Source organism: Pelomonas lactea (genome assembly GCF_043555885.1).
Lineage (GTDB): Bacteria > Pseudomonadota > Gammaproteobacteria > Burkholderiales > Burkholderiaceae_C > Pelomonas > Pelomonas lactea.
The window spans coordinates 1-54,831 of sequence record NZ_JBIGHX010000011.1 but is presented as its reverse complement, the minus strand read 5'-3'; the positions used below and the strand labels follow the sequence as shown (position 1 = coordinate 54,831).

At 68.7% G+C, this 54,831-nt stretch carries 55 protein-coding genes and 1 tRNA gene (1 of these 56 only partly in view); 37 read left to right on the top strand and 19 right to left on the bottom strand.

All coding sequences use genetic code 11. The annotated features are described in order from the left end of the window. The 9 genes from ACG04Q_RS24070 to ACG04Q_RS24030 form a co-directional block, all read left to right on the top strand. Positions 1 to 158: the 3' portion of an ABC transporter permease gene (locus ACG04Q_RS24070; RefSeq protein ID WP_394514133.1), read on the top strand. The gene continues 826 nt to the left of window position 1, outside the view; 158 of the gene's 984 nt are visible here — the last part of the coding sequence; the start codon falls outside the window, past its left edge; it ends in the stop codon at positions 156 to 158. After that, a complete protein-coding gene (locus ACG04Q_RS24065) occupies positions 155 to 1,591 on the top strand; it encodes an ABC transporter permease (RefSeq protein WP_394514132.1) in 1,437 nt (478 codons plus the stop codon). The genes ACG04Q_RS24070 and ACG04Q_RS24065 overlap by 4 nt, the downstream gene beginning before the upstream one ends. Then, the gene (locus ACG04Q_RS24060) at positions 1,584 to 3,407 is read left to right on the top strand and encodes an ABC transporter ATP-binding protein (protein WP_394514131.1); all 1,824 of its coding nucleotides are present in this window, start codon (positions 1,584 to 1,586) and stop codon (positions 3,405 to 3,407) included. Before ACG04Q_RS24065 ends, ACG04Q_RS24060 begins: the two co-directional genes overlap by 8 nt. Positions 3,408 to 3,664: 257 nt before the next feature. Continuing rightward, positions 3,665 to 6,427 (top strand): TonB-dependent receptor plug domain-containing protein, encoded by a 2,763-nt coding sequence (locus ACG04Q_RS24055; RefSeq protein WP_394514130.1) that lies wholly within the window; start codon positions 3,665 to 3,667, stop codon positions 6,425 to 6,427. 535 nt (positions 6,428 to 6,962) lie between these two features. Beyond that, positions 6,963 to 7,607, top strand: a complete 645-nt coding sequence (locus tag ACG04Q_RS24050; protein ID WP_394514129.1) for a hypothetical protein — start codon at positions 6,963 to 6,965, stop codon at positions 7,605 to 7,607. Positions 7,608 to 7,684: 77 nt separating this feature from the next. Next, a complete protein-coding gene (locus ACG04Q_RS24045) occupies positions 7,685 to 8,515 on the top strand; it encodes a MotA/TolQ/ExbB proton channel family protein (RefSeq protein ID WP_394514128.1) in 831 nt (276 codons plus the stop codon). Between the two features lie 34 nt (positions 8,516 to 8,549). Next, entirely contained in the window at positions 8,550 to 8,978 is a 429-nt protein-coding gene (locus tag ACG04Q_RS24040; protein ID WP_394514127.1) for an ExbD/TolR family protein, read from the top strand. Positions 8,979 to 8,993: 15 nt separating this feature from the next. Further along, the gene (locus tag ACG04Q_RS24035; protein WP_394514126.1) at positions 8,994 to 9,431 is read left to right on the top strand and encodes an ExbD/TolR family protein; all 438 of its coding nucleotides are present in this window, start codon (positions 8,994 to 8,996) and stop codon (positions 9,429 to 9,431) included. A gap of 82 nt (positions 9,432 to 9,513) precedes the next feature. Further along, the gene (locus ACG04Q_RS24030; RefSeq protein ID WP_394514125.1) at positions 9,514 to 10,761 is read left to right on the top strand and encodes a hypothetical protein; all 1,248 of its coding nucleotides are present in this window, start codon (positions 9,514 to 9,516) and stop codon (positions 10,759 to 10,761) included. A gap of 69 nt (positions 10,762 to 10,830) precedes the next feature. On the opposite strand, the gene ACG04Q_RS24025 is transcribed toward ACG04Q_RS24030, so the two are convergent. The 7 genes from ACG04Q_RS24025 to ACG04Q_RS23995 all read right to left on the bottom strand — a co-directional run bounded on the left by ACG04Q_RS24025 (position 10,831) and on the right by ACG04Q_RS23995 (position 15,706). Beyond that, positions 10,831 to 11,589 (bottom strand): 3-hydroxyacyl-CoA dehydrogenase, encoded by a 759-nt coding sequence (locus ACG04Q_RS24025; RefSeq protein WP_394514124.1) that lies wholly within the window; start codon positions 11,587 to 11,589, stop codon positions 10,831 to 10,833. A 100-nt stretch (positions 11,590 to 11,689) separates the two neighbouring features. Further along, positions 11,690 to 12,346, bottom strand: coding sequence for an adenylate kinase (gene adk, locus ACG04Q_RS24020; protein WP_394514123.1), 657 nt, complete (start codon positions 12,344 to 12,346; stop codon positions 11,690 to 11,692). A 99-nt stretch (positions 12,347 to 12,445) separates the two neighbouring features. Beyond that, the gene (gene kdsB / locus ACG04Q_RS24015; RefSeq protein ID WP_394514121.1) at positions 12,446 to 13,183 is read right to left on the bottom strand and encodes a 3-deoxy-manno-octulosonate cytidylyltransferase; all 738 of its coding nucleotides are present in this window, start codon (positions 13,181 to 13,183) and stop codon (positions 12,446 to 12,448) included. After that, on the bottom strand, positions 13,180 to 13,383 hold the full coding sequence (locus ACG04Q_RS24010; protein WP_394514119.1) for a Trm112 family protein: 204 nt from the start codon (positions 13,381 to 13,383) through the stop codon (positions 13,180 to 13,182). The genes kdsB and ACG04Q_RS24010 overlap by 4 nt, the downstream gene beginning before the upstream one ends. Then, positions 13,368 to 14,411: a tetraacyldisaccharide 4'-kinase gene (lpxK, locus tag ACG04Q_RS24005; protein WP_394514118.1), complete on the bottom strand. Its 1,044-nt coding sequence runs from the start codon at positions 14,409 to 14,411 to the stop codon at positions 13,368 to 13,370. The genes ACG04Q_RS24010 and lpxK overlap by 16 nt, the downstream gene beginning before the upstream one ends. A gap of 243 nt (positions 14,412 to 14,654) precedes the next feature. Then, complete coding sequence (locus ACG04Q_RS24000) at positions 14,655 to 15,071, bottom strand: ExbD/TolR family protein (protein ID WP_394514117.1); 417 nt, start codon at positions 15,069 to 15,071, stop codon at positions 14,655 to 14,657. Positions 15,072 to 15,088: 17 nt separating this feature from the next. Continuing rightward, the gene (locus ACG04Q_RS23995) at positions 15,089 to 15,706 is read right to left on the bottom strand and encodes a MotA/TolQ/ExbB proton channel family protein (protein ID WP_394514116.1); all 618 of its coding nucleotides are present in this window, start codon (positions 15,704 to 15,706) and stop codon (positions 15,089 to 15,091) included. A gap of 348 nt (positions 15,707 to 16,054) precedes the next feature. Here ACG04Q_RS23995 and xseA point away from each other — a divergent pair, with 348 nt between their 5' ends. Together xseA and ACG04Q_RS23985 are read left to right on the top strand one after the other, a co-directional pair. Beyond that, positions 16,055 to 17,356: an exodeoxyribonuclease VII large subunit gene (xseA, locus tag ACG04Q_RS23990; protein ID WP_394514115.1), complete on the top strand. Its 1,302-nt coding sequence runs from the start codon at positions 16,055 to 16,057 to the stop codon at positions 17,354 to 17,356. 60 nt (positions 17,357 to 17,416) lie between these two features. After that, positions 17,417 to 17,998 (top strand): superoxide dismutase, encoded by a 582-nt coding sequence (locus tag ACG04Q_RS23985; RefSeq protein ID WP_394514114.1) that lies wholly within the window; start codon positions 17,417 to 17,419, stop codon positions 17,996 to 17,998. 177 nt (positions 17,999 to 18,175) lie between these two features. On the opposite strand, the gene ACG04Q_RS23980 is transcribed toward ACG04Q_RS23985, so the two are convergent. Next, a complete protein-coding gene (locus ACG04Q_RS23980) occupies positions 18,176 to 19,387 on the bottom strand; it encodes a polyhydroxyalkanoate depolymerase (protein ID WP_394514113.1) in 1,212 nt (403 codons plus the stop codon). A gap of 96 nt (positions 19,388 to 19,483) precedes the next feature. Here ACG04Q_RS23980 and ACG04Q_RS23975 point away from each other — a divergent pair, with 96 nt between their 5' ends. Beyond that, positions 19,484 to 20,197, top strand: coding sequence for a glutathione S-transferase family protein (locus tag ACG04Q_RS23975; protein ID WP_394514112.1), 714 nt, complete (start codon positions 19,484 to 19,486; stop codon positions 20,195 to 20,197). Between the two features lie 165 nt (positions 20,198 to 20,362). Here ACG04Q_RS23975 and ACG04Q_RS23970 read toward each other — a convergent pair whose 3' ends face one another. Beyond that, positions 20,363 to 20,803, bottom strand: a complete 441-nt coding sequence (locus tag ACG04Q_RS23970) for a cupin domain-containing protein (protein ID WP_394514110.1) — start codon at positions 20,801 to 20,803, stop codon at positions 20,363 to 20,365. A 126-nt stretch (positions 20,804 to 20,929) separates the two neighbouring features. Here ACG04Q_RS23970 and ACG04Q_RS23965 point away from each other — a divergent pair, with 126 nt between their 5' ends. From ACG04Q_RS23965 to ACG04Q_RS23925, 9 genes are read left to right on the top strand one after another with little or no spacing between them, the layout of a single operon-like run. After that, positions 20,930 to 23,134, top strand: coding sequence for a heavy metal translocating P-type ATPase (locus ACG04Q_RS23965; protein WP_394514108.1), 2,205 nt, complete (start codon positions 20,930 to 20,932; stop codon positions 23,132 to 23,134). 4 nt (positions 23,135 to 23,138) lie between these two features. After that, positions 23,139 to 23,288: a cbb3-type cytochrome oxidase assembly protein CcoS gene (gene ccoS, locus ACG04Q_RS23960; protein ID WP_394514106.1), complete on the top strand. Its 150-nt coding sequence runs from the start codon at positions 23,139 to 23,141 to the stop codon at positions 23,286 to 23,288. Positions 23,289 to 23,334: 46 nt separating this feature from the next. Beyond that, complete coding sequence (ccoN, locus tag ACG04Q_RS23955) at positions 23,335 to 24,783, top strand: cytochrome-c oxidase, cbb3-type subunit I (RefSeq protein WP_394514105.1); 1,449 nt, start codon at positions 23,335 to 23,337, stop codon at positions 24,781 to 24,783. 9 nt (positions 24,784 to 24,792) lie between these two features. Then, positions 24,793 to 25,416, top strand: coding sequence for a cytochrome-c oxidase, cbb3-type subunit II (gene ccoO / locus ACG04Q_RS23950; protein WP_394514103.1), 624 nt, complete (start codon positions 24,793 to 24,795; stop codon positions 25,414 to 25,416). Between the two features lie 12 nt (positions 25,417 to 25,428). Further along, a complete protein-coding gene (locus tag ACG04Q_RS23945; protein WP_394514101.1) occupies positions 25,429 to 25,560 on the top strand; it encodes a cbb3-type cytochrome oxidase subunit 3 in 132 nt (43 codons plus the stop codon). Further along, positions 25,557 to 26,474: a cytochrome-c oxidase, cbb3-type subunit III gene (ccoP, locus tag ACG04Q_RS23940; protein ID WP_394514099.1), complete on the top strand. Its 918-nt coding sequence runs from the start codon at positions 25,557 to 25,559 to the stop codon at positions 26,472 to 26,474. The genes ACG04Q_RS23945 and ccoP overlap by 4 nt, the downstream gene beginning before the upstream one ends. 3 nt (positions 26,475 to 26,477) lie before the next feature. Further along, the gene (gene ccoG / locus ACG04Q_RS23935) at positions 26,478 to 27,908 is read left to right on the top strand and encodes a cytochrome c oxidase accessory protein CcoG (RefSeq protein WP_394514098.1); all 1,431 of its coding nucleotides are present in this window, start codon (positions 26,478 to 26,480) and stop codon (positions 27,906 to 27,908) included. A gap of 16 nt (positions 27,909 to 27,924) precedes the next feature. Next, entirely contained in the window at positions 27,925 to 28,191 is a 267-nt protein-coding gene (locus ACG04Q_RS23930; RefSeq protein WP_394514096.1) for a hypothetical protein, read from the top strand. Further along, complete coding sequence (locus ACG04Q_RS23925; RefSeq protein ID WP_394514095.1) at positions 28,188 to 28,481, top strand: hypothetical protein; 294 nt, start codon at positions 28,188 to 28,190, stop codon at positions 28,479 to 28,481. Before ACG04Q_RS23930 ends, ACG04Q_RS23925 begins: the two co-directional genes overlap by 4 nt. Here ACG04Q_RS23925 and ACG04Q_RS23920 read toward each other — a convergent pair. Then, positions 28,423 to 29,787, bottom strand: coding sequence for an NAD(P)/FAD-dependent oxidoreductase (locus ACG04Q_RS23920; protein ID WP_394514093.1), 1,365 nt, complete (start codon positions 29,785 to 29,787; stop codon positions 28,423 to 28,425). The two genes, ACG04Q_RS23925 and ACG04Q_RS23920, sit on opposite strands and share 59 nt — an antisense overlap. 152 nt (positions 29,788 to 29,939) lie before the next feature. On the opposite strand from ACG04Q_RS23920, the gene ACG04Q_RS23915 reads away from it, so the two are divergent. From ACG04Q_RS23915 to ACG04Q_RS23900, 4 genes are all read left to right on the top strand, one after another. Next, on the top strand, positions 29,940 to 31,451 hold the full coding sequence (locus ACG04Q_RS23915) for a sensor histidine kinase (protein WP_394514092.1): 1,512 nt from the start codon (positions 29,940 to 29,942) through the stop codon (positions 31,449 to 31,451). Continuing rightward, positions 31,435 to 31,869 (top strand): hypothetical protein, encoded by a 435-nt coding sequence (locus ACG04Q_RS23910; protein ID WP_394514090.1) that lies wholly within the window; start codon positions 31,435 to 31,437, stop codon positions 31,867 to 31,869. Before ACG04Q_RS23915 ends, ACG04Q_RS23910 begins: the two co-directional genes overlap by 17 nt. Before the next feature lie 10 nt (positions 31,870 to 31,879). Further along, positions 31,880 to 33,286, top strand: a complete 1,407-nt coding sequence (locus ACG04Q_RS23905; RefSeq protein WP_394514088.1) for a sigma 54-interacting transcriptional regulator — start codon at positions 31,880 to 31,882, stop codon at positions 33,284 to 33,286. Between the two features lie 188 nt (positions 33,287 to 33,474). Beyond that, positions 33,475 to 33,810, top strand: coding sequence for a BON domain-containing protein (locus ACG04Q_RS23900; RefSeq protein ID WP_394514087.1), 336 nt, complete (start codon positions 33,475 to 33,477; stop codon positions 33,808 to 33,810). Between the two features lie 273 nt (positions 33,811 to 34,083). Here ACG04Q_RS23900 and fnr read toward each other — a convergent pair whose 3' ends face one another. Then, a complete protein-coding gene (gene fnr, locus ACG04Q_RS23895; RefSeq protein WP_394514413.1) occupies positions 34,084 to 34,836 on the bottom strand; it encodes a fumarate/nitrate reduction transcriptional regulator Fnr in 753 nt (250 codons plus the stop codon). A 107-nt stretch (positions 34,837 to 34,943) separates the two neighbouring features. On the opposite strand from fnr, the gene hemN reads away from it, so the two are divergent. The 4 genes from hemN (at position 34,944) to ACG04Q_RS23875 (ending at position 38,774) form a co-directional block, all read left to right on the top strand. Then, entirely contained in the window at positions 34,944 to 36,335 is a 1,392-nt protein-coding gene (gene hemN, locus ACG04Q_RS23890) for an oxygen-independent coproporphyrinogen III oxidase (RefSeq protein ID WP_394514085.1), read from the top strand. Next, positions 36,335 to 36,961: an urease accessory protein UreH domain-containing protein gene (locus tag ACG04Q_RS23885; protein WP_394514084.1), complete on the top strand. Its 627-nt coding sequence runs from the start codon at positions 36,335 to 36,337 to the stop codon at positions 36,959 to 36,961. Before hemN ends, ACG04Q_RS23885 begins: the two co-directional genes overlap by 1 nt. A 57-nt stretch (positions 36,962 to 37,018) precedes the next feature. Continuing rightward, positions 37,019 to 38,275 (top strand): NADP-dependent isocitrate dehydrogenase, encoded by a 1,257-nt coding sequence (gene icd / locus ACG04Q_RS23880; RefSeq protein WP_394514083.1) that lies wholly within the window; start codon positions 37,019 to 37,021, stop codon positions 38,273 to 38,275. Between the two features lie 127 nt (positions 38,276 to 38,402). After that, a complete protein-coding gene (locus tag ACG04Q_RS23875; protein WP_394514081.1) occupies positions 38,403 to 38,774 on the top strand; it encodes a carboxymuconolactone decarboxylase family protein in 372 nt (123 codons plus the stop codon). 7 nt (positions 38,775 to 38,781) lie between these two features. Here the strand turns inward: ACG04Q_RS23875 and ACG04Q_RS23870 are convergent, their stop codons facing one another. From ACG04Q_RS23870 to ACG04Q_RS23860, 3 genes are all read right to left on the bottom strand, one after another. Further along, complete coding sequence (locus tag ACG04Q_RS23870; RefSeq protein WP_394514079.1) at positions 38,782 to 39,624, bottom strand: APH(3') family aminoglycoside O-phosphotransferase; 843 nt, start codon at positions 39,622 to 39,624, stop codon at positions 38,782 to 38,784. A 141-nt stretch (positions 39,625 to 39,765) separates the two neighbouring features. Then, the gene (locus tag ACG04Q_RS23865) at positions 39,766 to 42,000 is read right to left on the bottom strand and encodes an NADP-dependent isocitrate dehydrogenase (RefSeq protein WP_394514078.1); all 2,235 of its coding nucleotides are present in this window, start codon (positions 41,998 to 42,000) and stop codon (positions 39,766 to 39,768) included. A 202-nt stretch (positions 42,001 to 42,202) separates the two neighbouring features. Then, positions 42,203 to 42,442, bottom strand: a complete 240-nt coding sequence (locus tag ACG04Q_RS23860; RefSeq protein WP_394514411.1) for a cold shock domain-containing protein — start codon at positions 42,440 to 42,442, stop codon at positions 42,203 to 42,205. 182 nt (positions 42,443 to 42,624) lie between these two features. On the opposite strand from ACG04Q_RS23860, the gene clpS reads away from it, so the two are divergent. Both clpS and clpA read left to right on the top strand, forming a co-directional pair. After that, positions 42,625 to 43,005 carry an ATP-dependent Clp protease adapter ClpS gene (gene clpS, locus ACG04Q_RS23855; protein WP_394514077.1) on the top strand — a complete coding sequence of 127 codons (381 nt, stop codon included), beginning with the start codon at positions 42,625 to 42,627 and terminating at the stop codon, positions 43,003 to 43,005. Next, entirely contained in the window at positions 43,002 to 45,326 is a 2,325-nt protein-coding gene (gene clpA / locus ACG04Q_RS23850; RefSeq protein WP_394514076.1) for an ATP-dependent Clp protease ATP-binding subunit ClpA, read from the top strand. Before clpS ends, clpA begins: the two co-directional genes overlap by 4 nt. Before the next feature lie 48 nt (positions 45,327 to 45,374). Here clpA and ACG04Q_RS23845 read toward each other — a convergent pair whose 3' ends face one another. From ACG04Q_RS23845 to ACG04Q_RS23825, 5 genes are read right to left on the bottom strand one after another with little or no spacing between them, the layout of a single operon-like run. Continuing rightward, positions 45,375 to 46,148, bottom strand: coding sequence for a M90 family metallopeptidase (locus tag ACG04Q_RS23845; RefSeq protein ID WP_394514409.1), 774 nt, complete (start codon positions 46,146 to 46,148; stop codon positions 45,375 to 45,377). After that, on the bottom strand, positions 46,148 to 46,894 hold the full coding sequence (locus ACG04Q_RS23840; protein ID WP_394514075.1) for a UDP-2,3-diacylglucosamine diphosphatase: 747 nt from the start codon (positions 46,892 to 46,894) through the stop codon (positions 46,148 to 46,150). Before ACG04Q_RS23840 ends, ACG04Q_RS23845 begins: the two co-directional genes overlap by 1 nt. Then, positions 46,891 to 47,388, bottom strand: coding sequence for a peptidylprolyl isomerase (locus ACG04Q_RS23835; protein WP_394514074.1), 498 nt, complete (start codon positions 47,386 to 47,388; stop codon positions 46,891 to 46,893). The genes ACG04Q_RS23840 and ACG04Q_RS23835 overlap by 4 nt, the downstream gene beginning before the upstream one ends. Further along, entirely contained in the window at positions 47,385 to 47,945 is a 561-nt protein-coding gene (locus ACG04Q_RS23830) for a peptidylprolyl isomerase (protein WP_394514073.1), read from the bottom strand. The genes ACG04Q_RS23835 and ACG04Q_RS23830 overlap by 4 nt, the downstream gene beginning before the upstream one ends. A gap of 3 nt (positions 47,946 to 47,948) precedes the next feature. Next, on the bottom strand, positions 47,949 to 48,479 hold the full coding sequence (locus ACG04Q_RS23825; RefSeq protein WP_394514071.1) for a tetratricopeptide repeat protein: 531 nt from the start codon (positions 48,477 to 48,479) through the stop codon (positions 47,949 to 47,951). Between the two features lie 128 nt (positions 48,480 to 48,607). On the opposite strand from ACG04Q_RS23825, the gene cysS reads away from it, so the two are divergent. The 6 genes from cysS to ACG04Q_RS23795 all read left to right on the top strand — a co-directional run bounded on the left by cysS (position 48,608) and on the right by ACG04Q_RS23795 (position 54,415). After that, entirely contained in the window at positions 48,608 to 49,981 is a 1,374-nt protein-coding gene (gene cysS, locus ACG04Q_RS23820) for a cysteine--tRNA ligase (protein WP_394514069.1), read from the top strand. Beyond that, positions 49,981 to 50,616, top strand: coding sequence for a DNA-3-methyladenine glycosylase family protein (locus tag ACG04Q_RS23815; RefSeq protein WP_394514067.1), 636 nt, complete (start codon positions 49,981 to 49,983; stop codon positions 50,614 to 50,616). The genes cysS and ACG04Q_RS23815 overlap by 1 nt, the downstream gene beginning before the upstream one ends. Beyond that, positions 50,616 to 51,587, top strand: coding sequence for an acetyl-CoA carboxylase carboxyltransferase subunit alpha (locus tag ACG04Q_RS23810; RefSeq protein WP_394514066.1), 972 nt, complete (start codon positions 50,616 to 50,618; stop codon positions 51,585 to 51,587). Before ACG04Q_RS23815 ends, ACG04Q_RS23810 begins: the two co-directional genes overlap by 1 nt. Positions 51,588 to 51,595: 8 nt before the next feature. Next, positions 51,596 to 52,939, top strand: coding sequence for a tRNA lysidine(34) synthetase TilS (tilS, locus tag ACG04Q_RS23805; RefSeq protein ID WP_394514065.1), 1,344 nt, complete (start codon positions 51,596 to 51,598; stop codon positions 52,937 to 52,939). 59 nt (positions 52,940 to 52,998) lie between these two features. Next, entirely contained in the window at positions 52,999 to 54,273 is a 1,275-nt protein-coding gene (locus ACG04Q_RS23800) for an aspartate kinase (protein ID WP_394514063.1), read from the top strand. A gap of 49 nt (positions 54,274 to 54,322) precedes the next feature. Further along, positions 54,323 to 54,415: transfer RNA gene (locus ACG04Q_RS23795), tRNA-Ser, on the top strand. Positions 54,416 to 54,831: the final 416 nt, after the last annotated feature.

Genomic DNA, 54,831 nt, shown 5'->3' with positions numbered 1-54,831 from the left:
TCCCGGGCCTGGGCGCCTTCGTCATCGAGGCCATCACGGGGCAGGACTTCGCCATCGTGCGCACCATGGTCTTCCTCGGTGCGCTGCTCTACATCGCAAGCAATGCGCTGATCGACGTGGCCTACACGTGGGTGGACCCGCGGGTGAGGTTGCAATGAAGTTCGTGCTGCTCTGGACCGACCTTGCGCTGTGGCTGATGGTGGCCGCAGGCGTCGCCTACGCGGTGCGCGTGCGCGGCCAGGCCCACCTGCGCGCCACGTGGCAACGCGTGCTGCGCGACCCGGTGGCGGCGAGCGCCGGCGTCGTCATGGCGCTGTTCCTGCTGGTCACGCTGATCGACAGCATCCACATCCGCCGCGCGCTGGAGACGACGGACGGCACCACCGTCTATGACACGCGCACGCTGTCTGCGCTGGACCTGCTGCTGGCCCGGCAACTCGACATGCGCGAGGTCAGCTACTCCGTGCCGCTGGGCACGCACGGGTTCAACAAGGAAAGCGTCGTCGATGCCCACGGCCACGCCGGGCGCGACTATCCGCGGCTGAAGTTCGGCGGCGCCCACCTGGCCGACCCGGCCACGCAATGGGCCGGCGATGTCGCCCGCCTCGCCGCGCTGGGGCTGGCCGGCGGCCTGGCCGTCGCCGCGCTGCTCTTCGGTCTGACGGCGGCCGCGCTGGCTCGCCAGCATCACGGCTGGCGCCACGCGCTGGCCGACCTGGCCGCGGACCGCACCTTCTACCCGCTGCGCGCCGTGCTCATCACGCTGACCGTCGTGCTGCTGCTGGCCGGCCCCACCCTCACGCTGATGCCGCACTACCACGTGCTCGGCACCGACCGCACCGGCAACGACGTGCTGGTGCAGGCGCTGAAGAGCGTGCGCACGGCCTTCGTCATCGGCGCGCTGTCCACGCTGGCCACGCTGCCGCTGGCACTCCTGCTGGGCGTGCTGGCCGGCTATTACAAGGGCTGGGTGGATGAAGCCATCCAGTACGTCTACACGACGCTGAGCTCCGTACCCAACGTGCTGCTCATCGCCGCCTGCGTGCTGATGGTGCAGGTGTTCTTCGACAAGAACCCCGATGCGTTCGAGACGGCGCTGGAGCGGGCGGACCTGAAGATGCTGATGCTGTGCGTCATCCTGGGTCTGACCGGCTGGGCGGGCCTGTGCCGCCTGGTGCGCGCCGAGACCTTGAAGCTGCGCGAGTTGGACTACGTGCAGGCCGCCACGGCCTTCGGCGTGGGCGACGCGGCCATCATGGCCCGCCACATCCTGCCCAACGTGATGCACCTGGTGCTCATCACCGTCGTGCTGAGCTTCTCCGAACTCATCCTCTATGAAGCGGTGCTGACCTATGTGGGCGTGGGCGTGGACCCGACGACCAGCAGCTTCGGCAGCATGATCAACCTGGCCCGCAACGAGATGTCGCGCGACCCGGTCGTCTGGTGGAGCTTCGCCGCGGCCTTCGGCGGCATGGTGAGCCTGGTGCTGGCCGCCAACCTGTTTGCCGACGGCGTGCGCGATGCGTTCGACCCCAAGGCCCGCTCGGCCCGGCCGCGCGTCTTCCGCAAGCGAGGGGCGGACCATGCTTGAGATCGCCGACCTGCGCGTTCAGCTGGACGCCGAGGCGGGCCTGGTGCGCGCCATCGACGGCATGCGGCTGACGCTGGCCCGCGGCGAGACCTTCGCGCTGGTGGGCGAAAGCGGCTGCGGCAAGAGCATGACGGCGCTGGCGCTGATGCGGCTGCTGCCCGAGAACGGCCGCGTGACCGGTGGCGCCGTGACGCTGGATGGGCAGGACCTGCTGGCGCTGCCCGAGCGCCGCATGCGCGATGTGCGCGGTGGCCGGTTGTCCATGATCTTCCAGGAGCCGGCCACCAGCCTGAACCCGGTGATGCGCGTGGGCGACCAGATCGTCGAGGCCATCGAGGCGCACACCGAGCTGCGTGGCACGGCCGCCCGCGCCAAGGCTGTCGACTGGCTGCGCCGCGTGGGCATCCCCGAGCCCGAGCGTCGCGTCGACGACTACCCGTTCCGGCTGTCCGGCGGCCAGAAGCAGCGCGTGATGATTGCCATCGCGCTGGCCGCCGAGCCTGACTACCTCATCGCCGACGAGCCCACCACCGCGCTGGACGTGACCATCCAGGCGCAGATCCTGGACCTCATCCGCGATCTGCAGCGCGAGCGCCAGCTGGGTGTGCTGCTCATCACGCACGACCTCGCCGTCGTCAGCGGCATGGCGCACCGCGTCGCGCTGATGTACGCCGGCCAGATCATCGAGGTGGCCCCGGCGGCCGAGTTCTTCGCGAGCCCGAAGCACCCCTACGCCCGGCTGCTGTTGCAGGCGCTGCCTGACGCCGCGCGCCGCGGCGAGCCGCTGGCAGCAATTGCCGGCACCGTGCCGCCGCTGTGGCTGGACTTTGCCGGCTGCCGCTTCGCGCCGCGCTGCGACAAGGCCATGGCGCACTGCGCCGGCACGCTGCCCGCGCTGACCGAGGAGGGGCCGCAGCACCAGGTGCGCTGCCTGCTCTACAGCCAGCCCGGCGACGCGCTGCCGCGCCCGCCGGTGCAGCCGCGTGTCACGCCGCCGCAGCCGCCCCAGCAGGCCGCGCCGCTGCTGGATGTGCGCGACCTGCGCGTGCGCTTCCCGCTGAAAGCGCCGCTGTTCCACCGCGGCCCGCGCCATTTCGATGCGGTCGACGGCGTCAGCTACCAGCTGCATGCCGGCCGCACGCTGGCGCTGGTGGGCGAGTCCGGCTGCGGCAAGACGACGTCCGGCAAGGCCATCGTGCAACTGCTGCGCCGCCAGGCGCAGATCAGCGGCCAGGCGCTGTTCGATGGGCAGGACCTGTTCCAGCTGTCGGGCCCCGCGCTGGTGCAGGCGCGCCGCAGCGTGCAGATCATCTTCCAGGACCCGTTCGCGTCGCTGAACCCGCGCATGCGCGTGTCCGATGTGCTGGAGGAGGGGCTCATCGCGCTGCGCCCCGAGCTGGACGCCACGGCCCGCCGCGAGCGCCTGCACAGGCTGGTCGATCAGGTCGGCCTGCGCCGCGACGCGCTGCAGCGTTGGCCGCACGAGTTCTCCGGCGGCCAGCGCCAGCGCATCGCCATCGCCCGTGCGCTGGCCGTGGAGCCGCGCCTCATCGTCTGCGACGAGCCGACGTCCGCGCTGGACGTGTCCGTGCAGGCGCAAATTCTCAATCTGCTGCGCGAATTGCAGCGCGAGCAGGGGCTGGCCTACCTGTTCATCACGCACAACATCGGGGTTGTCGAGTACATCGCCGACGACATCGCCGTCATGCAGCGCGGCCGCATCGTGGAGCAGGGCGTCTGCGCGCGCGTTCTGGGGCAGCCGGCCCAGGCCTACACCCGCGATCTGCTCGCCGCCGTGCCCCGCCTGACGCGCTAGCACGCGGTCGCGCGTCGCGCAAAGGCAACGTCTAGGGAATTCACTCTAGGGGCTGTAACATTGAGAAACCCTGATAAATCAAAGGGTTACGAAGGGTTTGAGGCGCGGTAGGTGCATTTACGGGGCGAGGCTCATGTTGCACCCGCACAAACTGCGACACCCCAATCTGAGCCCACCGCTCAGGCAAGGAGCGACCCGCACCCCGGGTCAGTACCGCCACGTTATCGGGCGGGCCCGTCGTCTCTTCAGGAGCCTCAATGTTCAAAGTCACCACCATCAGTAGTGCGATCCTGGCGCTTGCCGCCGGCTCCGCACTGGCCCAGGAATCGCAGAAGCTCGAACGCATCCAGATCACCGGTTCGAGCATCAAGCGTGTCGAGTCCGAGACGGCGCTGCCCGTGACGGTCATTTCACGCGACGCCATCGAGAAGTCCGGCGCCGTCAACGTTGAAGACATCCTGCGCCGTCTGTCGGTGAACTCCGCCCAGCTGTCCGACTCCACGCAGGGCGCCGGCTATGCCACCAGCAACGCCAACCTGCGCGGCCTGGGCGCCAACTCCACGCTGGTGCTGCTGAACGGCCGCCGCCTGGCCGGCCATCCCTTCGGCTCCATCGGCGGCTCGGTCGCGGTGGACCTGAACAGCATCCCCTTCGCCGCGATCGAGCGCATCGAAGTGCTGCGTGATGGCGCCTCCGCCATCTACGGCACCGACGCCGTCGCCGGCGTCATCAACTTCATCACCCGCAAGGACTACGACAAGGGCGAGCTGACCGTGCGCTACGGTGCGCCCGAGAAGAACGTCGGCGGCAAGGAACACGGCGGCTCCATCGCCTTCGGTACCGGCAACCTGGACAAGGACGGCTACAACTTCCTGGTCACCGCCAACATCAAGGAACAGACCCGCCTGGAGGCCAACAAGCAGGGCTGGTACTGGCGTCACGCCACCGAAGTGCCGGGCTCCATCCCGCCCACCTCGTTCCGTGCCTACCCGGGTCGCCTGATGGAACTGGGCATCACCCCGGGTGCCTACTCGAACCCTGGCGCCAACATGGCGGCGTGCGATCCGGCCAATACCGTTGTTCAGACGCCCAAGGATGACAACGGCAATCCCGTCAAGACACCCAATGGCGTCGACAACGTGATGCGCTGCCGCGCCATCTACGCCGCGATGCTGGACAACCTGCCCGACAGCACCAAGACCGACCTGTTCGTGCGCGGTACCTTCCGCATCGATGCCGACAATCAATGGTTCGTCGAGGCCTCGGCGGCACGTAACCACACCACCGGCCGTGCGGCGCCTACGCCCATTGACGGCTCGGCGATGAAGGTTCGCGAGGACGGCAACTACCCCAACGTGCTGATGCCCGTCACCAGCAAGTACTTCCCGACCGCGCTGCTGACCCGCCTGGGCTACACACCGGCCGACTACGTGACGACCACCATCGATGGCGTCGGGTACAGCGAGATCGCCTACCGCTCGGTGGATCGCGGCAACCGGGTCAGTGACAACAACAACGAGCAGTACCGCGTGGTCGTTGGCGCCAATGGCCTGTTCTCGGGCTGGGACTACGACATCGGCCTGAACATCGCGCAGGCGCGCGGTACGCTGAACTACAGCGGCTACCTGCTCGAAGAGCCGTTCCTGGCGGCCCTCAAGACCGGCAACGTCAATCCCTTCGGCGCCAACGACGCCGCCGGCGTGAAGCTGCTGGATGCAGCGGCGCTGGAAGGCACGGTTCGCAAGTCCAAGGGCACCACCGCGGTGTTCGACGCCAAGTTCAGCCGTGAGCTGATGAAGATGGACGGTGGCAGCATGGCCATCGCTGTCGGCATCGACCTACGCCGCGAAAAGGCTGACGACAAGCCCACCAACATCGAGTACTCCAAGGGTTCGCATATCGGTGGTGAAGGCTCGGTGCCTGCTACGTCCGCAAGCCGCAACATCTCAGCCATCTACAGCGAACTGTCCATCCCGTTCGCCAAGGGCTGGGAGGCCGCCGTCGCAGCCCGCTACGACAAATACAGCGACTTCGGCGGCAGCTTCAACCCCCGCGTCGCACTGCGCTTCCAGCCCAGCAAGGAAATGCTGTTCCGCGCCAGCGCGGGCACCGGTTTCCGCGCACCGACGCTGTGGGACGTCAACAGCCCCGTGTCCAACACCAACACGGCTGACCCGCAGGTCGATCCGGACTGCCCGGCCGGCTTCAAGGACGATCCGCGCTGCAACACGCAGTTCAACGTGCGCCTGTCCAGCGACAAGAACCTCAAGCCCGAGAAGAGCCGGCAGTTCGCCTTCGGCGCCGTGTTCGAGCCCATCCGTGAGCTGAGCATCGCCGTCGACTACTGGAACATCCAGAAGAAGGATCAGATTGGCGTCATCAGCGGCGATACGCTGATGGCCGAACCTGGCCTCTACACCAAGTACAAGAGCCGCGTGAAGCGCACGACGGCCGGTTTCATCTCCTACATCGAGACGCCGGTCGAGAACCTGGGCGAGCTCAAGACGTCAGGCATCGACATCGACATCAAGTCGGGTCTGCAACTGGGCGCCTTCGGCAAGCTGGGTGTCGGCTTCGCGGCCACACGCACGCTGAAGTACTCGCTGCAGAACGGCAAGGATCTGCCGTTTACCGACTACGTCGGCAAGTCGCTTGGCGGCAACCCGCCGGTGCCGGAATGGCAGCACACGCTGTCCTTCGACTGGACGCTGGGTTCGTGGAACGTCGCGCTGGAAAACGTGTTCACCAAGGGCTGGGAAGAGTCGGCTGCCGTCGTCAACACCAACCTTGGCGTGGACGCTCCGTACCAGGTCAAGAACACCAGCCGCTGGAACCTGGCCGTTGCCTACCGCGGTTTCAAGGACCTGCGCCTGACGCTGGGCGCCCGCAACGCCTTCGATCAGGATCCGCCGTTCGTCGCCTCGTCCAGCTACGGCTCGCACGCTGCGGGCTTCGCCGGTTCGTTCGCCGATCCGCGCGGCCGTTTCATCTACGGCACCGTCACGTACCAGTTCAAGTGAAACCCGTTGTCGCCAGCTCGGCCTGACGGCCGTTGCTGACAGCAATGAAGGGGGCGTGCCTGGCACGCCCCCTTCTTTTTTGGGAATAAGTGCACGCAAGCGCCTGGACAGGTGCCGTGCCAACCGGACGTTCGTCGGTATTTCCTGTCTTTTTGTATCTAGCTGCCTGTAATCAGCCTGTTTCAGCCTGTCCGGGTTAGCCCCAAGAGGAGGGGCGGAGCGCAGGGCTAAGATGACGACATGGCCAAGTTTGGCCGTGAGGTGTGGTTTTTCCGCATCTTGTTCGTGGCGAAGAAACGCGTGCCCGACGGCTCAAGCCACCGGGCGTTTTTTTTGGCCAGAACAGGTGTAAAGAAAGCTTGCATCCCCGGCCAACTGCGTGTTTTCAACGAGGCGGGAGCGCTCTCTCCGCGATCTAGAATGCACGCCCTTCGGGACCTCGTAGACGGTGGAGTGCAACTTCCGCCGTTCCACAGTGGCCGCATTCCTGAAAGAAGTCATCGACTGTGATTTGTAGTTGCAAGAAGGAGCGCGCATGAATTTTGCGCAGGAGAAGCAGGGCGCGTCCCGGTTCACGGGCTTCGGCATCGTGGTCCTGATCCACGTCGTGGCCATCTACGCGCTTGCCAGCGGCCTGGCTCGCGATATCGTCAAGAAGGTCACCGGCCCGATCGACGTGAAGGTCATCGAGGAAAAGGTCAAGCCGCCGCCGCCGCCCGAAAAAGTGGTGCCGCCGCCGCCGGATCTCAAGGCCCCCCCGCCGCCTTTCGTGCCGCCGCCTGAGTTCCAGGTGACCGCACCGGCACCGCCGGCCCCGCCGATGCAGTCGACACAGGTCGCGCCGCCGGCTGTTGCCGAGGTGCGTCCGCAGCCAGCGCCGGCTCCCGCCGCGCCGCCCGCTGCGCCCAAGCCGACCAAGATCACGGCCGGCATGGTCTGCACCAAGATGGGCAAGCTCGAAGCGCCCGCGGTCAACTGGAGCGGTGAAGCGCTCTACAAGGCCGTTGCAACCGTCAAGGCGGGTCGCGTGACCGGTGTCGAGATCACCGCGCTTCGCGGTGGCGTGGACCGCAAGGCCCAACGCACGCTGACGCAGGCCATCGTCCAGCACTTGCAGGAAACCTATGAGTGCCCGGGCGACCACGTCTTCGAACAAGAGTTCCAGTTCAAGATCGACTAAGCCGTCTTGACCGACGCGCCCCGCAGGGGTGCATCCAGAACGTATCAAACCAGAATCTTTCCCTAGGAGTTGACTCCATGATTTCTCGCATCACCGGCTTCCTGGCCGCCATCGCCATGGCCGCGACCCTGGCCTCTTCGCCCGTCCACGCGCAAGATCAGAAGCCGGCCGACGCCGCCTCGGCCGCTGCAGTCGACGCTGCCGCCGCCCCCGCTCCCGCTCCCGCCGCTTCCAAGCCGGCCGAGAACCCCTACGCTCTGTCGAACATCATTGCCCACGGCAACGTCGTTGACCAGGCCGTGCTGGTGCTGCTGGGCATCATGTCCATGGGCTCGTGGTACATCCTGGTCGTCCGCCTGTGGGACACCGCCAAGCTCGGTTCCGAAGCCAAGGAAGTCCGCGCCACCTTCTTCAAGAAGGCCAGCCTGGCCGATGGCCTGAAGGGCCTGAAGGAAGAAAGCGCCTTCCGCTACATCGCCTCCACGGCCATCGAGGCTTCGGAGCACCATGAAGGCGCCCTGACCGAGAACATCGACCACAGCAGCTGGGTCACGATGAACGTCGACCGCGCCGTCGCCGACGTCAACACCAAGATCTCCGCCGGCCTGGGCTTCCTGGCGACCGTGGGTTCGACCGCTCCCTTCATCGGCCTGTTCGGCACCGTGTGGGGCATTCTGAACGCGCTGACCGCCATCGGTCTGGCCGGCCAGGCTTCGATCGACAAGGTTGCCGGCCCCGTGGGCGCCGCGCTGATCATGACCGCCATCGGCCTGTTCGTCGCCGTGCCGGCCGTGCTGGGCTACAACTGGCTGGTCAACCGCAACAAGGCCGTGATGAGCCAGGTCCGTTCCTTCGCCGGCGACCTGCACGGCGTGCTGATGGGCAACCGCGCCGTCGCCAAGCGCTAATCCCTGAGCTGAAGCTCATCCAGGAGCCAATGCCATGGGCATGAACGTCGGATCCTCTTCCGGCGATGAAGATGTGGTCTCTTCCATCAACACCACGCCCCTCGTGGACGTGATGTTGGTGTTGTTGATCATCTTCCTCATCACCGTGCCGGTGGTGACGCAATCGATCGCGGTGAACCTCCCCAAGGAAACCAACGTCATTCGCGAAACCAAGCCGGAAAACATCGAAATCTCGGTCAGCAAGGACGGCGACGTCTATTGGGGTACCAAGCTGATTCCCGACATGGAGGAGCTCGTGAAGCGCCTCGGCAAGGAATCGGTCAAGAACCCGCAGCCCGAGGTGCACATCCGCGGCGACGACAAGTCCCGCTACGAGTCGGTCGGTCGCGTGATCTTCGCCTGCCAGCGTGCCGGCATCATGAAGATCAACTTCGTCACCGAGCCCCCGGCTCGCGGCGGCTGATCCCAGGAGTCAAGCATGGGAATGAATGTAGGAAGTTCGTCGGGGAGTGGTGAACCCGAAGTCATGATGGACGTCAACACGACGCCCCTGATTGACGTGATGCTGGTGCTGCTGGTGATGCTCATCATCACCATCCCTATCCAGCTGCACACGGTCAACCTCGACATGCCGCCGCCGAGTCCGAATCCTCCGACGGAGGAGCCGACGGTGCACACGGTCATGATCGACTTCGACGGCACCGTCTACTGGGACGAAAACGCGCTGGGTAACCTCGACGCCGTCAACGCGAAGATGCAGGAAGTTGGTGCGATGCCGATCAGCGCGCAACCCGAAATCCACATCAAGCCGAACAAGCTGGTGGATTACGGCGTGGTGGCTGCGGTGATGGCCTCGGCCCAGCGCAACAACGTCAAGAAGATGGGCATGGTTGGTAACGAGCAATACGTCAAGTGACGTGGGCTCGGGCCAGCTGACGCTGATACTTTGAGCGCGCTGCCCGAAAGGGCGGCGCGTTTTTGCTTTGCAGGAGAGCAAGTTGAAGACTTTGAAAACCGTGGTGGCCGTCGCTGTTGGCGTGCTGGCCCTGTCCCTGAATGGCGCGCCCGGTGCCGAGTTCGGCTTCAGCCAGGCCGCTGCTCAGGAAACCGTGCGCAAGGAAGTGGGCACGCCGCTGAACGAGGCGAGCAAGCTGTACAAGGCCGGCAAGCACAAGGAAGCGCTCGCCAAGATCCGCGACGCCGAAGCCGTGGCCAACCGCACGCCGGGCGAGAACTTCGCGATCGAAGGCCTGCGCTTCTCGGCTGCGATGGGCGCCAGTGACGCGGACACGATGGCCCGTTCGTTCGACGTGCTGAAGGCCAAGCTGGGCGGCCCGCAGCAGCTGCAGTACATGGAAGCCATCGCCGGCACCTACCTGCGCGCCAACAACGCGCCCAAGGCGCTGGAGTGGGCCAACAAGTATTTCGCAGCCGGTGGCAACAGCCCCGCGGTCAAGCAGATGCAGCAGCAGGCGCAGTTCAAGTCGGGCGACATGACCGCTGTGCTGAAGGACACGCTGGCCGAGATCCAGGCCGACGAGAAGGCCGGCCGTGCGCCGACGCAGGACAAGCTCAACATCCTGCTGTACGCCGCCCAGAAGAAGGGCGATGCGGCGACCGAGTCCTACGCCGTCGAGCGCCTGCTGAACCACTATCCGCGCAAGGAACTGTGGGCCCAGGTGCTGGGTGGCCTGCAGGGCAAGAAGGGCTTCGCGGCGCGTTTCGCGCTGGATGTCTATCGCCTGCAACTGGCCACGGGCAACCTGCGCACCGCGGACGACTACATGGAAATGGCGCAGCTGGCTGCGCAGGCCGGCTACCCCGACGAAGGCAAGAAGGTTGTCGAGCAGGGCCTGGCTGCCAACATCCTGGGCCAGGGCGCTGAAGGTGCTCGCCACAAGCGCCTGCTGGACTTGATGGTCAAGAAGTCCAACGAAGCCAAGGCGGGTGCTGCCGCGGCCGAGAAGGCCGCAAGCGACTCCAAGACGGGCGACGAGCTGGTCAAGCTGGGCCTGTCGCGCGTGTTCGCCGGTGACAAGGCCGGCGGCCTGAAGCTGGTCGAGGCCGGCATTGCCAAGGACAACTTCACGCGCGCCGACGACACCAAGTTCTACCAGGGCCTGGCGCTGTACACCGCTGGCGAGACGTCCAAGGCGCAGGCTGCCTGGCGCGGCGTCAAGGGCACGGACGGCTCCGGCGAGCTGGCCCGCCTGTGGCAGGTGCAGTCGCGCAGCGCCAAGAAGTAAGGCGCCGCTGCTTCAGCAAAATGAAAAGGCCCCGCGGGGCCTTTTTTCATGGGTACGCGGTGCCTGGCTTCACTTGGGCGCCATGCGGATGGCGCCGTCGAGGCGGATGACCTCGCCGTTGAGCATGTCGTTCGTGATGATCTGGTGGACGAGCTTGGCGTAGTCGTCCGGGCGGCCCAGGCGGCTGGGGAAGGGGACGCTGGCGGCCAGCGCGTCCTGCACCTCCTGTGGCATGCCGAACAGCATGGGCGTGCCGAAGATGCCCGGCGCGATCGTCATGTTGCGGATGCCGCTGCGGGCCAGGTCGCGCGCGATGGGCAGCGTCATGCCCACGACGCCGCCCTTGGAGGCCGAGTAGGCCGCCTGGCCGATCTGGCCGTCGTACGCGGCCACCGACGCGGTGGAGATCAGCACCCCGCGTTCGCCGGTCACCTCGGGCTCATTCTTCGCCATCGCCTCGGCGGCCAGACGGATCATGTTGAACGTGCCGATCAGGTTGACGTTGATCGTCTTCGTGAAGCTGGCCAGCGGGTGGGCGCCGTCCTTGCCCACGGTCTTGACGGCCGGTGCGATGCCGGCGCAGTTGACGAGGCCCATCAGCTTGCCGAGGGCGGTGGCGGCCGCGACGGCGGCCTGGCCGTCCGCCTCCTGGCTGACGTCGCACCGAACGAAGCAGCCGCCCAGCTCGGCGGCGAGTTGCTGGCCGCGTTCGACCTGCAGGTCCGCGATGACGACCTTGGCGCCGTGACTGGCCAGCATGCGGGCCGTGCCTTCGCCGAGGCCCGAGGCGCCGCCGGTGACGATGAACACCTTGCCTGCGATTTCCATGATGAGGATCTCCTGGGTTTGATTGACGTGAACGTCAATTGTCAGGCACAAAAAAGCCGCGGGCTGTGGGCGCCGCGGCTTTCCATGGGAGCTTTGAACTTCAGCTGCTCAGGGCGGCCAGCGCGTTGCGCGTGATCTCGTCGACCGAGCCGATGCCGGCGATGCGGCGGTACTTGGGCGCGCTGGCGTCGCCGGTGGCGGCCCATTGCGAGTAGTAGTCCACCAGCGGGCGGGTCTGCGCGGAATAGACGTCCAGGCGCTTCTTGACCGTGGCTTCCTCGTCGTCCGGGCGCTGCACCAGGTCCTCGCCCGTCTCGTCGTCCTTGCCTTCGACCTTGGGTGGGTTGAACTTGACGTGATAGGTGCGGCCCGAAGCCGGGTGCGAGCGGCGGCCGCTCATGCGTTCGATGATGGCGTCGAACGGCACATCGATCTCGAGCACGTAGTCCAGCTTCACGCCGGCGGCCTTCATCGCGTCGGCCTGCGGGATGGTGCGAGGGAAGCCGTCGAACAGGAAGCCGCCCGCACAGTCGGGCTGGGCGATGCGTTCCTTGACCAGCGCGATGATGAGGTCGTCGCTGACCAGGCCGCCCGACTTCATGACGGCATCAGCCTGCTGGCCCAGCGGCGTGCCGGCCTTCACGGCGGCGCGGAGCATGTCACCGGTGGAGATCTGCGGAATGCCGAATTGCTTGCAGATGAAGGCAGCTTGGGTGCCTTTGCCGGCGCCGGGCGCGCCCAGAAGGATCAGTCGCATGGGTCTCCTCGTTGTGTCGGGGTCGTTAAAAAACCCCGCCTCGATCAGCGGTCAAGTATCGCATGTGGGCTTTCGGGGGGCTGACGTGCCAGGCGTCACTCAACCCGTGATCAGCCGCCGCACGCGCTCCAGGTCTTCGGGGGTGTCGACGCCCGGGCCGGGCTGTTCGGCGCTGACATGCACGGCAATGCGCTCGCCGTGCCACAGCACGCGCAGCTGCTCCAGCGACTCGATCTGCTCCAGCGGGCTGACGGCCAGCGTGGGGAAGCGCCTCAGGAAGCCGGCGCGGTAGGCGTACATGCCCACGTGTCGCAGCGCCTGGTTGGGCTGGCCCGCACCGTCGCGCCACCAGGCGATGGGCGCGCGCGAGAAGTACAGCGCGCGGCCAGCCCGGTCGGTGACGAGCTTGACGACGTTGGGGTTCGCAAACTCGGAAGGCTCGGTCAGCGCATGCGCGACGGTGGCGACCACGCAGTCGGGCTGCGCGGCCAGCGTGGCGGCGCAGGCGTCGATCATGGCTGGCGAGATCAGCGGTTCGTCGCCCTGCACGTTGACGACGGCGGCATCGTCGGCCAGGTCCAGCAGCTCGACGGCCTCGGCGAGGCGGTCGCTCCCGGAGAGGTGGTCGGCGCGCGTCATCAACGCCCGCACGCCGTGGGCGGCGCAGGCGGTGGCCACCTCGTGGGCATCGGTCGCGACGACGACCTGGCTCGCGGCCGACAGGGCAGCGCGCCGGGCGACGCGCACGATCATGGGCAGCCCGCCGATGTCGGCCAGCGGCTTGTTCGGCAGGCGGGTGGACGCCAGGCGCGCCGGGATGATGACCGTGTAGCTCACGGCGCGAGCACGACGGGTGGTGTCGGTGCGTCCGGGTCCCAGGGCCTGGCCTCGCTCTCCAGCATCAGCGGAATGCCGTCGCGGATGGGGAAGGCCAGGCGGTCGGCGCGGCAGGCGAGGGCGGGCTCATCACCGCGCAGCAGCGTCAGCGGCCCCTTGCACAGCGGGCACACCAGCATTTCGATCAGTCGTTGATCCATCGGGACGGGAAAAGGTTGCGCAGTTGGGCGTCCAGCGCGGCCTCGAAGCCGGCGCCGGGCGAGAAGTCTAGCGTCACGACCCAGACCGGCGTCGTGCCGACGCGTTCGGGCGGCAGCTTGACGGCGTCCTTCTCGGTCAGCACGACGGCGGCCGTGTCGGCCGGCCAGGGCAGGGCGGTGAAGTCGGCGTGGTCCGGCAGCGGCAGCGGTGCGGCAGCCACGCCCAGGCCGGCCAGCATGTCGAAGAAGCGCTGCGGCCGGGCGAGGCCGGCGCAGGCGACAAGGCCGGGTTGGCCCCGCAGCGCGAGCAACGTGTCCATCGAGGCGGGCCGGCCGGCCCACCAGTCGGCCAGCGACGCGGCGCCCGCCAGTTGGCGCTGGGCGACAAAGCCGGGCAGCGCGGTGCTGGGGGCGGGCGCGTTGTAGACGACCAGTTGATCTGCCGTGAGCGCCGCGGGCGGCTGGCGCAGCGGCCCGGCCGGCAGCAGGCGGCCATTGCCCAGGCCGCGCTCGTCGAAGACCAGCAGACTCAAGGCGCGTGGCAGCCGCCAGTGCTGCAGGCCGTCGTCGCTGACGAGCAGGTCCAGCTCAGGGTGGGCCGCCAGCAGCGCGCGGGCGGCGGCCACGCGGTCGCGACCCACGGCCACCGGCACGCGGCCACGCAGGTGGATGAGCAGCGGCTCGTCGCCCGCTTCGCGTGCGGTGGACGCGCGCGTGACCAGAAGCACGCCGTCGCCGTCGCGCCCATAGCCGCGCGAGATGACGCCGGCGTTCAGCCCGCGGGTGCTCAGCAGGTTCAGCAGGGCGAGCGTGGTGGGCGTCTTGCCGGCGCCGCCGACGATCCAGTTGCCGACGACGATGACCGGCGCCGGCAGCGTTTCGGTGCGCCTGAGGCCCAGGCGGTAGGTCAGCGTGCGCAGCGCGAGCAGGCCGCGATAGAGCCAGCTCAGCGGCAGCAGCGTGGCGGACAGCGGGCCACCGGTCAGCCACTCGCGCTGCAGACGAGAGCTTGCTTGTGCCCTGTTCATGGCACCCGTCGCCTCGCAAAAACAGTGGATGCAAGGCGCGAACCGGAGCCGGGCTCGTCGCCCGGCGAGGATTCGCAACGCCGCAGACGCTGCTTTTGCGAGGCAACCCGGAGGGCAAGGCTGCAAGCGACCGCACTCGTCGTTGCCCGCCTTGGCCAGGCAGCCAGCCTGGCCTGCGGCGGGCGCCTAGATTGCGGCCCCTTGCAGCCTTGCGGGCGCCATGAACAGGGCACAAGCAAGCTCTCAGCGAGCGTCAGTCTGCGCGGCGAAGGTGACACGGCTCAGGCCCACGCGGCGCGCCGCATCCATCACGTTGATGACGGCCTGGTGGGGTGTGGCGGCGTCGGCCGAGATGATGACGGACGCCTCGGCATTGCCACCCGACGCCTGGCGCAGCACGCCGACGAGGATGTCCACCGAGCGGCCTTCCACGGCCTGCTTGTTGATGACGAAGCGGCCGTCGGCGGCGATGCCGACGATGACTTCCTGCGGCCGGTCCTTGAGCTTCTCGGCGTCGGCCGACGGCAGCGTGATCTGCAGTTCCGTGAACTTGGAATACGTCGTCGACAGCATCAGGAAGATCAGGATCACCAGCAGCACGTCGATGAACGGGATCAGGTTGATCTCCGGCGGCTCGCGATGGGGGGAGCGGAAGCGCATGGCGTGCCTTCTTCAGCTCAAGCCGTGTAGCGGCGCAGCTGGCCCAGCAGGCGGTCAGCGGCGCCTTCCAGCTCCAGCACGTACTCCTCGATCTTGCCGCGGAAGTAGCGGTAGAACATCAGCGAGGGGATGGCGATCATCAGGCCGAAGGCGGTGTTGTAGAGCGCGATGGAGATGCCGTGCGCCAGCTGGGCGGGGTTGCCGCCGCCGGGCGTCTGGCTGCCGAAGATCTCGATCATGCCGACCACCGTACCCATCAGGCCCAGCAGCGGCGCTGCCGTGGCGATGGTGCCCAGCGTGTTCATGTAGCGCTCGAGCTGGTGCACGGCGCGGCGGCCGGCGAACTCGAACACCAGGCGCAGCTTGCCCTCGGGCATCTGCGGCTCGGCGGCGACGGCGCGCAGGCCGGACGCCAGCACCTCGCCCAGCACCGAGTTCTCAGCCAGGCGGTCCACCATGTCGGGCGTGGGCAGCTGCTGGGCGCTGACGTTGAGCACGTCCTCCAGCAGCCGCGGCGGCAGGATGCGGCTGCTGCGCAGGCTGGTGAAGCGTTCGATGATCAGGGCCAGGGCCACCACGGAGCACAGGAGCAAGGGCCAGATCGGCCAACCGGCGGCTTGTATGATCGAAAACAAGGGCGTCCCCGTCAAAAAAAGGCCGTTGACCGGCCGGGAAATTGCGCGGGATTATGGACCCAGGCCGGCCCCTCGCCGCCACAGGGCCGGCCCCAGGAAAGCGGTTCCACAATCCACTGCCGCTGTGGATAACTTTGTGGGCAAGCCCGGGGCGGAGGGCCGCAGAGGCCGTCAAATCAAGGCCTTGGACAACTTGCCTCCAATTTGAGCAGCGGAATTCGAATTGAAAAACAAGACCTTATGTGCTCATGACGGCTGCGTGACGGCTGTCGTGGGCCGAAATCGCCCGCCAGCCCAGTGTTGGCGCGGCTGTGGACTTCCCGGCCCGCGCCGGCATTGGGTTTGCGCGTGATTGAGCCTCGCGAAGCCGCATCAAATCGGCGTGTCTGGGGTGTGGCCGGTCTCGTCGAGGCCGTCGCGCAAAGCCTGGCCGAGCGTTTCTCGGTGGTCGCCGTGGGCGGCGAGATCTCGGGCTTCACCCGGGCGGCCAGCGGGCATTGCTACTTCACGCTGAAGGATGCCGATGGTCTGGCGGCGAGCCTGCGCTGCGCGATGTTCCGGCGCGCGGCGGCCATGCTGGACTTCTCGCCGGCCGACGGCGCACTGGTGGAGCTGCGCGGGCGCGTGGCCGTGTACGAGCCGCGCGGCGAGCTGCAGTTCGTCGTCGAGGCGATGCGCCGGGCCGGCGCCGGCACGCTGTACGAGCAGTTCCTGAAGCTGCGCGCGCGGCTGGCGGCGGAAGGGCTGTTCGACGCCGACGCCAAGCGGGCGCTGCCGGCGCATCCACAGCGCATCGGCGTCATCACGTCGGCGGCCGGCGCGGCGCTGCACGATGTGCTGACGGCGCTCGCGCGGCGGGCGCCGCAGGTGCAGGTGGTCGTCTACCCCAGCCCGGTGCAGGGGGCGGAGGCGCCGCCGGCGCTGGTCAACGCGCTGCGCACGGCCAACGAGCGGGCCGAGGTGGATGTGCTGCTGCTGGTGCGCGGTGGCGGCTCGCTGGAGGATTTGTGGGCCTTCAACGACGAGCGCGTCGTGCGGGCCGTCGCGATGTCGGCCCTGCCCGTGGTCTGCGGTGTCGGGCACGAAACCGACGTGACGCTCAGCGACCTGGCCGCCGACCTGCGCGCGCCCACGCCCACGGCCGCGGCGGAACTGGCGGCGCCGTCGCGCGAGGCGCTGCTGCAGCAACTGGCCAGCCTGGAGCGCGCGCTGATGCTGCGGCTGGACCATCGCCTGCAGTCCGTCGCCCAGCGGCTGGACCGCCTCGCGCTGCGGCTGGCACGGCCCAGCGACGTGCTGGCCCGGCAGCGCCGGCTGCTGGACCTGCTGGCCCAGCGCGCCGCCGCGGCGCCGGGGCGGCGCATCGAGTTGCAGCGCCAGCGCCTGGCGCACCTGGCGCCGCGGCCCGCGCGTGCGCTGGCCGAGACGCTGCGCCGGCAATCGACGCGCCTGGATTCGCTGGAGGCCCGTCTGCAGGCGCTGGACCCGCAGCATGTGCTGGCGCGCGGCTATGCCTGGCTGGACGACGGGCAGGGCGGGGCGATCACGTCGGCGCATGCGCTGCTGCCCGGCCACGAGGTGCGCGCCGTGCTGGCCGACGGCAGCGTCGACATGCGCGTGCTGCAGGTACGGCCTTTGCCGCCAGGGTGATTGGCGGCTCCCTACAATCCGCCGCGTTTCCCTTCCCCCCAACACACAGAGGTTCACTCCATGGAACACACGCTGCCCCCGCTGCCTTACCCCATCGACTCGCTGGCTCCGCACTACAGCAAGGAAACGCTGGAGTTCCACCACGGCAAGCACCACAACGCCTACGTCGTGAACCTGAACAATCTGCAGAAGGGCACGGAGTTCGAGAGCAAGACGCTCGAAGAGATCGTCAAGACCTCCAGCGGCGGCATCTACAACAACGCCGCTCAGATCTGGAACCACACCTTCTTCTGGAACTGCATGAAGCCGCAAGGCGGTGGCGAGCCGACCGGCGCGCTGGCTGACGCCATCAACGCCAAGTGGGGCAGCTACGCCGCCTTCAAGGAAGCCTTCGTGAAGAGCGCCGTCGGCAACTTCGGTTCCGGCTGGACCTGGCTCGTCAAGAAGGCCGACGGCTCGGTCGACATCGTCAACACCGGTGCCGCCGGCACGCCGCTGACCACCGCCGACAAGGCGCTGCTGACCGTGGACGTGTGGGAACACGCGTACTACATCGACTACCGCAACCTGCGCCCCAAGTTTGTCGAGACGTTCCTGTCGAACCTCGTGAACTGGCAGTTCGCCGAAGCCAACTTCGCCTGAAACAGAGGCCCCTCGCCCAGTCTCGCCCGCTGAACGCGGCGAGTCTGGTCGGTCCTCCGAGGGGACGGCGATCCAAGCGGCATCGAGCCGCTTGCACATCGCCAGCGCGGGCTGGCTTGGGGCGGCCCGGCGCTCGGCCCGAAACCCTGAAAGAAGCCGGCATCGAGCCGGCTTCTTTCATTGCGACACCTGAATCACATGGCGCACCAGCGGATAGACCTGGTGCTGCCAGCGCCGCCCGCTGAACACGCCGTAGTGGCCCACGTTGGGCTGGATGTAGTGGGTGCGCATGTAAAGCTTCAGGCTGCTGGCCAGCTCTTGCGCGGCCAATGTCTGGCCCACCGAGCAGATGTCGTCGCGCTCGCCCTCGATGGTCAGCAGCGCGGTGCGGCGGATGGCCGCCGGATTGACCTTGCGGCCCTTGAACCTCAGTTCGCCGCGCGGCAGGTCGAAGGTCTGGAACACGCGCTCCACCGTCTCCAGGTAGAAGTCGGCCGACAGGTCGGCCACCGCCATGTATTCCTCGTAGAAAGTGCGTGTGATCTGCGCCTTGTCGAACTCGCCGGCGACGAGGTGCTTGTAGTAGTCCTTGAACGCGTTGGCGTGGCGGTCCTTGTTCATGCTCATGAAGGCCGACAGCTGCACGAAGCCCGGGTAGACGCGCCGCCCCGCGCCGCGGTGGCGCCAGGGCACCACGCTGATGAGGTTCTTCCGGAACCAGCCAATCGGCTTGCTGGTGGCCAGTTCGTTGACGGCCGTGGGGCTGACGCGGCAGTCGATAGGGCCGGCCATCAGCGTGAGGCTGGCGGGCGTGGCGGGGTGGTCGTCCTCGGCCATCAGCGCCACGGCGGCCAGCGCGCTGACGCAGGGCTGGCAGACGGCCACGACGTTGCTGTTGGGGCCCATGTGGGCCAGGAAGTCGATGAGGTGCTGCGTGTACTCGTCCAGCCCGAATCGGCCCGCGGCCAGCGGCACGTCGCGCACGTTGAGCCAGTCGGTCACGTAGACGTCGTGGTCCTGCAGCAGCGTGCGCACCGTCTCGCGCAGCAACGTCGCGAAGTGGCCGGACATGGGCGCCACCACCAGCACCTTGGGTTGCGCCGGCGCGCCGGGCTTGGCGAAGCGCAGCAGCGTTGCGAACGGCGTCGCCAGCGCGGCCTCCTCGACGACGGGCCAGCGCTCGCCGCCGCTCACCACCTCCGTGATGCGCCAGTCGGGCCGTGCGTGCGTGACCTGCGCCAGCTCGAACACCTGGCCCGCCGCGGCGGCCGGCCGCGCCCACCAGCTGTGTTGGACGACATGCGGGTCCTGCAGCAGCGGCAGCGACAGCCGCGTGGCCTCGCGCAGCGGCCACAGCAGGTCGGTGTGGGCTTGGTAGGCGGTGTACATGGCGTCTCCGGAGTGATGCCCCGGCCGTCGCAAGGAGCGCGCCAACGTGGCATGGCGCTTGCGTCGAACAGGTGCATGACCGACAGGAGACGCCCCATGCCCGTTGCCACGCCGACGAAGAAGGCCCCGGCCCGAAAGACCGCCCGACCTGTCGCGCCTGCCGCGACGCTGACGCTGAGCAGCAAGAACTACTCTTCCTGGTCGCTGCGCGGTTGGTTGCTCGCGCGCTTCGCGGGGCTGGCCTTCGAGGAAATGATGGTGTCGCCCGACGACGAAGACGCGCGCAAGGAACTGCTGCTGCTCGCGCCGTCCATCCGCGTGCCCTGCCTGCGCCATGAGGGCGTCACGGTGTGGAACAACATGGCCATCGCCGAGTACCTGAACGAGACCTTTCCCAAGGCCGGCCTGTGGCCCGCGGACCGCGCGGCGCGTGCGCATGCCCGGGCCATCTGCGGCGAGATGAACTCGGGCTTCGCCAACCTGCGCTCGGCGCTGCCCATGAACCTGAAGGGCCATTTCCCGCGGCACAAGATCTGGGCCGGCGCCAGGCCCGACATCGAGCGCATCGTCGACATCTGGAGCGACTGCCTGGCCACCTACGGCGGGCCCTTCCTGTTCGGCAGGCAGCGCGGCGCGGCCGATGCGTTCTTCGCGCCCGTGACGACGCGCTTCAAGACCTACGACGTTGCGCTGCCGCCCGCCTGCGCCGCCTACTGCGACACCATCCTGGCGATGCCGGAGATGCAGGCGTGGATCGCCGACGCGAAGCAGGAGCCCGAAGAAATCGAGCTGCTGGACATGGATTTTTGAAGGTGCCCCTCGCCCAGTCTTGCCGCGCTGAACGCGGGCAAGCCTGGTCGATCCCCCGAGGGGATGGCGATGCTTGCGGCGTTGAGCCGCAAGCACATCGCCTACGGGCCGGCTTGGGGCGGCCCGGCGCCGGTCCGTATCAAACGTTCGCGCGTTTCCCCTCGATCAAGCCCAAGGGGTGGGGCTGGGTACGTCGCAGGGTGCCGGCGCGTCAATCGACTTGAAGTCCGCCGGCGACACGATCTCCAGGTACTCCATGTCCGGCGAGTAGTCGAACAGGTAGTGCACGATGCCCGGGCGCTGGTGTACGCAGTCACCGGCCTCCACCAGCGTGACCTTGTCCTCGTACATGAACTTGGCCCAGCCCTTGGTCATCAGCACGATCTGGAAATCCGCCTCATGGCGGTGCCATCCGGTGCCCTTTTCGGGGGCCATGTTCGCCTTCACAAGGTGCGCGATGACGCGCCCGCCGGTGGCCGCGGCCACGCCGAGGTCGCGGTACAGGAAGAAGTCCCGCAGCCCGTCGCTGCGCCAGGGCGTGTCGCCGGGCTTCACGTGAGAGAACTGCGTGGTCGCAGCGCCGAGAGGGTCTGAAAGATCCGACATGGCAAGGCCTCCTGGAATGCGGGAAGGTGGGCCCGGGGCATGCAAGACGCATTCCCGGCGCCGGCCGGTGCTGCTGGCTTGATGCAGATCAGCGCGCGCCAGCCGTGGCCTGCCTAGAGTGCCGGCGTGAGCGCTTCTCCCCCAGGCCTGCACGCCGCCGACGCGAGCGCGCAGGCGCTTGCCCCCTTCACGACCTGGCCCGACGGCCCGGGCGGCGTGGCGCTGTCGCAGTTCCAGGTGGCCGGCATGCATTGCGCGGCCTGCTCGGGGCTCATCGAGGCGGCCTTGCTCAAGCTGCCCGGCGTGGCCGGCGCCAGCGTGAACCCGGCGTCGGCGCGGCTGGCGCTGCGCTGGCGGCCGGCACAGCTGGCGCTGGCGGACGTGCTGGCCGCGCTGCAGTCCATCGGCTACCGCGCCAGCCCGGACGTCGCCGCACCGGCGCGAGAACTGCGCCGACGCGAGAAGCGCCAGGCGCTGTGGCGGCTGTTCGTGGCTGGCTTCCTGATGATGCAGGTCATGATGATGGCCACGCCGGCCTACGTGGCCGAGGCAGGCGAGCTGTCGGCCGACCTGGCCCAGCTGCTGCGCTGGGGCAGCTGGGTGATGACGCTGCCGGTCATGGCGTTCGCCGCCGGGCCGTTCTTCAGCGGCGCCTGGCGGCAGCTGCGCGCCGGGCGGCTGGGCATGGACGTGCCGGTGGCGCTGGGCATCGCGGTGACCTTCGTCGCCAGCACCGGGGCGCTGTTCGACCCGCAGGGGCCGCTGGGCCACGAGGTCTATTTCGACTCGCTGACGATGTTCGTCGCGCTGCTGCTGCTGGCGCGCTGGTTCGAGCTCGGCGCGCGCCACCGCGCCGCCGAGGCGCTGGAGGCCGTGGCCGGCGCGCTGCCCACCGTGGCCGAACGGCTGCTGGACGATGGCGGCAGCGAGCGCGTGCCGCCCGAGGCGCTGTGCGTGGGCGACCGCATCCGCGTCGCCGCGGGCGAGGCCTTCGCGGCGGACGGCGCCGTGCTCGCCGGCCAGGGCTTCGTCAACGAGGCGCTGCTGACGGGCGAGTCCGCGCCGGTGGCCAAGGCCGTGGGCGACGCGGTGGTGGCCGGCAGCATCAATCTGGACGGACCGCTGGTGGTGGCCGTGCAGCGCGTGGGCGCCGACACGACGGCGCAGGGCATCGTGCGGCTGATGCAGCAGGCGCAGAGCCAGCGGCCGCTGGCCAGCGGCGTGCTGGACCGCGTGGCCGCCGGCTTCACGGCCGTCGTGCTGCTGCTGGCGCTGGGCGCCGGGCTGGCGTGGTGGTGGATCGAGCCGTCCCGCGCCGTCGCGGTGGCCGTGGCGGTGCTCATCGTCACCTGCCCGTGCGCGCTGACGCTGGCCGCGCCGGCCGCGTGGCTGACGGCCAGCGGCGCGCTGGCCCGGCGGGGGCTGCTGCTGGCCGACCTGTCGGCGCTGGAGCGGTTGTGCCAGGTGGACACCGTCGTCTTCGACAAGACCGGCACGCTCAGCGAGGACCGGCTGCTGCTGCGCCGCCACTGGGCGCAGGGTGCCGACGCCGACGCGCTGCTGGCCGTGGCCCGCAGCCTGGCCGCGCTGTCGCGCCATCCGCACGCGCAGGCGCTGGCCGACGGCGCGCCGGCCGGTGCCTGGCATGACGTGCGCGAGGTGGCCGGCCGCGGCGTGGAGGCGCGTGACGCCACCGGCCAGCTGTGGCGCCTGGGTGCGCCGGGCTGGGTCAGCACCGCGCCAGACCCGGCCGCGCGGCTGGCCTTCGGCTGTGGCGACTGCGTGCTGTGGCTGGACCTCGCCGAGGCGCCGCGTGTCGACGCGGCCGAGGCCGTGCAGGCGTTGAAGGCGCAGGGCCGGCGCGTGCGCCTGCTGTCGGGCGACCAGCCGGCCGCCGTGTCGAACATGGCCGCGCGGCTGGAGATCGCGCACTGGCAGGCCGGCGCCACGCCCGAGACCAAGCTGGCCGCCGTGCGCGACTGGCAGGGCCGCGGCGAGCGGGTGCTGATGGTGGGCGACGGCATCAACGACGCGCCGGTGCTGGCCGCGGCGGACGTGCGCATCGCGATGGGGCAGGGCGCCATGCTGGCGCGCGGCGCAGCGGATGCGCTGCTCGTCTCCAACCGGCTGACGGCCGTGCCGCAGGCGCTGGCACTGGCGCGCAAGACCCGGCGCGTGCTGCGCCAGAACCTGGCCTGGGCGGCGCTCTACAACCTGGCCTGCGTGCCGCTGGCGCTGGCGGGCCTGCTGCCGCCGCTGGCCGCCGGCATCGGCATGGCGGCGAGTTCGCTGCTGGTCGTGCTCAACGCGCAGCGGCTCGCCCGCGGCTGACCCCATGGACATCCTCTACCTGCTGATCCCCTTCTCGGTCGTGCTGGTGCTCATCATCCTGGCCGTGTTCGGCTGGGCCGTGAACTCCGGGCAACTCGACGAGCTCGAAGGCGAGGGCAATCGCATCCTGCTTGACGAGGATCAAGCCCCCTGAGGCCCTCCCCACGAAGAATCGTTTGCATCAGACTGAAGGAGTCGCGATGGCGAACGAGAAGACCCTGGCAACACCAGGGGTGAACTACGAGGACGGGCCGGTACGCGCGTTTGCGCTGGCCGCCGTTCTCTGGGGCGTGGTGGGCATGCTGGTGGGGGTGGTGATCGCCGCCCAGCTGGCCTGGCCCGAACTGAACCTGGGCATCCCGTGGCTGAGCTACGGCCGCCTGCGGCCGCTGCACACCAACGCGGTCATCTTCGCGTTCGGCGGCTGCACGCTGTTCGCCACGAGCTACCACGTCGTGCAGCGCACGGGGCAGACCAAGCTGTTCCTGCCCAAGCTGGGCTGGTTCACGTTCTGGGGCTGGCAACTGGTCATCCTCGCCGCGGCCATCACGCTGCCGCTGGGCTACACGACCGGCAAGGAATACGCCGAACTGGAATGGCCCATCGACATCCTGATCGCCGTGGTCTGGGTGGCCTACGCCATCGTGTTCTTCGGCACGGTGGGCACGCGCAAGATCCGGCACATCTACGTGGCCAACTGGTTCTTCGGCGCGTTCATCATCGCGGTCGCGCTGCTGCACATCGTCAACAGCGCCGAGATCCCGGTGGGCGCGCTGAAGAGCTACTCCGCCTACGCCGGCGTGCAGGACGCGATGGTGCAGTGGTGGTACGGCCATAACGCCGTGGGCTTCTTCCTCACGGCTGGCTTCCTCGGGATGATGTACTACTACATCCCCAAGCAGGCCGAGCGCCCGGTCTACAGCTACCGCCTGTCCATCGTCCACTTCTGGGCGCTGATCTTCACCTACATGTGGGCGGGCCCGCACCACCTGCACTACACCGCGCTGCCCGACTGGGCGCAGAGCATCGGCATGATCTTCAGCCTGGTGCTGCTGGCGCCGAGCTGGGGCGGCATGATCAACGGCGTCATGACGCTGTCGGGCGCCTGGCACAAGCTGCGTGACGACCCCATCCTGAAGTTCCTCATCGTGTCGCTGTCGTTCTACGGCATGTCGACCTTCGAGGGCCCCATGATGTCCATCAAGACGGTGAACTCGCTGTCGCACTACACCGACTGGACGGTGGGTCACGTGCACAGCGGGGCGCTGGGGTGGGTGGGGCTGGTGTCCATGGGCTGCCTGTACCACCTCATCCCGCGCATGTTCGGCCGCACGCAGATGTACTCCAAGAGCGCCATCGAGCTGCACTTCTGGATCGCGACGCTGGGCATCGTGCTCTACATCGCCGCGATGTGGATCGCCGGCGTCATGCAGGGTCTGATGTGGCGCGCGGTGAACCCCGACGGCACGCTGGTCTACACCTTCGTCGAGAGCGTCAAGGCGACCTGGCCGTTCTACGTGATCCGCCTGGCCGGTGGCCTGCTGTACCTGGGCGGCATGCTGGTCATGGCCTGGAACGTCATCAAGACCGTGCAGGCCGGCAGCGCCACACCCGTGCGCATTCCCGCCCCCACGCTGGCCCACGCCTGAGGAGAGAACATGAGTACCCAACCCGAAGCCGTGAGCGGCCACCAGCGCATCGAGACCAGCAACCTGCTGATGATCGTGCTGGTGCTGCTGACCGTGCTGGTCGGCGGCATCGTCGAGATCGTGCCGCTTTTCTTCCAGCGCTCCACCACGCAGGCCGCCCCCGGCCTGAAGCCCTACACGGCGCTGCAGCTGGCTGGCCGCGACGTCTACCTGCGCGAGGGTTGCTACAACTGCCACTCGCAGATGGTGCGGCCGCTTGCCGCCGAGACGCTGCGTTACGGCAAGTACTCCACCGCGGGCGAGTTCGTCTACGACCACCCGTTCCAGTGGGGCAGCAAGCGCACCGGCCCCGACCTGCACCGCGTGGGCGGCCGCTACAGCGACGACTGGCACCGCATCCACCTGAACAACCCGCGTGACGTGGTGCCCGAGTCCAACATGCCCGCCTACCCGTGGCTGGCGCAGAACCCGGTGGACGCCGCCGGCATGCCCGTGCGCCTGAAGGCCATGCGCACGCTGGGCGTGCCCTACACCGACGCCGACATCCAGGCGTCCTCGCAGGACGTGACCGGCAAGACCGAGCTGGACGCGCTGGTCGCCTATCTGCAGGTGCTTGGCACCGCGAACAAGTAAGGAGCCCGCATCATGGGCATCAACGAACTCCGCATCGCCGTGACCGTCGTGTCGCTGGCTGTTTTCGTGGGCATCGTCGTCTGGGCCTGGCGGGGCCGCTTCGAGGCCGCCGCCGCGCTGCCCTTTGAGGGAGGCGAGCAATGAGTGACTTCTTCAGCTCCGGCTGGTCGATCTTCGTCGCGGCCGCCACGGTGCTGGGCCTGCTGGCCTGCGGCGTGCTGCTGATCATCGCCAGCCGCCGCCAGCCGTCCGCCGCCGACAACACCACGGGCCACGTCTGGGACGAGGACCTGCGCGAACTGAACAACCCGCTGCCGCTGTGGTGGATGGGCCTGTTCGTGCTGACCATCGTGTTCGCCGGCGCCTATCTGGCGCTGTACCCTGGCCTGGGCAGCGCCAAGGGCACGCTGGGCTGGACCAGCCTGGACGAGCATGCCGCCGAGGTCGCCCAGACGCGCGCTGCGATGGCGCCCGTCTACGCCGGCTTCGCGAACATGGCGCCCGAGCAACTGGCCAAGGACCCGCAGGCCCACGCCATCGGCGAGCGCCTGTTCGCCAACAACTGCGCTCAGTGCCACGGCGCCGACGCCAAGGGCTCCAAGGGCTTCCCCAACCTGACCGACAGTGACTGGCTGTGGGGCGGCAGCGTCGAGACCATCACCGAGACCATCACCAAGGGCCGCGAGGGCAACATGCCCGTCATGGCGCCGGCCGTGGGCAGCAGCGAGGATGTGCGCAACGTCGCCCACTACGTGCTGTCGCTGTCGGGCAGCCCGCACAACCCGCTGTACGCGCAGCTGGGCAAACCGAAGTTCGCCGCCTGTGCGGCCTGCCACGGCATGGGCGGCAAGGGCAACCCGGCGCTGGGCGCGCCCAACCTCAGCGACAAGATCTGGCTGCACGGCTGGGGCGAGGAGGCCATCATGGCCATGGTCAACAACGGCAAGCACAACGTGATGCCGGCCCACGGCGAGCGGCTCACGGCCGAGCAGATCCGCGTGCTGGCGACCTATGTGTGGAGCCTGTCGCAGTCGCAGAACGTCGCTGCCACGCCCTGATCCATGACCGGTCCCGCAGTCCCAGGCCGGGGTGACGCCGCCCAGGTCATCCGCCTCTACCGCTCGGAAGACAAGATCCACCCCCGGGCGGTGGACGGGTTCTACACGCGCTGGCGCTGGGCCTTCGTGGCCCTGACGCAGCTGGTGTTCTACGGTCTGCCCTGGCTGGACTGGGGCGAGCGCCAGGCCGTGCTGTTCGACCTGGAAGCCCGCCGCTTCTACGTCTTCGGCCTGGTGCTGTATCCGCAGGACTTCGTGTACCTCACGGCCCTGCTGATGATCTCGGCCTTCGGGCTGTTCCTGTTCACGGCCGTGGCGGGACGGCTGTGGTGCGGCTACGCCTGCCCGCAGACGGTCTACACCGAGATCTTCATGCGCGTCGAACACTGGTTCGAGGGCGACCGCAACGCGCGGCTGCGGCTGGACAAGGCGCCGTGGAGCTTCAACAAGCTCTGGCGCAAGACGGCCAAGCAGGCGGTGTGGGTTGCGCTCGGGCTGTGGACGGGCTTCACCTTCGTCGGCTACTTCACGCCCATCCACACGCTGGGTGCCGAGGTGCTGGCCCTGGGCCTGGGCCCGTGGGAGACGTTCTGGGTGCTGTTCTACGGCTTTGCCACCTACGGCAATGCCGGCTACATGCGCGAGCAGGTCTGCAAGTACATGTGCCCGTACGCGCGCTTCCAGAGCGCGATGTTCGACCGTGACACGCTGATCGTCAGCTACGACCCCGTGCGCGGCGAGCCGCGCGGCAACAACGCCAAGCGCAAGAAGGGCGAGGATCGCGCCGCCGCCATCGGCGACTGCATCGACTGCGGCCTGTGCGTGCAGGTCTGCCCCACGGGCATCGACATCCGCAACGGCCTGCAGTACGAGTGCATCGGCTGCGCGGCCTGCATCGACGTCTGCAACGGCGTCATGGACAAGATGGGCACGGCCCACGGCCTGATCCGCTACGACACCGAGAACGGCCTGGAGCAGCGGCTCACGCGTGGCCAGCGCTGGCGCCGCGTGCTGCGGCCGCGCGTGCTGATCTACAGCGCCGTGCTGCTGGCCATCTGCTCGGCGCTGCTGTGGAATATCGCGTCGCGGCATTCCTTCCGCGTCGACGTCGTGCGCGACCGCGCCTCGCTGGCCCGGCTGGTGGAGGACGGCTGGATCGAGAACGTCTACCGGCTGCAGGTCATGAACGCGACCGAGTCGCCGCAGCGTTACCGCTTCGAGGCCGAGGGGCTGCCCGGCCTGATGCTGAGCCAGGCCCGCACCGTGGAGCTGGGCCCGGCCGAGGCGCGCTGGGTGGCCGTGGCGCTGCGCCTGCCGCCCGAGGTGGCCGCGCAGACCAAGCCCGGCGCCCACCCCATGCACTGGCGCATCACCCGTGACGGCGAGCACCCGGAGACCGTCATCGAGAAGTCCACCTTCGTGCTGCCGCGCTGAACCCCAGGAGAGATCGATGCCTGCTGCTTCCCCTTCCCAACCCGCCTGGCGGGAACCCATGGTCTGGCTGGTGGCGGGCGGTCCCATCGCCGTCGTCATCGCCAGCTTCTTCACGCTGGCGCTGGCCATCCGCCACCCCGACCCGCCGCTGGACCTGCGCGCCAAGTCGCAGCAGGCCGCCGATGACGTCGAGCCCGCCGACATGCGCGCCCGCGCCGGTGACGTGCCGGCGATGGTGGGCCGCAACCACGCCGCCACCGGCGCGCCGGGAGCCGCGCGGTGACAGGCGCGCCCGGCCCCTCGCGCGTCGCGCGCTTCGCGATGGCGGTGGCCTGGTCGTCCTTCTTGGCGGCCGGCGTGCTGGAGGCGCTGGTGTTCTCGGTGGTGGACCCGCTGGAGCTGCGCTGGTTCGGCGCCGTGCCCGTCGAGCTGTCGGCACAGGCGGTCTACACCGTCAGCTTCCTGATCTTCTGGGGCGTCGTCGCACTGGGCGCCAGCCTGACGCTGCTGCTGGTCAGCCAGCCGGCGGACGCGGGGCGGGCCGAGAAGCGCTCGCCGGGCTGGCCTCGCTGAGCGCCGGCAGCGCGGCGTTGGCGACGACGCGCGCGCCGCGGTCATAGGTCCAGTAGGCCCAGGCCCAGTCCAGCAGCACGACGAAGCGGTTGCGGTAGCCGATCAGGAAGTACACGTGCGCGAACAGCCAGAACAGCCACGCGAAATAGCCCGAGAAGCGCAGCGGCCCGGCCGGCGAGCCGAGGTCCACCACGGCGCTGTTGCGGCCGATGGTGGCGAGGTTGCCGTAGTCGGCATAGCGGAAGGCCTGCGTGGCCTCGCCGCGCAGCTGGCGGCGGATGTTGGCGGCGGCACAGCGGCCCATCTGCTTCGCGCCGGGTGACACGCCCGGCACCGGCCGCGGCGGGTGCCCCGGCTTGTGGCTCTGCGCGGCGGCCAGGTCGCCGATGACCTGGATGCGCGGGTGGCCTGGCAGGCTCAGGTCGGGCTCCACGACGACACGGCCGGCGCGGTCCAGCGTGCAGCCGGTGGCCTCGGCCAGCGCGCGGCCCAACGGCGACGCGGCCACGCCGGCCGCCCACACGACGCAGCGGCTGTGCAGCCGCTCCGCGCCGGCAGCGGTCGTCACGTCCAGCCCGTCGGCATCGATGCCGGTCACGCGCGCGCCCAGGCGCACGTCCACGCCCAGCGCGGACAGCTGCTCGCGGGCGCGCTCGCTCAGGGCTTCGGGCATGGCCGCCAGCACACGCGGGCCGCCCTCGACGAGCAGGATGCGCGCCTGGCGCGGGTCGATGCGGCGGAACTCGCCCGGCAGCGTGTGCCGCGCGATTTCGGCGAAGGTGCCGGCCAGCTCCACGCCGGTGGGCCCGCCGCCGACGACGACGAACTGCAGCAGCGCGGCACGCTTCGCGGCGTCGTCCTCGAGTTCGGCGGCCTCGAACGCCATCAGCACGCGGCGGCGGATCTCGAACGCGTCGTCCAGCGTCTTCAGCCCGGGCGCGTAGGGTGCCCAGTCGTCCCGGCCGAAATAGCTGTGCGTGGCGCCGGCGGCGACGATGAGGTGGTCCCAGCGCAGCAGCGCGCCGTCCTTCAGCGTCGCGGTGCGCGCCTGCGCGTCGATGGCGACAACCTCGCCCAGCAGCGTCGTCACGTTGGGCTGGCGCCGGAACAGGTGCCGGATGGGGGCCGCGATGGACGGCGCCGACAGACCCGCCGTGGCCACCTGGTACAGCAGCGGCTGGAACAGGTGGTGGTTGGTCTTGTCGACGACGGTGATGTCGACATCGGCACCGCGTGAACCGGAAAAGGCGCGGGCCGCCTCCAGGCCGCCGAAACCGCAGCCGATGATCAGGATCTGTGGACGCATGAACCCCATCCTACGCCGGCTTCTGCTTCATTTTGTGCGGTGCAGCATGGTGCAGCTTTCGGATCGTGGCAGGCCGGTTGCATCGTGATGCAACCGCTGACGATGTTGGGGTGGGCTGGCGCCGCCGCGCGGCCTAGCATGCGGCGCCCACGATGCCGTCTTACACCCTGGATGCCGCGCTAGCGCCCGACACGCCCACCGAGCCCCCGTCTTTCACCGACCCGGCCCGGCCGCGGCTGCGCGGGCTGTCCTTCCACCAGTGCCTGCTGGCCGCCTTCCTGCTCGTCACGGCCGTGCTGGGCGGTGCGGCGGCGCAGGCCATGTTCGCGCTGGAACATGTGGCGCAGCAGGGCCGCCAGGCCTCGCAGGACGCCGCGGCGCTGACCGCCCAGGTGCAGCGCCTGGCCGAACGCACGGTGGCCATGGAGCGCAGCGCGCGGCAGTTCCTGGTGCTGGACGACGCCAGCCTGCGTGAGCGCTTTCGCGATGCCTCGCAGGGCGCGCGGGACGCCCAGGCGTCCCTTGCGGCGCTGATGCCCGATGCCACCGACCAACCGCTGTTCGCCGAGTGGCAGGCGCAGGCCGATGCGGCCTGGGAGGCCCTGCAGGGCGCCGGCCGCGCCCGCCCGGCCGCGCTGAAGCGGCTGACGCCCGTGTTCGCGCGGCTGCACCGCCTCAACGAGCTGCTGGCCGAGCGCGGTCAGCAGGCCATGGACCGCCGTGGCGACGCGGTGCTGGCGGAGCTGGAGCAGCAGCGCCGGCTCATTACCGGGCTGGTGCTGGGGGCCATCGCGTTGGCCGTGCTGCTGGGCCTGGGCTTCGGGCGCTGGCTGCTGCGGCCCCTCAGGCATGTCGAGGCGGCCATTGAGCGCCTGGGCGACAACCGCTTCGACGAGCCCGTGACCGTGCGCGGCCCGGCCGACATGCGCCGGCTCGGGCAGCAGCTGGAGTGGCTGCGCCAGCGGCTGGCGGCGCTGGAGTCCGACAAGACCCGCTTCGTGCGCCACATCTCGCACGAGCTCAAGACGCCGATGGCCTCCATTCGCGAGGGCGCGGCGCTGCTGCGCGACGGCGTGGCCGGGCCGCTGACGGCGGACCAGGCCGAGATCGTGCGCATCCTGGGCGACAACAGCGCCGCGCTGCAGCGCCAGATCGAAGACCTGCTGCACTACCAGACGCTGGCCTCCGGTTCGCAGCAGCTGCAGCGCCGCCCGGTCGCGCTGCACGCGCTGCTGCAGCGCGCGGCCGACGCCCAGCGGCTGCTGTGGCAGGCGCGCGGCCTGCAGCTGCGCGTGCAGGCCGAGCCCTGCACGGTGATGGCCGACGAGGAGAAGCTGGGCATCGTGCTGGCCAACCTGCTGGGCAATGCGGTGCGCTTCAGCCCGCCGGGCGGGGCCATCACGCTGGCGCTAGGGCAGGGCGGTGGCCGCGTGGCCATCGACTGCATCGACGCCGGCCCCGGCGTTGCCGCCGAGGACGCTGCGCACATCTTCGACCCCTTCTACCAGGGCCGCCACCAGGCACCCGGCGCGCGCCGCGGCAGCGGCATCGGCCTGTCCATCGTGCGCGAGATCGCGCAGGCGCACGGCGGCCGCTGCCGCCTGCTGCCCAGCGAACGCGGCGCCCATTTCCGACTTGAACTGCCTCATGAAACGACTGTCTGAAATCGCCCTCCTGTTGCTGCTGGCGGCCTGCCAGACGCCCCCGCCGGCCCCCGAGCCGCCGCGGCCCGCGCCGGTGTGCCCGGAGCCGCCGCCCGTGCCCGAGGTGCAGGCGCTGCAGGGCGTGCTCGCCACGGGCGAGGAGTTGCGCAAGGCCTTGTCGCTGGGCCGCAGCACCGCCGAGCTGGCGCAGGCCGCCGCGCAGGTGGAGGCGGTCGCCGCCTCCGCAGACCCGCTGGCCGAGCCGCTGAAGCCGCTGGCCGTGCAGCTGTCGCTGCGTCTGGCCGAGCAGCGCCGGCTGCAGGACAGCGTCGACAAGCTGACGCAGCAGCTGCGCGACAGCCAGCGCCGCAATGACCAGTTGAACGAGAAGCTTGAGGCGCTCAAGGTCATCGAGCAGACGCTGCCTGCCAAGCGTTGAGGAGTACCGCATGACCGCCCCCGCCGACATCCTCCTCGTCGACGACGACGCCGACCTGCTGCGCCTGATGACGATGCGCCTCACCGCCGCGGGCTACCAGGTGCAGGCCGTGGCCAGCGCCGAGGCCGCGCTGGCGCACCTGGCGGTGAAGCTGCCGTCGCTGGTCATCACCGACGTGCGCCTGCCGGGCCTGGACGGCCTGGCGCTGTTCGACGAGCTGCGCGCCAGCCACCCGTCGCTGCCGGTCATCCTGCTGACGGCGCACGGCAGCATCCCCGATGCGGTGGACGCGACGACGCGTGGCGCCCATGCCTACCTGACCAAGCCCTACGACGCCAAGGAGCTGCTGGCCAGGATCCAGCAGGCGCTGCGCGTCAACGCGCCCGGCCCGGCGCCGTTCGACGGCGATGGCGACTGGCGCCGCGAGATCATCAGCCGCAGCCCGCGCATGGCCGAGGTGCTGGCCGAGGCGCGGCTGGTGGCCGCCACCGACGCCAGCGTGCTCATCAGCGGCGACAGCGGCACCGGCAAGGAGCTGCTGGCCCGCGCGCTGCACCGCGCCAGCCCGCGGGCCGGCAAGCCCTTCATCGCGGTGAACTGCGGCGCCATTCCCGAGGCGCTGCTGGAGTCCGAGCTGTTCGGCCATGTGAAGGGCGCCTTCACCGGCGCGCAGGGCCACCGCCAGGGGCTGATCCCGGCGGCGCACGGCGGCACGGTATTCCTGGACGAGATCGGCGACATGCCGCTGGCGCTGCAGGTGAAGCTGCTGCGCGTGCTGCAGGAGCGCGTCGTGCGGCCGGTGGGCAGCAACGACGCGGTGGCGGTGGATGTGCGCGTGCTGTCGGCCACGCACCGCGACCTGGAGCTGGCGATGTCCGAGGGCCAGTTCCGGCCCGACCTGTACTACCGGCTCAACGTCGTGCGGCTGGCGCTGCCGGCGCTGGGCGAGCGCCGCGAGGATATCGCGCTGCTGGCGCAGCACTTCCTCGCCGCGCTGGCCGCGCGCCACCACAAGCGGGTGAAGGGCTTTGCGCCCGACGCGCTGGAGGCGTTGGTGACGGCGCCATGGCCCGGTAACGTGCGCCAGCTCTACAACGTCGTCGAGCAGGTCTGCGTGCTGGCGACGGCGCCGCTGGTGCCGCTGGCGCAGGTGCAGCGGGCGCTGCAGATGCCGTCGGCCGAGGTGCTGAACTACCAGCAGGCCAAGCAGCGCTTCGAGCGCGACTACCTGAACCGGCTGCTCAAGCTGACCTCCGGCCACGTCGCCGAGGCCGCGCGGCTGGCCGACCGCAACCGCACCGAGTTCTACCGCCTGATGCAGAAGCACGGGCTGGACCCGCAGCTGTTCCGCGATGACCCCCAAAGTGCGCTGTCGGATTTCGGCGACAGCAAAAGGCCCGGTGAATCAGGCACTTAGCCTGCGCGGCGCGCGGCCTGTCGCCGGGCGGCGACAGAATCGCCCGCCAGGCTCTGCCAGCCCGGCTCGCGAGCGACTTAAGTGGTTGATATGAAAGGAGAAGTCGGCGCTGGCACGGCTGTTGCGCTGAGGGCGTCGTGGTGCCGGTCCGGTGCCGCGTTCTATCCACGCATCCTCAGGAGATACGCATGCAACACGCTTCCACCTTCGCCCGCCTGCTGACCGCCGCCCTGACGGCAACGGCCCTGTCCACCGCCTTCGCCGCCGACCCGGTGCCGGCACCCGCCGGGCAGGCTCCGCAAGCCCAGCCCGCGGACGCCGCCGCTGTTGCCGCCCAGGCCGCGGCCGTGCTGCAGCAGGACAAGGACCTGCAGGCCCTGCCGCTGACCGTCAGCAGCACCGATGGCGGCGTCGTCATCGTGAAGGGCGCGGCCCCCAGCGCCGAACTGGCCCAGAAGGCCATCAAGCTCGTCGCCGCCGTCCCCGGCGTCAAGGAAGTGCGCAACGAGATCAAGGTCGGCTGACCCGCCACACGCCATTGACCTGCCGCCCCGCACCCGCGGGGCTTTTGCGTTTGAGGCCGAGCGCCGGGCCGCCACAAGCCGGCCCGTCTGGCGATGTGCGAGCGGGGCCACCCCCGCGAGCATCGCCGTCCCCTTGGGGGCTGAGGCCGGACACGACAAGTCCTGAGGACTTGTCGTGCCTGCCGAAGGGCAGCCGCTCCGTCGGCTGCGCGGTCTGCAAGACCGCCCGGGCTTGCCCGCGTTCAGCGGCAAGCGCGGGCGAGGGGCCTCAACTCAACACCGGCTGTTGTTGACCAGCGCCTGCAGCCCCGCCTGGTTCAGGATGCGCAGCTGCCGCTGCTTCACCTCCATCAGGCCCTCGTCCTGGAAGCGCGAGAACGTGCGGCTCACGGTCTCCAGCTTCAGGCCCAGGTAGCTGCCGATCTCCTCGCGCGTCATGCGCAGCACCAGGCTGGATGCCGAGAACCCGCGTGCCTGCAGCCGCTGTGTCAGGTTCAGCAGGAAGGCCGCCAGCCGCTCCTCGGCGCGCATGTTGCCCAGCAGCAGCATCACGCCATGGTCGCGCACGATCTCGCGGCTCATGATCTTGTGGAACTGGTGCTGCAGCACCGTGAACTCGCGCGACAGGCCCTCCAGCTGCGCGTAGGGGATCACGCAGACCGACGAGTCCTCCAGCGCGACGGCGTCGCAGTGGTGGTGGTCGCTGCTGATGCCGTCCAGCCCCAGCAACTCGCCAGCCATCTGGAAGCCGGTGACCTGGTCGCGCCCGTCCTCGCTGCCCACGCAGGTCTTGAAGAAGCCGGTGCGCACCGCGTACAGCGCCTCGAAGCGCTCGCCGTTGCGGAACAGGTGATCACCCCGCGCCACCGAGCGGCGCTTGGCGACCAGGCCGTCCAGCTGCTGCAGCTCGCCGGCGTTCAGGCCCACGGGCAGGCACAGCTCGCGCAGGTTGCAGCTGGCGCAGGCCACCTTCAACGGCTCGATGGCGGGCAGTGTCGACGGATCGGACGCGGGCGACGCACGCATCGGGCAGGGTTGGGTCGTCAGCATGAGGGACATTCTTCGCCAGGCGACCCGCCCCGGCCTTGACCTGCATCAAGGCCGGGGCGGGGCCGGCTCGGCACAGTGGCGACATGGCTGCTGTGACCGATAGACCTCCCCAACTCGAGCTTGCCGACCTGCTGCGCCGCCACGACGTGGCGGGGCCGCGCTACACGTCCTACCCGACGGCGGACCGTTTCGTCGAGGCCCACCAGGGCGCGCAACACCTGCAGGCGCTGCGACAGCGCGGCACGGTGCAGCCGCTGTCGGTCTACGTGCACATCCCGTTCTGCGAGCAGCTCTGCTACTACTGCGCCTGCAACAAGATCATCACCAAGCACCACGAGCGCGCCGCACCTTACCTGGCCGCGCTGGCCCGCGAGGTGGAGCTGGTGGCCGACGCGCTGGGTGGCCCGGCGCCGGTGTCGCAGCTGCACCTGGGTGGCGGCTCGCCGACCTTCCTGTCCGACGCGGAGCTCGGCGAGCTGATGGAGATGCTGCGCCGGCGCTTCAAGCTACTGCCGGGCGCCGAGCTGTCCATCGAGGTGGACCCGCGCACGGTGGACCAGGCCCGGCTGGCCCACCTGCGGCTGCTGGGCTTCAACCGGCTTTCGTTCGGCGTGCAGGACTTCGACGTCGCGGTACAGAAGGCGGTGCATCGCGTTCAGCCGCTGGAGCAGGTGGCCGCGCTGATGCAGCACGCCCGCGAACTGGGCTTCTCGTCCACCAACGTGGACTTGATCTACGGCCTGCCGCAGCAGACGCCCGTCAGCTTCGCCCGCACCATCGCGCAGGTGGCCGAGTTGCGGCCCGACCGCATCGCGATGTACGCCTACGCCCACCTGCCGCAGCGCTTCAAGCCACAGCGCCGCATCGTGGCCGAGCTGCTGCCGCCCGCGGGCGACAAGCTGGCCATGCTGTCCGGTGCCATCAGCGCGCTGCTGGGCGAGGGCTATGCCTACATCGGCATGGATCACTTCGCGCTGCCCGACGACCCGCTGGCCATTGCCAAGCGCCAGGGCCTGCTGCACCGCGGCTTCCAGGGCTACTCGACGCAGCCCGACTGCGACCTCGTGGGCCTGGGTGTGTCGGCCATCAGCCGCGTGGGCGCCACCTATGCGCAGAACGCCAAGACGCTGGAGGAATACGAAGACGCGCTGAACCAGCGGCAACTGCCCGTGCAGCGCGGGCTGGCGCTGACGCGCGACGACCTGCTGCGCCGTGCCGTCATCATGGCGCTGATGTGCCAGGGCCGCGTGGAGTATGAGTCCATCGCCGCGTCCTACCTCGTCGATGTGCCGAGCTACTTCGAGCCCGAGCTGGCACGGCTGGCACAGCTGGCGGGGCAGGGCCTCGTCGTGCTGGAGCCGGGCGCCATCCAGGTCACGCCGCTGGGCTGGTACTTTGTGCGCGCCGTCGCCGCGGTGTTCGACCGCTACCTGCAGGCTGACGCGAGCCGGGAGCGCTTCTCCAAGATCATCTGATGGCCGGTGACCTCGCGCTCGTCGTGTCGGCCACGCTGATGGGCCTGGCCGGCATGCCGCATTGCGCGGCCATGTGCAGCGCGCCCTGCGCGCTGGCGGGCGGGCAGCGGCCGGCGCGGCTGCTGGCCGGGCGGGTGCTGGGCTACACGGCGGGTGGCGTCGTTGCGGCGGCGTCGGCCGAGGCGCTGGCGCGGGCGTCGCAGAGCGTGGCGCTGCTGCAGCCCGCCTGGGCGCTGCTGCAGGCGGCGCTGCTGCTGTTCGGGCTGATGCTGTTGCTGCAGGGCCGCGTGCCGGCCTGGCTGGGCAGCGTGCGCTGGCGGCCGCAGCCGCGCCACGCGTTCGCCACCGGGCTGGCCTGGGTGGCCATGCCCTGCGGGCTGCTGCATGCGGCGCTGCTGCTGGCGGGGCTGTCGGGCTCGCCGCTGAGCGGCGGCGCGGCGATGGCGGGTTTTGCGCTGGCCAGCACGCCGGGGCTGGTGGTCGCGCCGCTGTGGCGCGCGCGGCTGCTCAAGCACGGGCCGGCCGGCGACGTGCTGGCGCTGCGGCTGGCCGGGCTGATGCTGGCGCTGGGCGCGGGCTGGGGGCTGGCGCATGGCGTGTGGCAGCGCGTCATGCTGGCCTGCTGACGCGGGCCATAAACTCGCCGCATCCTTGTCCTCGCATCGCTGCGAAAGCGCTACGCCATGTCCCATCACATCCAGGTGCCCGAAGGCGGCCAGAAGATCACCGTCAACGCCGACTTCTCGCTGAACGTGCCGCACAACCCCATCATCCCGTTCATCGAGGGTGACGGCACCGGGCTGGACATCACGCCGGTCATGCTGAAGGTCGTGGACGCCGCCGTCGCCAAGGCCTATGGCGGCGCCCGCAAGATCCACTGGATGGAGATCTACGCCGGCGAGAAGAGCACGCGCGTCTACGGCCCCGACGTGTGGCTGCCCGACGAGACGCTGCAGGCCGTGAAGGACTACATCGTCTCCATCAAGGGCCCGCTGACGACGCCGGTGGGCGGCGGCATCCGCTCGCTGAACGTGACGTTGCGCCAGGAGCTGGACCTGTACGTCTGCCTGCGCCCCGTGCAGTACTTCGACGGCGTGCCCAGCCCCGTGAAGGAGCCGCACAAGGTCGACATGGTCATCTTCCGCGAGAACTCGGAGGACATCTACGCCGGCATCGAGTACGAGGCCGGCAGCGACAAGGCGAAGAAGCTCATCGCCTTCCTGCGCGACGAGCTCGGCGCCAAGAAGCTGCGCTTCCCCGAGACCTCGGGCATCGGCGTCAAGCCGGTCAGCCGCGAGGGCACCGAGCGCCTGGTGCGCAAGGCCATCCAGTACGCCATCGACAACGACAAGCCGTCGGTCACGCTGGTGCACAAGGGCAACATCATGAAGTTCACGGAAGGCGCCTTCCGGGACTGGGGCTACGCGCTGGCGCAGAAGGAGTTCGGCGCCGAGCCCATCGACGGCGGCCCGTGGTGCCGCCTCAAGAACCCGCGCACCGGCAAGCTCATCACGGTGAAGGACGTCATCGCCGACGCCTTCCTGCAGCAGATCATCCTGCGCCCGGCCGAGTACAGCGTCATCGCGACGCTGAACCTCAACGGCGACTACATCTCCGACGCGCTGGCCGCGCAGGTGGGTGGCATCGGCATCGCGCCGGGCGCCAACATGAGCGATTCGGTGGCGATGTTCGAGGCCACGCACGGCACGGCGCCCAAGTACGCCGGCAAGGACTACGTGAACCCCGGCTCCTCCATCCTGTCCGCCGAGATGATGCTGCGCCACATCGGCTGGACCGAGGCGGCCGATCTCATCATCTCGTCAATGGAAAAAGCCATCCAGAGCAAGCGGGTCACCTACGACTTCGCGCGGCTGATGGACGGCGCGACGCAGGTGTCGTGCTCGGGCTTCGGGCAGGTCATGGTCGACTGCATGGAGTGATGCCGGCGGGCATCGCCCGCGGCCCCACACGCAAGCCCATCGCCGGTGACGTCGATGGGCTTCTTGCCTTCTGAACCGGCGCGGTCCGCGGCTCGCTAAGCTGCACGGCAAGCACGAAGGAGCCCTCATGGAACTCGATCCCCAAGGCCTGGCGACGCGCCGCGCGGTGCTGGGCGATGCCTACGTCGACGCCGCGCTGGCCAAGGTCACGCCGTTCACCGCACCGCTGCAGGAGCTGGTCACCCGCCATGCCTGGGGCAACACCTGGCAGCGCGACGGCATCGACCTGCGCACGCGCAGCATCGTCACCGTCAGCATGCTGGTGGCGCTGGGCCGAACGCACGAGCTGAAGACGCATGTGCGCGGCGCGCTGAACAACGGCGTGACGGTCGAGGAGCTGCAGGAGATCTTCCTGCACGCGAGCGTCTACTGCGGCTTTCCGGCGGCCGTGGATGCGTTCCGGGCCGCGGCCGAGGTGGTCGACGGCGCCGGCGGCTGACGGCTGCTCAGAAGCATTCGTCCAGGCACAGGTAGAAGTCCAGCCGGCGGTGATCCGGCCGCGCGATGCCGTAGGCGGGGAACAGCGCCCGCTGCGCGGCCGCGCCGAACTCGCCCAGGCAGTTCCACAGGATGGCCAGGTCCTGGTAGCGGTCGGCCACGCCCAGGCGGCCCACGTCGATGAGTCCGGTGAGGCGCAGCTCGTCGTCGAGCAGCAGGTTGTCCAGCGAGTAGTCGCCATGCGTGACGACCGCGTCGACCGTGCGCGGCCGCAACCGCTGCAGCGCGTCCCACACGTCCTGCGGCGTCCAGCCCCGGCGTGCGTCGTCGAAGTCGTCGGCGTCGATGAGCCCTGCCGCCAGACGCTCGTGCGCTTGTGCAAGGCGTTGCTCCAGCGGTGACTGGAACGGGCACAGCGCCGCGGGCAGCGCATGCAGCCTCGCCAGCGCCTGGGCCAGCGCAGCGACGATGTCCGGTGCCCGCGACGGGTGGTGCTGCAGCCACTCGTAGGCGGTGCGGCCCGGGATGGCCCGCGTCAGCAGCCAGGCCTGGTTGCCGCTGCACTCGAAGTGCACCGGCATGCCCACGGGCATCTGGGCCGCCAGCCAGCGCAGCCGGGCCAGTTCGTCGACCAGCGCGGCGGCGGCCTGGCCGCGGCCGTGCTTCAGGTACAGGTCCGGCGCGCCGTCACGCGTGATGCGGTAGACGGCCGCACCGGCTTCGCCGACAAGGTTGCGGCGCCAGCGGGCGCCGTCCAGTCGCGCCGTGAGGCTGGGCGGCAGCGTGGGCGGCCGGGCGGACTTCTCCCGGCCGGGCGTCGGCGGCAGGGGTGGTGCGGCGTGTCGCGTCATGGAGCGGGTGGGTGGCGGCGCAAGGCGCGCAGGCGGGGCTGCACGTCTGCGCTGCGAGCAGCGGCGTGCAGCGGGCAGAAAAAGGGGCGCCAGAGGCGCCCCTTGTCAGTTCAGTCGGTCCAGTCGGTCCCGCGCGGGCCGTCAGCCCAGCGCCGCCAGCGCGGCGTTGAACGTCGCGCTCGGGCGCATGACGACGTCCAGCTTGGCTGCGTCCGGCAGGAAGTAGCCGCCGATGTCCACCGGCTTGCCCTGCACCGCCTTCAGCTCTTCGGCGATCTTGGCCTCGTTGGCGGCCAGCGTCTCGGCCACGGCCTTGAACTTGGCGGCCAGATCGGCGTCTTCCGTCTGCGCCGCCAGTTCCTGGGCCCAGTACAGCGTCAGGTAGAAGTGGCTGCCGCGGTTGTCGATCTCGCCAGTCTTGGGGCTGGGGCCCTTGCCGTTGTCCATCAGCTTGCCGGTCGCGGCATCCAGCGCCTTGGCCAGCAGCTTCGCCTTGGCATTGCCGGTCTTCAGGCCCAGCTCTTCCAGGCTCACGGCCAGCGCCAGGAACTCGCCCAGCGAATCCCAGCGCAGGTGGTTTTCTTCCACCAGCTGCTGCACGTGCTTCGGGGCCGAGCCGCCGGCACCGGTTTCGTACATGCCGCCGCCGGCCATCAGCGGCACGATGGACAGCATCTTGGCCGACGTGCCCAGTTCCATGATGGGGAACAGGTCGGTCAGGTAGTCGCGCAGGATGTTGCCGGTGGCGCTGATGGTGTCCAGGCCGCGGATCACGCGCTCCAGCGTGTAACGCATCGCGCGCACCTGGCTCATGATCTGGATGTCCAGGCCGGTGGTGTCGTGCTCGTGCAGGTACATCTTGACCTTGCGGATCAGCTGCGCCTCGTGCGGGCGGTAGCTGTCCAGCCAGAAGACCACCGGCATGCCCGAATTGCGCGCGCGGTTGACGGCCAGCTTGACCCAGTCGCGGATGGCGGCGTCCTTGCACTGGCACATGCGCCAGATGTCACCCTGCTCGACGTTCTGGCTCAGCAGCACCTCGCCCGTTTCCAGGTCGGTGATGTTGGCGACGCCGTCCTCGGTGATCTCGAAGGTCTTGTCGTGCGAGCCGTATTCCTCGGCCTGCTGGGCCATCAGGCCGACGTTGGGCACCGTGCCCATGGTCTTGGGGTCGAACGCGCCGTGCCACTTGCAGAAGTTGATGATCTCCTGGTAGATGCGGGCGAAGGTCGACTCGGGCATCACGGCCTTCACGTCCTTCAGGCGGCCGTCGGCGCCGTACATCTTGCCGCCGCTGCGGATCATGGCGGGCATGGAGGCGTCCACGATGATGTCGTTGGGCGAGTGGAAGTTGGTGATGCCCTTGGCCGAGTCCACCATCGCCAGCTCGGGGCGGTGCTCGTGGCAGGCGTGCAGGTCGCGCTTGATCTCGTCCTGCTTGGCGCTCGGCAGCGTGGCGATCTTGGTGTAGAGGTCCACCATGCCGTTGTTGACGTTCACGCCCAGCTCGTCGAACAGCTTGCCGTGCTTCTCGAACGCCTCGCGGTAGAAGATGCGCACGCAGTGGCCGAACACGATGGGGTGGCTCACCTTCATCATGGTGGCCTTCACGTGCAGCGAGAACATCACGCCGGTCTTGCGCGCGTCCTCGATCTCCTTCTCGTAGAAGGCCAGCAGCGCCTTCTTGCTCATGTACATGGAGTCGATGACCTCGCGGTCCAGCAGCGAGACCTTGGGCTTGAGCACAATGGTCTTGCCGCTCTTCGTGATCAGCTCCATCTTCACGTCGCGGGCGCGGTCCAGCGTCATGGACTTTTCGCCGTGATAGAAGTCGCCGTCATGCATGTGCGACACGTGCGAGCGCGAGGCCTGGCTCCACTCGTCCATGCGGTGCGGGTTCTTGCGCGCGTAGGCCTTGACGGCCTTGGGCGCGCGGCGGTCGGAGTTGCCCTCGCGCAGCACCGGGTTCACGGCAGAGCCGATGCACTTGTTGTAGCGGGCGCGGATGTCTTTTTCTTCGTCGGTCTCCGGCTTCTCGGGGAAGTTCGGGATCGCGTAGCCCTTGTCCTGCAGTTCCTTGATGGCGGCCTTCAACTGCGCCACAGACGCGCTGATGTTGGGCAGCTTGATGATGTTGGCCTCGGGCTTGAGCGTCAGCTTGCCGAGTGCGGCCAGGTTGTCCGGCACGCGCTGCGCTTCGGTCAGCAACTCGGGGAACTGGCCCAGGATGCGGCCGGCCACCGAGATGTCGCTGGTGACGACATCGATCCCAGCCTGCGCCGCAAAGCGCTGAACGACCGGCAGCAGCGAGGCAGTCGCCAGGCGGGGGGCTTCATCGGTCAGGGTGTAGACGATCTTGGGCGTTTCGGCGGTCATGAGGGTGTTCCGGTGAATGTCGAATCTCTGCAGCGCGCAGTCTCACGGCGCGCGCGCAAGGTGTGAACTCTAGCAAGCCATGCGTGGGAGCTGCCGCACAAGCCTTCGCCGAGGCAGCGGCGCCTTGCTCCAACGCAAAAGCCCCGCAGGCCGTCGGGGCCTCGGGGCTGGCGGGTTGCCGGGGCGGCCCGGCGGGCGGGGGTCAGGAGGCCTGCGGTTGTTCCAGGCCGCGGGCCGCTTCCATCGGCGTGATGTTCTGCGCGAGCTGGCCTTTGGGGCCCTGCACCAGGTCGAACTGCACCTGGCTGCCCTGCTTCAGCGTCCGGAAGCCTTCCATCTGGATCGCCGAAAAATGGGCGAAGACGTCATCGCCGCCGGCATCCGGCTCGATGAACCCAAAGCCCTTGGCATCGTTGAACCACTTGACTTTGCCCAGCGCCATCATCTTGTCTCCGTTCTTTGTGGCACCTCCCCAAGGAGGCGGACGAGATTCTGGTAGCGCGACAAAAAGCGTCAATTCGGGACCTTCCCGGCCGGGTTCACCCGAACCTGCTTGCAATTTCGGGGGATGCCGCCAAGTGCCTGCAAGTCGGTGGGGGATACCCCCGTCGATAGAATCGACCCATGCCTGTGTTCCCCGTTTTTTCACCGCGAAACCAGTCGGCTCCGCCCCCGCCCACGCCTCCGTTGAGGCCCGGCAAGGACGAGGGCGACGGGGCCGTCGTCGTCGAGCGCCAGACGCAGAAAACCGAGCCGCCGCGGCTCTACCAGGTGCTGCTGCTGAACGACGATTTCACCCCGATGGAGTTTGTAGTCATGGTTCTGCAGGAATTTTTCCGGCATGACCTGGATACGGCGACGCAGATCATGCTCAAAATCCACCACGAGGGTCGCGGGGTTTGCGGTGTGTTCACCAAGGACGTCGCCGCGACCAAGGTGGAGTTGGTACTGGCCGCCTCCCGGCGTGCTGGCCACCCCCTGCAGTGCATTATGGAGGCCGCATGATTGCGCAAGAGCTTGAAGTCAGTTTGCACATGGCGTTCGTCGAGGCGCGCCAGCAGCGGCACGAATTCATCACCGTCGAGCACCTGCTGCTCGCGCTGCTGGACAACCCTAGTGCCGCCGAAGTGCTGCGCGCCTGCGCCGCCAATCTGGACGATCTGCGCAAGAGCCTGACGCAGTTCATCAAGGAAAACACGCCCATGGTGGGCGGCAGTGACGAGGTGGACACGCAGCCCACGCTGGGCTTCCAGCGCGTCATCCAGCGCGCCATCATGCATGTGCAGAGCACCGGCAGCGGCAAGAAGGAAGTGACCGGCGCCAACGTGCTCGTCGCCATCTTCGGCGAGAAGGATTCGCACGCGGTGTACTACCTGCACCAGCAGGGTGTCACGCGCCTGGACGTCGTCAACTTCATTGCCCACGGCATCAAGAAGTCCGACCCCGAGCCGCCCAAGGCGCCCGAAGGCCAGCAGCAGGGCCAGGAAGGGGAGCGCGAGGAAGGCGAGGGCGCCAGCGCCAAGGCGTCGCCGCTGGAGCAGTTCACGCAGAACCTGAACCAGCAGGCCAAGGACGGCAAGATCGATCCGCTGATCGGCCGCGAGTCCGAGGTCGAGCGCGTCGTGCAGGTGCTGTGCCGCCGCCGCAAGAACAACCCGCTGCTGGTGGGCGAAGCCGGCGTGGGCAAGACAGCCATCGCCGAAGGCCTGGCCTGGCGCATCACCGAGGGCGAAGTGCCCGAGGTGCTGGCCGATTCCGTCGTCTATTCGCTGGACATGGGCGCGCTGCTGGCGGGCACCAAGTACCGCGGCGACTTCGAGCAACGCCTGAAGGCGGTGCTGAAGGCGCTCAAGGAGCAGCCGCACGCCATCCTGTTCATCGACGAGATCCACACGCTGATCGGCGCTGGCGCGGCGTCGGGCGGTACGCTGGACGCCAGCAACCTGTTGAAGCCGGCGCTGTCGTCGGGCCAGATGAAGTGCATCGGGGCGACGACGTTTACCGAGTACCGCGGCATCTTCGAGAAGGACGCGGCGCTGAGCCGGCGCTTCCAGAAGGTGGACGTGGCCGAGCCGTCGGTCGAGCAGACCATCGAGATCCTGAAGGGGCTGAAGAGCCGCTTCGAGGAGCACCATTCCGTCAAGTACGCGCTGGGCGCGCTGCAGGCCGCAGCCGAGTTGTCGGCCAAGTACATCAACGACCGCCACCTGCCCGACAAGGCCATCGACGTCATCGACGAGGCAGGTGCCGCGCAGCGCATCCTGCCCAAGAGCAAGCAGAAGAAGACCATCACGCGCGCCGAGGTGGAAGACATCGTCGCCAAGATCGCGCGCATCCCGCCCGCGTCCGTCAACAGCGACGACCGCAGCAAGCTCAAGACGCTGGACCGCGACCTGAAGAGCGTCGTGTTCGGACAGGACCCGGCCGTCGATGCGCTGGCCGCCGCCATCAAGATGGCGCGTTCGGGCCTGGGTCGTCCCGACAAGCCGGTGGGCAGCTTCCTGTTCAGCGGCCCGACGGGCGTCGGCAAGACCGAGGTGGCCAAGCAGCTCGCCTACATCCTGGGCATCGAGCTGATCCGCTTCGACATGTCCGAGTACATGGAGCGCCATGCGGTCAGCCGGCTGATCGGCGCGCCTCCGGGCTACGTCGGTTTCGACCAGGGCGGCCTGCTGACCGAAGCGGTCACGAAGAAGCCGCACTGCGTGCTGCTGCTGGACGAGATCGAGAAGGCCCACCCGGACGTCTTCAACGTGCTGCTGCAGGTCATGGACCACGGCACGCTGACCGACAACAACGGGCGCAAGGCCGACTTCCGCAACGTCATCATCATCATGACGACGAATGCGGGCGCCGAGATCATGAACAAGGCGACCATCGGCTTCACGACCCAGCGCCAGCAGGGCGACGAGATGGCCGACATCAAGCGCCTGTTCACGCCCGAGTTCCGCAACCGGCTGGATGCCATCGTGTCCTTCCGCGCGCTGGACGAGGAGATCATCCTGCGCGTGGTCGACAAGTTCCTGCTGCAGCTCGAAAGCCAGCTGCAGGAGAAGAAGGTCGAGGTCAGCTTCTCCGACGCGCTGCGCAAGCAGCTCGCCAAGAAGGGCTTCGACCCGCTGATGGGCGCGCGGCCGATGCAGCGCCTCATCCAGGACACCATCCGCCGCGCGCTGGCCGACGAGCTGCTGTTCGGCAAGCTGGTGGACGGCGGCCGCCTGAGCGTGGATGTGGACGACAAGGGCGAGACGGTGCTGGACATCCAGCCGACGCCGCCCAAGCCCAGCAAGGACGGCAAGCCCAAGGCAGAGCCGGCCACGGCCTGAACCCGGGCCCGCAAAAAGGAAAGGACGCCGCGGCGTCCTTTTTTGTTGTCAGCCCGCCGGGTCCTGTCTGAAGAAGTCGGCCAGCAGGCGGTACATCGCCGGCTCCTCGATGCGCATCGCAGCGGGTGCCACGAAGAATGCTTCGACAGCCACGGCGAAGAACTCCTCGACGGCCTCGCCGCCGTAGGGGTCGATCAGCGTGTCCTCGCCGGCGTCGATGCGCGCGCAGAACTTCTCCCACTCGGCGTCGATCACTTCGATCCAGCGCTCGCGTTCGTCCGCGTTCAGCGGCGGCACGCCATCGGCCAAGCCGTCGCGCATGTCGATGACGTGGGCGAACTCGTGGATGACGACATTGAAAACCGCGTCCGCGCCGAACTGCGCGGGGTCATTGCTGACGGCAATGGCCTGCCAGGCCAGCATCAGCGGCCCGCCTTCCATCGCCTCTCCGGCCAATTCCTCGTCGTACTCGTGGACGATGCCGTCCTCGTCTTCGAAGCGCCGCTGCGCGACCACCTCCCCGGCATGCATGACGATGCCGACAAAGCCGTCGTACCAGGAGAGCCCCAGCCGCAGCACCGGCAGGCAGGCCTGCGCCGCGACGGCCACGGCCACCTCGTCGCTGACCTCGAAGCCGGCCGCGCCGTGGAATTCCTTGGTCGACAGGAACAGGCTGCACAGCCGGCGCAGTTCGGCGAGGTCATCCTCGCTGCGCTGGGCCAGGAAGGGGTAGCGCAGCAGCGTCAGCTGCCACAGCGCGTCAGGGATGGCGTGGCGTTCGATGGCGCGTTGCTCGCGCCAGTCTTTGATGGCCTTGAGGATCACAGCGGCAGCCGCTGCAGGCCGGCGACCGACAGCCGGATCACGTCGCCGCGCGGCGGCGTGGCGTCCAGGTCCCAGTCGCACAGAACGACACGGCGAAGTCCATCGCCCAGGTCGTGCTCGGCCGGGCGGTGCGTGTGGCCGTGGATCAGCGTCGTGGCGCCCGCCTCGCGCAGCAGCGCGCGGCAGGCGTCGGCGTCGAGGTCGGTCGCCATCAACTGCGCGGCCTGGGAGGCGCGGCTCTGCGCACGCGCCTGGCGGCCGAAGGCCTGGCGGTCGGCCAGCGGCTTGGCGAGGAAGTCGGCCTGCCAGGCGGCCGAGCGCGCGGTGGCGCGCCAGGCCTGGTAGCCGGTGTCGGCCAGGCACTGCGCGTCGCCGTGCGCCAGCAGCCAGCGCTGGCCGAACGCGGTCAGCACGGTGGGGTCGGGCAGGGCGGTCATGCCGGCGTCGGCCAGCAGTGCGGCGCCGACGAGGAAGTCGCGGTTGCCGGCCATGAAGTACAGGTCCAGCCGCTGCGATGCCTCGCGCAACATCGTCACGACCCCGGCCTCGAAAGGCTCGTGGCGGGCATCGTCGCCCACCCAGACCTCGAAGATGTCGCCCAGCAGCAGCACGGCGTCGGCCGTGGTGTGGGCGAGGTGCGCTTCAAGCCGGGCCAGCGTGCCCGGCGTGTCGGGCCCCAGGTGCAGGTCTGACAGCAGGTCCACCTGCTGCCATTGCACCGGCGCCGTCAGCGTGTGGATCAAACCTCGACGGCCTTCTCGATGACCACGGCCTCGACCGGCACGTCGTCATGGAAGCCGGAACGGCTGGTCTTGACCTTCTCGATCTTGTCGACGACATCCTGGCCCTCGACGACCTTGCCGAACACGGCATAGCCCCAGCCCGACGGGCTCTCGGACTTGAAGTCCAGGAAGCCGTTGTTGGTCGTGTTGATGAAGAACTGCGCCGTGGCCGAGTGCGGCGCGTTGGTGCGCGCCATGGCCAGCGTGTAGTGGGCGTTCTTCAGGCCGTTGTTGGCCTCGTTCTGGATGGGCGCCTCGGTGGGCTTTTGCTTCATGCCCTGCTCGAAGCCGCCGCCCTGGATCATGAAGCCCTTGATGACGCGGTGGAACACCGTGCCGTCGTAGTGGCCGGCGCGCACGTACTGCAGGAAGTTGGCAACCGACAGGGGCGCCTTCTCGGCATCCAGCTCGATGAGGATGTCGCCGTGGTTGGTGGTGAGTTTGACTTGGCTCATTTGGGTGCAGGCTCGACGAGAGCCTTGGTGATGAAGATGGGCTTGACGGGCAGATTCTCGTGGATGCCCCTCGCGGTGGTCTCGGCCGTGCGGATCTTGTCGACGACCTCCATGCCCTCGATGACCTGGCCGAACACCGCGTAGCCGCTCCGTGGGTTCATGGGGTCGGCGTCGAGGTAGGGGTTGTCGACGACGTTGATGAAGAACTGCGACGTCGCCGAGTTCGGGTCGCCCGTGCGGGCCATCGCGAGGCTGCCGCGCACGTTGGACAGGCCGTTGCCGGCTTCCAGCGGAATGGGCGACTTGACCGGACGCTGGTTGAGCTTGGCGTCGTAGCCGCCGGTCTGCACCATGAAGGTCGGGATGACGCGGTGGAAGATGACGCCGTTGTAGTGGCCGGCCTTCACGTACTGCAGGAAGTTGGCTACCGACTTGGGCGCCTTCTCGGCGTTGAGCTGGATGCGGATGTCGCCTTCGGAGGTCTGCAGCTTGACGGTCTGCGCCGAGGCGCCGGCGGCGGCCAGCAGGGCGGCCAGAAGAAGAGCGGTTTTCGTCATGGGTCAGCGGGTCTTGGAAGGGTTGCCGGTGAGCGCCAGCGTGCGGCTGATCTTGCCGGCCAAAGCGTCACTGGGGTTCAGCGAGACTTTCTGTGCGCGCTGGTAGGCGCGCAGCGCCAGCCGCAGCAGCACGTCGCCCAGGTTCTCCTGCGCCTGGGCGTGGTCGGGCTGCAGCCGCAGCGCCTGCTGCAGCGCGGCCTGGGCCTCGTCCAGTTCGCCCGCGGCGGCGTGCAGCACGGCGAGGTTGTTGTAGGGGTCGGCCAGGTCCGGGAAGTCCTGCGTCAGCCGCGTGAAGAGGGCGACGGCCTTGGCACGGTCGCCCAGTTCCATGCGCATGACGCCCAGCGCGAAGCGGAGCTGCAGGTCGTCCGGAGCACGGGTCAGCGCCTGTTCGACCTGCTCGACGGCCTGGGTCTTCTGGCCGGCCAGCCATAGGCGTTGGGCGCTGGCCAGGTCGTCGGCTCGGGCTGGCGCCGCGGCGAGCGCGAGGCTCAGCACGACGGGCAGCACCAGGGAGGGGAGGGGCAGGTGCATGAGGGTTGTAGCGGGGAGCGGAAAAAGGGGTGGCCGCTATACTGAAACGATTCTATGAGCCCCGCCTGGGCGGTCCCGGTGCGGGGCTTCTTGTTGGTGGTGGCGCCTGCCCCCTGTTCCCGTTTCACATGCCCCTGCGCGTCCACAACTCCCTCAGTCGCACCCTCGAAGACTTCAAGCCGCTCGTGCCTGGCCAGGTGCGCATGTACGTGTGCGGCATCACCGTCTACGACCTGTGCCACATGGGGCATCTGCGCATGAACATGGCGTTCGACGTCATCTACCGCTGGCTGCGTGCCAGCGGCTATGCCGTCACCTATGTGCGCAACGTGACGGACATCGACGACAAGATCATCCGGCGCGCCGTCGAGCGCGGCATCACGATCCGCCAGCTCACCGAGGAGATGACGGCCGCGATGCACGAGGACTTTGCCGCCGTGGGCTTGGCTGCCCCCGACCACGAGCCGCGCGCCACCGAGTACGTGCCGCAGATGCTGTCGCTGATCGAGCGACTGGAGCAGCGCGGCCTGGCCTACCGGGCCGAGGGCGGCGACGTGAACTACGCCGTGCGCAAGTTCGACGGCTACGGCAAGCTCAGTGGCAAAAGCTTGGACGACCTGCGCGCCGGCGAGCGCGTGGCCGTGGACGACGGCAAGCTGGACCCGCTGGACTTCGTGCTCTGGAAGGCTGCCAAGGCCGAGGAACCCGCCGACGCCAAGTGGGCCGCGCCGTTCGGTGAAGGCCGCCCGGGCTGGCACATCGAGTGCTCGGCGATGAGCTGCGCGCTGCTGGGCGAGGCCTTCGACATCCACGGCGGCGGCACCGACCTGCAGTTCCCGCACCACGAGAACGAGATCGCCCAGAGCCAGGGTGCCGGCTACGAGTTCGCCAAGTACTGGCTGCACAACGGCTTCCTGAACGTCGACGGCGAGAAGATGTCCAAGAGCCTGGGCAACTTCTTCACCATCCGCGACGTGCTGAAGAAGTTCGACGGCGAGACGCTGCGCTTCTTCATGCTGCGCACGCACTACCGCCGGCCGTTCAACTTCAGCGACTCGCACCTGGAAGACGCCCGCACGGCCCTCACGCGCCTGTACACGGCGCTGGATGCCGTGCCGCCGGTCGACGATGTCGCCATCGACTGGGCCGAGCCGACGGCTGCGGCCTTCAAGACGGCCATGGACGAAGACTTTGGCACGCCCGGCGCCATCGCCGTGCTGTTCGATCTGGCCAACGAGGTCAACCGCGATCGTTCGCCCCGGCGCGCTGGTCTGCTGAAGGCGTTGGCCGGTGTGCTGGGCATCCTGCAGCAGACCCCGCGCACTTATCTGCAAGGCGGCTCGGTCGACGAGTCGGCCTGGATCGAAGAGCGCATCGCCGCCCGTGCGGCAGCCAAGGCGGCCAAGGACTTCGCCGGAGCGGACGCCATCCGCGCGGAGCTGTCTGCCAAGGGCATCACGCTGAAGGACGGTGCCGGCGGCACGACCTGGGTGAAGAGCTGATGGCGGTCGTCTCCGAAGTCGTCCCGGCGTACTGGGACGAGGCCTGCAAGCACCTGGTCAAGCGTGACCGGGTCATGAAGAAGCTCATCCCGCAGTTCGGCGAGGCCAGGCTGCAGAGCCGCGGCGACGCGTTCGCGACGCTGGCGCGCTCCATCGTGGGCCAGCAGATCTCCGTGAAGGCGGCGCAGTCGGTCTGGAACAAATGGGTGGCGCTGACGCCGAAATTCCAGCCTGCTGCCGTGCTGGCGCTGGACGTCGAGGCGCAGCGCGCGGCCGGCCTGTCGGCGCGCAAGGTCGAGTACCTGCGCGACCTGGCCGAGCATTTCGCGTCCGGCCAGGTGCACGTGCGCCAATGGGCGCAGATGGACGACGAAGCCATCATCGAGGAACTGGTCGCCATCCGCGGCATCGGCCGCTGGACGGCCGAGATGTTCCTGATCTTTCACCTGATGCGCCCCAACGTGATGCCGCTGGACGACGTCGGCCTGTTGAAGGGCATCAGCCTCAATTACTTCTCCGGCGAGCCTGTATCCCGAGCCGAAGCCCGCGAGGTGGGCGACGCCTGGGCGCCGTACCGATCCGTGGCCGTTTGGTACATTTGGCGCAGCCTCGATCCGCTACCTGTGGACTACTGATGAGCAAAAAGCACTTCCTTGAATTCGAGCAACCCATTGCGGAACTCGAGACCAAGATCGAAGAACTGCGCTACGTGCAGAGCGAGTCGGCCGTCGACATCTCCGAGGAGATCGACCGCCTCTCCAAGAAAAGCCAGCAGCTGACGAAGGAGGTCTACTCCAACGTCGCGCCCTGGCAGGTCTACCAGATCGCCCGCCACCCGCAGCGCCCGCAGACGCTGGATTACTGCTCGGAGGTCTTCACCGAGTTCCAGGAGCTGCATGGCGACCGCCACTTCGCCGATGACGCCGCCATCGTCGGCGGCCTGGCGCGTTTCAACGGCCAAGCCTGCATGGTCATCGGCCACCAGCGCGGCAGCGACGCCAAGGAGCGCACGCTCCGCAATTTCGGCATGCCGCGCCCCGAGGGCTACCGCAAGGCGCTGCGCCTGATGAAGCTGGCCGAGAAGTTCGGCCTGCCGGTCTTCACGTTCATCGACACCATGGGCGCCTACCCCGGCATCGGTGCCGAGGAGCGTGGCCAGTCCGAGGCCATCGGCCGCAACATCCTGGAGATGGCGCAGCTGGAAGTGCCCATCATCGCCACCGTCATCGGTGAGGGTGGCTCCGGCGGCGCGCTGGCCATCGGCGTGGCCGATCAAGTCCTGATGCTGCAGTTCGCTGCCTACTCGGTGATCTCGCCGGAAGGCTGCGCGTCCATCCTGTGGAAGAGCAGCGAGCGTGCGTCCGACGCCGCCGAGGCGCTGGGCATCACGGCACATCGCCTGAAGGCGCTGGGCCTGATCGACAAGATCGTCAGCGAGCCCGTGGGCGGCGCCCACCGTGACGCCAAGCAGATGGCGTCCAACCTGAAGCGCGCGCTGAGCGACGCGCTGCGTCAGGTCAGCGACCTGAAGACCCGCGAGCTGCTGGACCGCCGCTACGAGCGCGTCCAGGCCTATGGCCGCTTCAGCGACACCAAGAATCGCTGAGCTCGGACTTGAACAGCCCCTTCGGGCTGTTCATGCCTGGCAAAAGGCCGGGCCGCTGGCCCGGCACCGACTGCAGCGTGGAGACTGACCTCGTCGCGGTCGCCTTCAGCGGCGGCCTCGACTCCACGGCACTGCTGCACGCCACGGCCCGCTTGGGCATGCGCGTGCTGGCGCTGCATGTTCACCATGGCCTGCAGCAGCAGGCGGACGACTGGGCCGCTCATTGCGAGCGCGAGGCACGGGCGCTGGGTGCTGGCTTTGCGTGCACCCGGCTGACCGGAGCGCCCGCGCCGGGTGACAGCGTCGAGGCGTGGGCCCGGGAGGGCCGGCATCGCGCGTTGCACCAGATGGCCCGCGCCGCTGGCGCGGATCTGCTGCTGCTGGCGCACCACCGGCAGGACCAGGCCGAGACCTTCCTGTTGCAGGCGATGCGGGGGGCAGGTCTTGCTGGCCTGGCCGGCATGCCCCGGGCGCAGTGGCGCGACGGCGTGTGCTGGGCGCGCCCCTGGCTGGACCGGCCGCGCGCGCTGATCCGCGCCTATGCCGAGCAGCAGGGGCTGCGCTGGATCGAAGACCCGAGCAACGGCGACGGTCGCTTCGCGCGCAACCGGCTCCGGCAGGCGGTGTGGCCGGCGTTTCCGGCGGCGGAGGCCGGCTTGGCCCAGGCCGCGCGCTGGGTGCAGCAGGCGGACGCGCTGGCGGCGGAGGTCGCGGCCGAGGATCTGGCGCGCCTGGCCAGCGCCGAACGGCTGGACCTGACCCAGCTGGCCGCGCTGTCGCCGGCCCGGGCCAGCAACGCGTTGCGCGCCTGGCTGGCGACGCACACGGCGGCGCCGGCCAGCCTGGTCGAGCGGCTGCTGGCGCAATGGCGGCCGGGGGCGACGCAGAGCTGGCCCGCGCCGGGCGGGGCGTTGCACGCCTACCGCGACGGGCTGTACTGGTCGGCCCAGGTGCCGCAGGGGCAGGCGCCGATGCCCGTGGACCTCAGCCGCCCGGGTCTCTATCCCCAGCCGGGGTGGGGCGGCGCCTGGCTGGTGGAGGCCGCTGCACCCGGCATCGCGACCGCGCGGCTGGCCCGGCTGGTGCAGCGCGCCCGGGGCGGGGCCGAGCAGTTCCAGCGCGCGCCGGCCTCGGTGCCGCGCGGCGTCAAGAAGGCCTGCCAGGAGGCTGGGCTGCCGCCCTGGCGGCGCGGCGGGCCGCTGCTGTTCGACGGCGACCTGCTGGTGGCGATGGCCGGTCTCGGCATGGATGCCCGTGCCTTCGCCAGCCAAGATGAGCCGCAGCTGTCTCTGCGCTGGCTGGACGACTCCGCCTTGCCTCAGCGCGAAGGCGCAATGCATTCCGCTGCATAAAATCGGGGGTTTGCGAGCGTGCCGTCCCGGCCGCTCCGTCTTCAGCCTTCGCGAAACACATGGCTCTGATCGTCCACAAGTACGGCGGCACCTCGATGGGGTCCACCGATCGCATCCGCAACGTCGCCAAGCGCGTCGCCAAATGGGTGCGTGCCGGCCACCAGATGGTGGTCGTGCCCTCGGCCATGAGCGGCGAGACCAACCGCCTGCTGGGTCTGGCCAAGGAACTCTCGCCCGCCAGCAGCAGCGCGGAGGTCAACCGCGAACTGGACATGATCGCGGCTACCGGCGAGCAGGTCTCGGTCGGCCTGCTGGCCATCGCGCTGCAGGCCGAGGGCGTACCGGCGGTCAGCTACACCGGCTGGCAGGTGCCCGTGGCCACCGATTCGTCGTACACCAAGGCCCGCATCGAGAGCATCGACGACAAGCGCGTGCGCGCCGACCTGGCGGCCGGCAAGGTCGTCGTCATCGCGGGCTTCCAGGGCATCGATGCCGGCAACAACATCACGACGCTGGGCCGTGGCGGCTCCGACACCTCGGCCGTGGCCATCGCCGCCGCGATGAAGGCCGACGAGTGCCTCATCTACACCGACGTGGACGGCGTCTACACCACCGACCCGCGCATCGTCCCCGAGGCACGCCGCCTGCACACCATCAGCTTCGAAGAGATGCTGGAGATGGCGTCGCTGGGCTCCAAGATCCTGCAGATCCGCTCGGTGGAGTTCGCCGGCAAGTACCGCGTGCCGCTGCGTGTGTTGTCCAGCTTCACGCCCTGGGACATCGACATCAACGAGGAAGCCAAGTCCGGCACCCTGATCAGTTTTGAAGAGGACGAAAAAATGGAACAAGCCGTCGTGTCGGGCATTGCCTTCAACCGTGACGAGGCCAAGGTGACGCTGCTGGGCGTGCCGGACAAGCCTGGCATCGCCTTCCAGATCCTGGGCCCCGTGGCCGATGCCAACATCGACATCGACGTCATCATCCAGAACGTCTCGCATGACGGCAAGACCGACTTCTCCTTCACCGTGCACCGCAACGACTACGCGCGCACGATGGAGCTGCTGCAGAACACGGTCGGTCCGGCCACCAACGCCGCCAAGGTCGCGGGCGACCCCAAGATCTGCAAGGTCTCCATCGTCGGCATCGGCATGCGCTCGCATGTGGGCGTGGCCAGCAAGATGTTCCGCGCGCTGAGCGAGGAGGGCATCAACATCCAGATGATCTCGACGAGCGAGATCAAGACCAGCGTCGTCATCGACGAGAAGTACATGGAACTGGCCGTGCGCGCGCTGCACAAGGCCTTCGATCTGGACCAGGAATCGGCTGCGGCCTGAGTTTTCGATAGCGGGCCCGAAATCCTGATATAGAATGCAGGGCTTCGCTGGAGTCGTGACCGAGTGGCCGAAGGTGCTCCCCTGCTAAGGGAGTATGTGGGCAAAACCTGCATCGAGGGTTCGAATCCCTCCGACTCCGCCAAGACTATCTGTAAGTCGTTGATTGATGAAGCTTTTCAGCTTACGAGACCGACGACTCACAAGTCAACTGACAACGCCGTAGTGACCAGTTCGCTACGGCGTTTTCTTTTGCCTGGACGTCTTTGGCGGACGCCGATCTGCGATGGCGGGCGCGCTTGATCGGCAGGTTGCAGACGTCTTTTGTGACGCTGCGCCGGCTGTGGCCGGTACTTTGATTTGCGCCTTGGGGACTTCAACCTGACGCCACTGGGCAAACACTATTTCGTGAGTCCCGTTCCTTTCCCTATCGAGGTCACCCATTAGCCGTCCCCGTCAAGTGGCAAACAAACGCCCCTGCACCGCAAGAGCGCATCTCGTCGTTGCTTCCAACTGCGGCCGGGCTGCCGAATTCACCGCACGCTTGGTTCTCGATGTTTG

Excerpts from the sequence above, each read along its gene's own strand:
- ACG04Q_RS24065 (WP_394514132.1), top strand. The coding sequence starts at position 155 with ATGAAGTTCGTGCTGCTCTGGACCGACCTTGCGCTGTGGCTGATGGTG.
- ACG04Q_RS24060 (WP_394514131.1), top strand. The coding sequence starts at position 1,584 with ATGCTTGAGATCGCCGACCTGCGCGTTCAGCTGGACGCCGAGGCGGGC.
- ACG04Q_RS24055 (WP_394514130.1), top strand. The coding sequence starts at position 3,665 with ATGTTCAAAGTCACCACCATCAGTAGTGCGATCCTGGCGCTTGCCGCC.
- ACG04Q_RS24050 (WP_394514129.1), top strand. The coding sequence starts at position 6,963 with ATGAATTTTGCGCAGGAGAAGCAGGGCGCGTCCCGGTTCACGGGCTTC.
- ACG04Q_RS24045 (WP_394514128.1), top strand. The coding sequence starts at position 7,685 with ATGATTTCTCGCATCACCGGCTTCCTGGCCGCCATCGCCATGGCCGCG.
- ACG04Q_RS24040 (WP_394514127.1), top strand. The coding sequence starts at position 8,550 with ATGGGCATGAACGTCGGATCCTCTTCCGGCGATGAAGATGTGGTCTCT.
- ACG04Q_RS24035 (WP_394514126.1), top strand. The coding sequence starts at position 8,994 with ATGGGAATGAATGTAGGAAGTTCGTCGGGGAGTGGTGAACCCGAAGTC.
- ACG04Q_RS24025 (WP_394514124.1), bottom strand. The coding sequence starts at position 11,589 with ATGGAAATCGCAGGCAAGGTGTTCATCGTCACCGGCGGCGCCTCGGGC.
- adk (WP_394514123.1), bottom strand. The coding sequence starts at position 12,346 with ATGCGACTGATCCTTCTGGGCGCGCCCGGCGCCGGCAAAGGCACCCAA.
- ACG04Q_RS24010 (WP_394514119.1), bottom strand. The coding sequence starts at position 13,383 with ATGGATCAACGACTGATCGAAATGCTGGTGTGCCCGCTGTGCAAGGGG.
- lpxK (WP_394514118.1), bottom strand. The coding sequence starts at position 14,411 with ATGAACAGGGCACAAGCAAGCTCTCGTCTGCAGCGCGAGTGGCTGACC.
- ACG04Q_RS24000 (WP_394514117.1), bottom strand. The coding sequence starts at position 15,071 with ATGCGCTTCCGCTCCCCCCATCGCGAGCCGCCGGAGATCAACCTGATC.
- ACG04Q_RS23985 (WP_394514114.1), top strand. The coding sequence starts at position 17,417 with ATGGAACACACGCTGCCCCCGCTGCCTTACCCCATCGACTCGCTGGCT.
- ACG04Q_RS23980 (WP_394514113.1), bottom strand. The coding sequence starts at position 19,387 with ATGTACACCGCCTACCAAGCCCACACCGACCTGCTGTGGCCGCTGCGC.
- ACG04Q_RS23975 (WP_394514112.1), top strand. The coding sequence starts at position 19,484 with ATGCCCGTTGCCACGCCGACGAAGAAGGCCCCGGCCCGAAAGACCGCC.
- ACG04Q_RS23970 (WP_394514110.1), bottom strand. The coding sequence starts at position 20,803 with ATGTCGGATCTTTCAGACCCTCTCGGCGCTGCGACCACGCAGTTCTCT.
- ccoS (WP_394514106.1), top strand. The coding sequence starts at position 23,139 with ATGGACATCCTCTACCTGCTGATCCCCTTCTCGGTCGTGCTGGTGCTC.
- ccoN (WP_394514105.1), top strand. The coding sequence starts at position 23,335 with ATGGCGAACGAGAAGACCCTGGCAACACCAGGGGTGAACTACGAGGAC.
- ccoO (WP_394514103.1), top strand. The coding sequence starts at position 24,793 with ATGAGTACCCAACCCGAAGCCGTGAGCGGCCACCAGCGCATCGAGACC.
- ACG04Q_RS23945 (WP_394514101.1), top strand. The coding sequence starts at position 25,429 with ATGGGCATCAACGAACTCCGCATCGCCGTGACCGTCGTGTCGCTGGCT.
- ccoP (WP_394514099.1), top strand. The coding sequence starts at position 25,557 with ATGAGTGACTTCTTCAGCTCCGGCTGGTCGATCTTCGTCGCGGCCGCC.
- ccoG (WP_394514098.1), top strand. The coding sequence starts at position 26,478 with ATGACCGGTCCCGCAGTCCCAGGCCGGGGTGACGCCGCCCAGGTCATC.
- ACG04Q_RS23930 (WP_394514096.1), top strand. The coding sequence starts at position 27,925 with ATGCCTGCTGCTTCCCCTTCCCAACCCGCCTGGCGGGAACCCATGGTC.
- ACG04Q_RS23920 (WP_394514093.1), bottom strand. The coding sequence starts at position 29,787 with ATGCGTCCACAGATCCTGATCATCGGCTGCGGTTTCGGCGGCCTGGAG.
- ACG04Q_RS23915 (WP_394514092.1), top strand. The coding sequence starts at position 29,940 with ATGCCGTCTTACACCCTGGATGCCGCGCTAGCGCCCGACACGCCCACC.
- ACG04Q_RS23910 (WP_394514090.1), top strand. The coding sequence starts at position 31,435 with ATGAAACGACTGTCTGAAATCGCCCTCCTGTTGCTGCTGGCGGCCTGC.
- ACG04Q_RS23905 (WP_394514088.1), top strand. The coding sequence starts at position 31,880 with ATGACCGCCCCCGCCGACATCCTCCTCGTCGACGACGACGCCGACCTG.
- ACG04Q_RS23900 (WP_394514087.1), top strand. The coding sequence starts at position 33,475 with ATGCAACACGCTTCCACCTTCGCCCGCCTGCTGACCGCCGCCCTGACG.
- fnr (WP_394514413.1), bottom strand. The coding sequence starts at position 34,836 with ATGCGTGCGTCGCCCGCGTCCGATCCGTCGACACTGCCCGCCATCGAG.
- hemN (WP_394514085.1), top strand. The coding sequence starts at position 34,944 with ATGGCTGCTGTGACCGATAGACCTCCCCAACTCGAGCTTGCCGACCTG.
- ACG04Q_RS23885 (WP_394514084.1), top strand. The coding sequence starts at position 36,335 with ATGGCCGGTGACCTCGCGCTCGTCGTGTCGGCCACGCTGATGGGCCTG.
- icd (WP_394514083.1), top strand. The coding sequence starts at position 37,019 with ATGTCCCATCACATCCAGGTGCCCGAAGGCGGCCAGAAGATCACCGTC.
- ACG04Q_RS23875 (WP_394514081.1), top strand. The coding sequence starts at position 38,403 with ATGGAACTCGATCCCCAAGGCCTGGCGACGCGCCGCGCGGTGCTGGGC.
- ACG04Q_RS23870 (WP_394514079.1), bottom strand. The coding sequence starts at position 39,624 with ATGACGCGACACGCCGCACCACCCCTGCCGCCGACGCCCGGCCGGGAG.
- ACG04Q_RS23865 (WP_394514078.1), bottom strand. The coding sequence starts at position 42,000 with ATGACCGCCGAAACGCCCAAGATCGTCTACACCCTGACCGATGAAGCC.
- ACG04Q_RS23860 (WP_394514411.1), bottom strand. The coding sequence starts at position 42,442 with ATGGCGCTGGGCAAAGTCAAGTGGTTCAACGATGCCAAGGGCTTTGGG.
- clpS (WP_394514077.1), top strand. The coding sequence starts at position 42,625 with ATGCCTGTGTTCCCCGTTTTTTCACCGCGAAACCAGTCGGCTCCGCCC.
- clpA (WP_394514076.1), top strand. The coding sequence starts at position 43,002 with ATGATTGCGCAAGAGCTTGAAGTCAGTTTGCACATGGCGTTCGTCGAG.
- ACG04Q_RS23835 (WP_394514074.1), bottom strand. The coding sequence starts at position 47,388 with ATGAGCCAAGTCAAACTCACCACCAACCACGGCGACATCCTCATCGAG.
- ACG04Q_RS23830 (WP_394514073.1), bottom strand. The coding sequence starts at position 47,945 with ATGACGAAAACCGCTCTTCTTCTGGCCGCCCTGCTGGCCGCCGCCGGC.
- ACG04Q_RS23825 (WP_394514071.1), bottom strand. The coding sequence starts at position 48,479 with ATGCACCTGCCCCTCCCCTCCCTGGTGCTGCCCGTCGTGCTGAGCCTC.
- cysS (WP_394514069.1), top strand. The coding sequence starts at position 48,608 with ATGCCCCTGCGCGTCCACAACTCCCTCAGTCGCACCCTCGAAGACTTC.
- ACG04Q_RS23815 (WP_394514067.1), top strand. The coding sequence starts at position 49,981 with ATGGCGGTCGTCTCCGAAGTCGTCCCGGCGTACTGGGACGAGGCCTGC.
- ACG04Q_RS23810 (WP_394514066.1), top strand. The coding sequence starts at position 50,616 with ATGAGCAAAAAGCACTTCCTTGAATTCGAGCAACCCATTGCGGAACTC.
- ACG04Q_RS23800 (WP_394514063.1), top strand. The coding sequence starts at position 52,999 with ATGGCTCTGATCGTCCACAAGTACGGCGGCACCTCGATGGGGTCCACC.